General features: G+C 67.8%; 47 protein-coding genes, 1 other RNA gene and 1 riboswitch (2 of these 49 cut by a window edge). Of the genes, 37 read left to right on the plus strand and 11 right to left on the minus strand.

Features of this window, described 5'->3' with window-relative positions; genetic code table 11:
- Window positions 1-4,428 carry the 3' portion of a cellulose biosynthesis protein BcsC gene (locus ACWV8V_RS16540; RefSeq protein WP_259261814.1) on the plus strand. It extends 54 nt beyond the left edge of the window, so 4,428 of the gene's 4,482 nt are visible here — the last part of the coding sequence; the start codon falls outside the window, past its left edge; the stop codon is at window positions 4,426-4,428.
- Window positions 4,429-4,555: 127 nt separating this feature from the next.
- On the plus strand, window positions 4,556-5,677 hold the full coding sequence (bcsZ, locus tag ACWV8V_RS16545; RefSeq protein WP_455900310.1) for a cellulose synthase complex periplasmic endoglucanase BcsZ: 1,122 nt from the start codon (window positions 4,556-4,558) through the stop codon (window positions 5,675-5,677).
- Window positions 5,678-5,714: 37 nt separating this feature from the next.
- Here the strand turns inward: bcsZ and ACWV8V_RS16550 are convergent, their stop codons facing one another.
- Both ACWV8V_RS16550 and ettA read right to left on the minus strand, forming a co-directional pair.
- Window positions 5,715-7,031 carry an NCS2 family permease gene (locus tag ACWV8V_RS16550; protein WP_152152404.1) on the minus strand — a complete coding sequence of 439 codons (1,317 nt, stop codon included), beginning with the start codon at window positions 7,029-7,031 and terminating at the stop codon, window positions 5,715-5,717.
- Window positions 7,032-7,124: 93 nt separating this feature from the next.
- Window positions 7,125-8,789, minus strand: coding sequence for an energy-dependent translational throttle protein EttA (ettA, locus tag ACWV8V_RS16555; protein WP_121042662.1), 1,665 nt, complete (start codon window positions 8,787-8,789; stop codon window positions 7,125-7,127).
- Between the two features lie 235 nt (window positions 8,790-9,024).
- On the opposite strand from ettA, the gene ACWV8V_RS16560 reads away from it, so the two are divergent.
- Window positions 9,025-9,504, plus strand: a complete 480-nt coding sequence (locus ACWV8V_RS16560) for an RcnB family protein (RefSeq protein ID WP_259261816.1) — start codon at window positions 9,025-9,027, stop codon at window positions 9,502-9,504.
- A gap of 102 nt (window positions 9,505-9,606) precedes the next feature.
- Here ACWV8V_RS16560 and ACWV8V_RS16565 read toward each other — a convergent pair whose 3' ends face one another.
- On the minus strand, window positions 9,607-13,143 hold the full coding sequence (locus tag ACWV8V_RS16565; RefSeq protein ID WP_259261817.1) for an autotransporter domain-containing protein: 3,537 nt from the start codon (window positions 13,141-13,143) through the stop codon (window positions 9,607-9,609).
- Between the two features lie 235 nt (window positions 13,144-13,378).
- On the opposite strand from ACWV8V_RS16565, the gene glyA reads away from it, so the two are divergent.
- The 10 genes from glyA to thiL all read left to right on the plus strand — a co-directional run bounded on the left by glyA (window position 13,379) and on the right by thiL (window position 21,474).
- The gene (gene glyA / locus ACWV8V_RS16570) at window positions 13,379-14,632 is read left to right on the plus strand and encodes a serine hydroxymethyltransferase (RefSeq protein WP_455900248.1); all 1,254 of its coding nucleotides are present in this window, start codon (window positions 13,379-13,381) and stop codon (window positions 14,630-14,632) included.
- A gap of 1 nt (window position 14,633) precedes the next feature.
- Window positions 14,634-15,059: a hypothetical protein gene (locus tag ACWV8V_RS16575; protein ID WP_259261819.1), complete on the plus strand. Its 426-nt coding sequence runs from the start codon at window positions 14,634-14,636 to the stop codon at window positions 15,057-15,059.
- 34 nt (window positions 15,060-15,093) lie between these two features.
- Window positions 15,094-15,507, plus strand: a complete 414-nt coding sequence (locus ACWV8V_RS16580; RefSeq protein ID WP_259261820.1) for a hypothetical protein — start codon at window positions 15,094-15,096, stop codon at window positions 15,505-15,507.
- Between the two features lie 108 nt (window positions 15,508-15,615).
- Window positions 15,616-16,137 (plus strand): transcriptional regulator NrdR, encoded by a 522-nt coding sequence (gene nrdR / locus ACWV8V_RS16585; protein WP_019182518.1) that lies wholly within the window; start codon window positions 15,616-15,618, stop codon window positions 16,135-16,137.
- Between the two features lie 70 nt (window positions 16,138-16,207).
- The gene (gene ribD / locus ACWV8V_RS16590) at window positions 16,208-17,290 is read left to right on the plus strand and encodes a bifunctional diaminohydroxyphosphoribosylaminopyrimidine deaminase/5-amino-6-(5-phosphoribosylamino)uracil reductase RibD (RefSeq protein WP_259261821.1); all 1,083 of its coding nucleotides are present in this window, start codon (window positions 16,208-16,210) and stop codon (window positions 17,288-17,290) included.
- Between the two features lie 189 nt (window positions 17,291-17,479).
- Window positions 17,480-17,624: riboswitch (FMN riboswitch) on the plus strand.
- A 75-nt stretch (window positions 17,625-17,699) separates the two neighbouring features.
- Complete coding sequence (locus tag ACWV8V_RS16595; protein ID WP_259261822.1) at window positions 17,700-18,302, plus strand: riboflavin synthase; 603 nt, start codon at window positions 17,700-17,702, stop codon at window positions 18,300-18,302.
- Window positions 18,299-19,414: a 3,4-dihydroxy-2-butanone-4-phosphate synthase gene (ribB, locus tag ACWV8V_RS16600; protein WP_259261823.1), complete on the plus strand. Its 1,116-nt coding sequence runs from the start codon at window positions 18,299-18,301 to the stop codon at window positions 19,412-19,414. The genes ACWV8V_RS16595 and ribB overlap by 4 nt, the downstream gene beginning before the upstream one ends.
- A gap of 133 nt (window positions 19,415-19,547) precedes the next feature.
- On the plus strand, window positions 19,548-20,015 hold the full coding sequence (gene ribH / locus ACWV8V_RS16605) for a 6,7-dimethyl-8-ribityllumazine synthase (protein WP_019182514.1): 468 nt from the start codon (window positions 19,548-19,550) through the stop codon (window positions 20,013-20,015).
- Entirely contained in the window at window positions 20,012-20,491 is a 480-nt protein-coding gene (gene nusB / locus ACWV8V_RS16610) for a transcription antitermination factor NusB (RefSeq protein ID WP_123728334.1), read from the plus strand. The genes ribH and nusB overlap by 4 nt, the downstream gene beginning before the upstream one ends.
- The gene (gene thiL / locus ACWV8V_RS16615; protein WP_455900249.1) at window positions 20,464-21,474 is read left to right on the plus strand and encodes a thiamine-phosphate kinase; all 1,011 of its coding nucleotides are present in this window, start codon (window positions 20,464-20,466) and stop codon (window positions 21,472-21,474) included. The genes nusB and thiL overlap by 28 nt, the downstream gene beginning before the upstream one ends.
- 6 nt (window positions 21,475-21,480) lie before the next feature.
- Here the strand turns inward: thiL and ACWV8V_RS16620 are convergent, their stop codons facing one another.
- From ACWV8V_RS16620 to ACWV8V_RS16635, 4 genes are read right to left on the minus strand one after another with little or no spacing between them, the layout of a single operon-like run.
- Window positions 21,481-22,866 (minus strand): FAD-binding oxidoreductase, encoded by a 1,386-nt coding sequence (locus ACWV8V_RS16620; RefSeq protein WP_346467337.1) that lies wholly within the window; start codon window positions 22,864-22,866, stop codon window positions 21,481-21,483.
- 2 nt (window positions 22,867-22,868) lie between these two features.
- Window positions 22,869-23,405: a metal-dependent hydrolase gene (locus ACWV8V_RS16625; protein WP_259261826.1), complete on the minus strand. Its 537-nt coding sequence runs from the start codon at window positions 23,403-23,405 to the stop codon at window positions 22,869-22,871.
- Window positions 23,405-23,773, minus strand: a complete 369-nt coding sequence (locus tag ACWV8V_RS16630) for a YraN family protein (protein ID WP_123729665.1) — start codon at window positions 23,771-23,773, stop codon at window positions 23,405-23,407. Before ACWV8V_RS16630 ends, ACWV8V_RS16625 begins: the two co-directional genes overlap by 1 nt.
- A gap of 5 nt (window positions 23,774-23,778) precedes the next feature.
- Window positions 23,779-25,500, minus strand: coding sequence for a penicillin-binding protein activator (locus tag ACWV8V_RS16635; protein WP_346467339.1), 1,722 nt, complete (start codon window positions 25,498-25,500; stop codon window positions 23,779-23,781).
- 79 nt (window positions 25,501-25,579) lie between these two features.
- Here ACWV8V_RS16635 and rsmI point away from each other — a divergent pair, with 79 nt between their 5' ends.
- Both rsmI and rnpB read left to right on the plus strand, forming a co-directional pair.
- The gene (rsmI, locus tag ACWV8V_RS16640; protein ID WP_121042690.1) at window positions 25,580-26,401 is read left to right on the plus strand and encodes a 16S rRNA (cytidine(1402)-2'-O)-methyltransferase; all 822 of its coding nucleotides are present in this window, start codon (window positions 25,580-25,582) and stop codon (window positions 26,399-26,401) included.
- A gap of 38 nt (window positions 26,402-26,439) precedes the next feature.
- Window positions 26,440-26,790: RNase P RNA component class A (rnpB, locus tag ACWV8V_RS16645), an RNA gene on the plus strand.
- A gap of 181 nt (window positions 26,791-26,971) precedes the next feature.
- On the opposite strand, the gene ACWV8V_RS16650 is transcribed toward rnpB, so the two are convergent.
- Window positions 26,972-27,733: an NRDE family protein gene (locus tag ACWV8V_RS16650; RefSeq protein WP_455900250.1), complete on the minus strand. Its 762-nt coding sequence runs from the start codon at window positions 27,731-27,733 to the stop codon at window positions 26,972-26,974.
- Between the two features lie 324 nt (window positions 27,734-28,057).
- Between ACWV8V_RS16650 and mraZ the strand changes: the two genes are divergently transcribed.
- The 15 genes from mraZ (at window position 28,058) to lpxC (ending at window position 45,046) form a co-directional block, all read left to right on the plus strand.
- Window positions 28,058-28,504, plus strand: a complete 447-nt coding sequence (mraZ, locus tag ACWV8V_RS16655) for a division/cell wall cluster transcriptional repressor MraZ (protein ID WP_019182494.1) — start codon at window positions 28,058-28,060, stop codon at window positions 28,502-28,504.
- 14 nt (window positions 28,505-28,518) lie between these two features.
- On the plus strand, window positions 28,519-29,487 hold the full coding sequence (gene rsmH / locus ACWV8V_RS16660) for a 16S rRNA (cytosine(1402)-N(4))-methyltransferase RsmH (protein ID WP_455900251.1): 969 nt from the start codon (window positions 28,519-28,521) through the stop codon (window positions 29,485-29,487).
- Window positions 29,484-29,747, plus strand: coding sequence for a cell division protein FtsL (gene ftsL, locus ACWV8V_RS16665; protein ID WP_019182492.1), 264 nt, complete (start codon window positions 29,484-29,486; stop codon window positions 29,745-29,747). Before rsmH ends, ftsL begins: the two co-directional genes overlap by 4 nt.
- Entirely contained in the window at window positions 29,744-31,588 is a 1,845-nt protein-coding gene (locus tag ACWV8V_RS16670) for a peptidoglycan D,D-transpeptidase FtsI family protein (RefSeq protein ID WP_455900252.1), read from the plus strand. The genes ftsL and ACWV8V_RS16670 overlap by 4 nt, the downstream gene beginning before the upstream one ends.
- A complete protein-coding gene (locus ACWV8V_RS16675; RefSeq protein ID WP_455900253.1) occupies window positions 31,585-33,087 on the plus strand; it encodes a UDP-N-acetylmuramoyl-L-alanyl-D-glutamate--2,6-diaminopimelate ligase in 1,503 nt (500 codons plus the stop codon). The genes ACWV8V_RS16670 and ACWV8V_RS16675 overlap by 4 nt, the downstream gene beginning before the upstream one ends.
- Window positions 33,084-34,478, plus strand: a complete 1,395-nt coding sequence (locus tag ACWV8V_RS16680) for a UDP-N-acetylmuramoyl-tripeptide--D-alanyl-D-alanine ligase (protein WP_259261833.1) — start codon at window positions 33,084-33,086, stop codon at window positions 34,476-34,478. Before ACWV8V_RS16675 ends, ACWV8V_RS16680 begins: the two co-directional genes overlap by 4 nt.
- Window positions 34,468-35,553, plus strand: a complete 1,086-nt coding sequence (mraY, locus tag ACWV8V_RS16685) for a phospho-N-acetylmuramoyl-pentapeptide-transferase (protein ID WP_123728345.1) — start codon at window positions 34,468-34,470, stop codon at window positions 35,551-35,553. Before ACWV8V_RS16680 ends, mraY begins: the two co-directional genes overlap by 11 nt.
- Entirely contained in the window at window positions 35,553-36,878 is a 1,326-nt protein-coding gene (gene ftsW / locus ACWV8V_RS16690) for a putative lipid II flippase FtsW (protein WP_346467345.1), read from the plus strand. Before mraY ends, ftsW begins: the two co-directional genes overlap by 1 nt.
- Window positions 36,875-37,969 carry an undecaprenyldiphospho-muramoylpentapeptide beta-N-acetylglucosaminyltransferase gene (gene murG, locus ACWV8V_RS16695; protein ID WP_455900254.1) on the plus strand — a complete coding sequence of 365 codons (1,095 nt, stop codon included), beginning with the start codon at window positions 36,875-36,877 and terminating at the stop codon, window positions 37,967-37,969. Before ftsW ends, murG begins: the two co-directional genes overlap by 4 nt.
- Before the next feature lie 37 nt (window positions 37,970-38,006).
- Complete coding sequence (gene murC, locus ACWV8V_RS16700) at window positions 38,007-39,443, plus strand: UDP-N-acetylmuramate--L-alanine ligase (protein WP_121042706.1); 1,437 nt, start codon at window positions 38,007-38,009, stop codon at window positions 39,441-39,443.
- Window positions 39,440-40,423 carry a D-alanine--D-alanine ligase gene (locus ACWV8V_RS16705; RefSeq protein WP_455900255.1) on the plus strand — a complete coding sequence of 328 codons (984 nt, stop codon included), beginning with the start codon at window positions 39,440-39,442 and terminating at the stop codon, window positions 40,421-40,423. Before murC ends, ACWV8V_RS16705 begins: the two co-directional genes overlap by 4 nt.
- Complete coding sequence (locus ACWV8V_RS16710) at window positions 40,420-41,172, plus strand: cell division protein FtsQ/DivIB (protein WP_259261837.1); 753 nt, start codon at window positions 40,420-40,422, stop codon at window positions 41,170-41,172. Before ACWV8V_RS16705 ends, ACWV8V_RS16710 begins: the two co-directional genes overlap by 4 nt.
- Window positions 41,169-42,404, plus strand: a complete 1,236-nt coding sequence (gene ftsA, locus ACWV8V_RS16715; protein WP_017355446.1) for a cell division protein FtsA — start codon at window positions 41,169-41,171, stop codon at window positions 42,402-42,404. The genes ACWV8V_RS16710 and ftsA overlap by 4 nt, the downstream gene beginning before the upstream one ends.
- Before the next feature lie 281 nt (window positions 42,405-42,685).
- Entirely contained in the window at window positions 42,686-43,918 is a 1,233-nt protein-coding gene (gene ftsZ / locus ACWV8V_RS16720) for a cell division protein FtsZ (protein ID WP_019182482.1), read from the plus strand.
- A 216-nt stretch (window positions 43,919-44,134) separates the two neighbouring features.
- Window positions 44,135-45,046, plus strand: coding sequence for a UDP-3-O-acyl-N-acetylglucosamine deacetylase (gene lpxC / locus ACWV8V_RS16725; protein WP_259261838.1), 912 nt, complete (start codon window positions 44,135-44,137; stop codon window positions 45,044-45,046).
- A gap of 296 nt (window positions 45,047-45,342) precedes the next feature.
- Here the strand turns inward: lpxC and ACWV8V_RS16730 are convergent, their stop codons facing one another.
- A complete protein-coding gene (locus ACWV8V_RS16730; RefSeq protein ID WP_026069663.1) occupies window positions 45,343-45,783 on the minus strand; it encodes a DUF721 domain-containing protein in 441 nt (146 codons plus the stop codon).
- Between the two features lie 12 nt (window positions 45,784-45,795).
- On the opposite strand from ACWV8V_RS16730, the gene ACWV8V_RS16735 reads away from it, so the two are divergent.
- From ACWV8V_RS16735 to ACWV8V_RS16745, 3 genes are all read left to right on the plus strand, one after another.
- Entirely contained in the window at window positions 45,796-46,746 is a 951-nt protein-coding gene (locus tag ACWV8V_RS16735) for a M23 family metallopeptidase (RefSeq protein WP_019182479.1), read from the plus strand.
- Window positions 46,747-46,914: 168 nt separating this feature from the next.
- Complete coding sequence (gene secA / locus ACWV8V_RS16740; RefSeq protein WP_259261840.1) at window positions 46,915-49,647, plus strand: preprotein translocase subunit SecA; 2,733 nt, start codon at window positions 46,915-46,917, stop codon at window positions 49,645-49,647.
- Window positions 49,648-50,132: 485 nt separating this feature from the next.
- Complete coding sequence (locus ACWV8V_RS16745; RefSeq protein WP_455900256.1) at window positions 50,133-51,092, plus strand: Nudix family hydrolase; 960 nt, start codon at window positions 50,133-50,135, stop codon at window positions 51,090-51,092.
- On the opposite strand, the gene ACWV8V_RS16750 is transcribed toward ACWV8V_RS16745, so the two are convergent.
- Window positions 51,082-51,648: a hypothetical protein gene (locus ACWV8V_RS16750; RefSeq protein WP_259261842.1), complete on the minus strand. Its 567-nt coding sequence runs from the start codon at window positions 51,646-51,648 to the stop codon at window positions 51,082-51,084. The genes ACWV8V_RS16745 and ACWV8V_RS16750 overlap by 11 nt on opposite strands.
- Window positions 51,649-51,698: 50 nt before the next feature.
- Window positions 51,699-52,526, minus strand: coding sequence for a methylenetetrahydrofolate reductase [NAD(P)H] (gene metF / locus ACWV8V_RS16755; RefSeq protein WP_259261843.1), 828 nt, complete (start codon window positions 52,524-52,526; stop codon window positions 51,699-51,701).
- 125 nt (window positions 52,527-52,651) lie between these two features.
- Here metF and ACWV8V_RS16760 point away from each other — a divergent pair, with 125 nt between their 5' ends.
- The 4 genes from ACWV8V_RS16760 to ACWV8V_RS16775 all read left to right on the plus strand — a co-directional run.
- A complete protein-coding gene (locus ACWV8V_RS16760; protein WP_455900257.1) occupies window positions 52,652-53,542 on the plus strand; it encodes a TIGR01777 family oxidoreductase in 891 nt (296 codons plus the stop codon).
- A 121-nt stretch (window positions 53,543-53,663) separates the two neighbouring features.
- Window positions 53,664-54,584, plus strand: a complete 921-nt coding sequence (locus ACWV8V_RS16765) for an alpha/beta fold hydrolase (protein WP_455900258.1) — start codon at window positions 53,664-53,666, stop codon at window positions 54,582-54,584.
- 20 nt (window positions 54,585-54,604) lie between these two features.
- The gene (locus ACWV8V_RS16770) at window positions 54,605-55,675 is read left to right on the plus strand and encodes a sensor histidine kinase (RefSeq protein ID WP_455900311.1); all 1,071 of its coding nucleotides are present in this window, start codon (window positions 54,605-54,607) and stop codon (window positions 55,673-55,675) included.
- Window positions 55,672-56,401, plus strand: the 5' portion of a protein-coding gene (locus ACWV8V_RS16775; RefSeq protein WP_455900259.1) for a LytR/AlgR family response regulator transcription factor. The gene runs 11 nt beyond the window's last position; 730 of the gene's 741 nt are visible here — the first part of the coding sequence; the start codon lies at window positions 55,672-55,674; its stop codon lies beyond the right edge, outside the window. The genes ACWV8V_RS16770 and ACWV8V_RS16775 overlap by 4 nt, the downstream gene beginning before the upstream one ends.

Consider the following 56,401-nt stretch of genomic DNA (forward strand, 5'->3'; position numbering starts at 1 on the left):
GTGCCGGCCTTCGCGCAGAACGCATCGTCCACGCAGCAGCTGGTCAGCCAGGGCAATTACTGGCAGGACCAGGGCCGTGAGGATCTGGCGGCCGATGCCTGGCGCAAGCTGCTGGCGACCGATCCCAACCAGGCCGACGCACTGCTCGGCCTGGGCCTGATCGACCTCAACCAGGGCCGCCGTGCCGAGGCACAGAAGCGGCTGCAGCAGCTGCAGGCACGCCACCCGTCCTCGGCGCAGACCACGCGCCTGCGCATGGCGCTTGGTGGCGGCGGCGGTGGCAACCAGCTGCAGACCGCGCGCCGTGCGGCGGCGGCCGGTCGATACGTCGAGGCGGTACGCGCCTATGACGAGGCCTTCGGTGCGGGCGGCCCGCCCAACGATCTGGCGCTGGAGTACTACCAGGTGCTGGCCGGTACGCCGGAAGGCTGGACGCGCGCGCGCGATGGCCTGCGCCGTATCGCCACCGGCAACAACAACCCGGCCAAGCTTGCACTGGCCCAGGTGCTGACCTACCGCGAGCCGACCCGCCGCGAGGGCATCGCCCAGCTGCGTACGCTCAGCCAGGCCACCGACACCGCCGGCCCCGCGCGTGCGGCCTGGCGCCAGGCGCTGCTGTGGCTCAACGCCACCACCGCCGATGCCGGGCTGTACCAGGCCTTCCTGGACGTGGTGCCGAATGATCGTGAAGTGGCGGCCAAGCAGGCGCAGCTGCGCGAGCAGGCCGTGGCCAACCGTCCCGTGCCGCAGGATCCGAACCAGCGCCTGCTCGGCGAGGGCTTCCGCGCGCTGGACGGTAACAATCTGGCGCAGGCCGAAGCGCGCTTTGCGCAGGTACTGCGCGCGCGGCCGCGCGATGCCGAGGCACTCGGTGGGCTGGGTTCGGTACGTCTGCGCCAGGAACGTTTCGGCGAAGCCAATGAACTGCTGCGCCCGGCGGCTGCGATCAACGGCAAGTGGCGCAGCGCGGCCGATGCCGCGCGCTACTGGCTGACCCTGCAGGAGGTGCGTCGCCAGCCCAGCGGCGATGCCATCGCCCGTGTGCAGCAGGTCATCGCGCTGCAGCCCAAGGAGCCCGCCGGCTATGTCGCGCTGGCCGACCTGCAGAGCGGCAGCGATCCGGCCGCGGCCGAGCGCAGCTACCGCAAGGCACTGGAACTGGATGCCGGCAACGCCGGTGCGCTGCAGGGCCTGGTCGGCCTGCTCGGCCGTCTCGGCCGCGCCGATGAAGCGGCCGCGTTGTTCGACCGGCTGACCCCGGCCCAGCAGGAAAGCGCCGGTGGCCAGTCCGTGCTGCGTGCCAACCTCGCCCGCGCGCGCGCGCAGCAGGCGCTGGCCGAGGGCAGCATCGAGATGGCGCAGATCGAATTGGAAGACGCGCTGCTGGTGCAGCCGCGCGATCCGTGGCTGCGGCTTGAACTGGCGCGGCTGTACACGCGCGCGGGCCGTCCGGACCAGGCCAACGGTGTGATCGAAGGGCTGCGCGCGCTGGACGACAGCTCGCCAACGTCGCTGTATGCGCAGGCCCTGTTCGCCCAGGAAAGCAGTGATTGGCCGCGGGCCTATGCGCTGCTCGAACGCATTCCCACCGCCTCGCGGGATTCTGAAATGACTGCGCTGCATGACACCGCGTGGGTGCAGGTGCAGGCCGCCCAGGCGCGCTCGCTCATGCAGCGCCAGCGCAGTGGCGAAGCGCAGCTGTTGCTGGCCCGCGCCGAAGCCGCACTCGGCGACCGGGTCAAGAATCCGTCCATCGTGGCCGCGTTGGCCGGTGCCTACGCCGACATCGGCAGCCAGCAGCGCGCCCTCGTGCTCGCGCAGCGCCTGATCGAAGGCGGTTCGCCCAGCGTCGACAATCGCCTGGAATATGCCTCGGTGCTGTTGCGCGCCGGTCGCGATGGCGAAGTCGCCGCGATCCTGCGCCAGCTCGCCGACGTGCCGCTCTCGGCGAGCCAGCAGACCCGCTTGAACGATCTGCGCAGCGGTTACGTGCTGCGCCAGGTCGATGCGCTGCGTGAGCTGGGCAATCTGGAAGGTGCATATGCGGTGCTGGCCCCGGCCTTGGCCGAGCGCCCGCAGGATCCGCGCAACATCGCTGCGCTGGCACGGCTGTACGCCGCCGCGGGCGACAACGGCCAGGCGCTGGCGCTGTATCAGCAGCAGCTGCAGTTGGCGCCGGGCGATCTGGATGCGATGGTCGCCGCTGCCGGCAGTGCCGCGGCGATGCGCGACATGGACCTGGCCGAACAGTATCTGGAGCGCGCGCTGAAGCAGGCGCCGGAATCGCCGGATGTGTTGGCGGCTGCAGGGCGCGTGTATCGCGCGGCCGGCAAGAACCGCCGCGCTGAAAGCTACTTCCGCGCGTCGCTGGCGGCTGCTGCGAAGGGCAGCGGCCAGCTCGACAACGGCTACCCGCAGGCCAGCACCGCGATGCTGGCAGGCGGTGGCAGCTTCAATCCGTTCGCCGGTCTCAACCGTGGCGGTGGCACCCGTACCGCGGCGCTGCGTGACGGCGGTCTGCCGCTGCCGGCGGCGACGGCCCGTCTGGCTGCCGAACCCCTGCCGATGGACGCCGGCCCGTCGATGGGCATGAGCCTGGGCCCGGCAAGCGTCACCCCGGTGATCGATGCCGATGGTCTGCCGGAACCGGTCATGGCCACGGCCGCGGCCAGCGGCGGTGTCGCCCTGCCGTTGCCGGTGCCCGGCTCGCGTCAGGTGCCCAGCCAGGCGAGCGCGCCGCGCGCCTCGCGCAATACCGCGCTTGGCCCACTGCCGCCGGCCACCACCGGCAACGGCGTGCTGGATGAACTGCGCGCGCTCAAGGCCGAGAACAGCAGCAGCCTGGCCGTGGGCGCGGCGTATCGCACCCGCGCCGGCGAAGCCGGCATGGGCCAACTCGATGACCTGCAGGTGCCGCTGGAGGGGCAGTTCGCGGTCGGCGACGGCAAGCTCAAGGTCACGGTCACGCCGACCGTGCTCGATGCCGGTCGCCCGGATCCCGAATACACCAGCGCCAGCCGCTTCGGCGGTGGCCCGCAGGCCGCCTTGGCCGGCGCACTGGCGGCTGATCGCACGCCGGTCGATGACCTGGTCGGCTCGTCGCTCTACCAGACGCTGCTGACCCGAGGCGAGAGCAACGCGACCCGCAATCTGATCTACGACCGCGCACTGGACAACGGCCGTTACCAGGAACTGTTCAACCAGACCGATGGCTCGCTGACGCAGGCCGAACGTGCGGCGGCCGCGCGTGCGCTGCTGTTCGCCGATCCGCTGCCCAGCTACATCCTCAGCCGCGATCTGGCCAATACGCCGATCAGCGATATCGCCACGCAGGTGTTGGGCAACGCAGGCCTGGTGCGCGGGCTGAGCGCGGCCGAGCAGGCGCAGCTCAAGACCCTGTCCCAGGGCGGTGGTGGATCGCAGACCCCACAGGCCTTCCAGGACACCCTGTACGCGATGGTGGCCAATGCGGCCGGCTCGCAACGGATGAGCTCGCAGGATGCCAGCGGTGCCGGCGTCTCGGTGGGTTACGAACGTGGTGGCTTCCACGCGGATGTCGGCAGCACGCCGCTCGGCTTCGATGACACCCAGATCGTCGGCGGCATCGGCTACCGCGGCCAGATCGGCGATGCGCTGACCTGGTCCGGCGAAGCCTCGCGCCGCGCCGTGACCGACAGCCTGCTGTCGTTCGCCGGTGTGGAAGACGGACGCAACGGGCTGCGCTGGGGCGGGGTGACCGCCAGCGGCGCCAAGCTCGCCGCGACCGTCGACAACGGTCAGTTGGGCGGCTACGCCAGTGCGTCGTGGCACCGCCTGGAAGGCGAGAACGTGGCCGACAACGATCGCCAGGAAGTCGGCGTGGGGGTGTACGTACACGCGCTGGAAACCACCAACCAGTCGCTGACCGCCGGCCTGAACCTGACCGCGATGCAGTACGACCGCAACCTCAGCGGCTTCACCTACGGGCATGGCGGCTACTTCAGCCCGCAGCGTTATGTGGATGTCGGCTTCCCGGTGCACTGGAATGGCCGCACCGCCAGCGGCCGCGTGGCCTGGCAGCTGGATACCAGCGTCGGCGTGCAGCACTTCAAGGAAGAGGCCGCGCCGTACTTCCCGACCGATCCGGCGATGCAGCAGGCCGCCTACGATGCCGCCTCGATGGCCGCGCTGCTGGGCCTGACCACCGAGTACGTCGATCCGGTCTACACCGGCCAGACCAAGACCGGCGTGTCCTACAACCTCAGCGCCGCCGCCGAATGGCAGCTGTCCTCGCAGCTGTTCCTGGGTGGGCGCATGGAGTTCAACAACGCGCGTGACTACCGGCAGTTCGGCACCAGCCTGTACCTGCGCTTCCTGCTCGACCGCCTCGGCGCCGGGCTGGGCAAGCAGCCGCAGCCGCTGCGTTCGCCGTACGCGTCGGGTGAATGATCGCCGTCATGCGCTGATGACCGGCCCGCTGCCAGGCTTTACCTGGCCGCGGGTGTCCCGCAGGCTTGGCCCGTTCCTGCTGCGAAGAGGCTGATGTCCCGTGACTGATTCCCCATCGTTCCACCCGATGCGCCGCCGCCTGCTGCAGGCGCTGGCCGTGACCCCATTGTTGGCGTGTTCTGCCAACGGTCCAGCGCGTGGCCCCGGCCCGTGGACGGCGTGGCAGGTGATGCGCGCCTCCAGCGTGACCCCGGACGGCCGCATGGTCGACCACAACAACGCCGACCAGCGCTCGACCTCCGAAGGCCAGTCCTACGCGCTGTTCTTCGCGCTGGTGGACAACGATCAGACGCTGTTCGACCGCATCCTGCGCTGGACCGAGGACAACCTCGCCGGCGGCAGCATGGCCCAGCGCCTGCCGGCCTGGCTGTGGGGGCGCGATGCCGCCGCCAGCGCCTGGAAGGTGCTGGACGACAACCCGGCCAGCGACTCGGACGTGTGGCTGGCCTACACCCTGCACGAAGCGGCCCGGTTGTGGAAACGGCCCGCACTGCGGCAGACCGCCGAGGCGATGCTGGCCGCGATCCTGGCCCAGGAAGTGGTGAATGTGCCGGGCCTGGGCACGATGCTGATGCCGGGGCCGAACGGGTTTGCGACCGAAGACACCTGGCGCTTCAATCCCAGCTACGTCCCACTGCCGCTGCTGCGCCGGTTCGCCGCACTGGACCCGACCGGGCCGTGGACCACCGTGATCGGCAACAGCATGCGTCTGTTGCGCGACACCGCACCGCACGGCTTTGCGCCGGACTGGACCGCATGGCGCGACGGCAGCTTCATCGCCGACCCCGACAAGGGCCCGCTCGGCAGTTATGACGCGATCCGCTGTTACCTGTGGGCGGGCATGACCGCGGTCAACGATCACAGCTTCCGCCCGGTGCTGGAGGCGCTGCACGGCCCGCTGACGGTGTTGCGCGACGGCCAGCTGATACCCGAGAAGGTCAACACACTCACCGGCGCGCGCGAGGGCACCGGCAACTACGGTTTCGAGGCGGCGTTGGTCCCGTACCTGCAGGCGCAGGGTGAAGTGGACCGGGCAAAGGCGATGGTGGCTGGCCTGCCCACACCGGAGCAGCAGCGTGCCGCGCCGCCGCGCTATTACGAGCAGGTGCTCAGCCTGTTTGCGCTGGGCTGGTACGAAGGTCGCTATCGCTTCGCCGCCGACGGCCAATTGCGGCCGGCCTGGGCCTGATCCGCCGCCTACCGACCGCGGGTCGGTAGGCACACCCTCATTCCAGCGCGTAACGCAGCACGAACAGCCCGGCCACCAGCCACACCGCCGGGTGCACCTCGCGCCAGCGCCCGGTGCCGGCCTTGAGCACCGCGTAGGCGATGAAGCCGAAGGCCAGACCATTGGCGATGGAGTAGGTGAACGGCATCGCCAACGCGCACAGCGCGGCCGGCACCGATTCGGTCAGGTCGCCCCAGTCCACATCGACCAGCTCACGCAGCATCAGCCCGGCCACGAACAGCAGGGCAGGCGCGGTGGCGTAGCCGGGCACCATCGCCGCCAGCGGCGAGAACAACAGGGCGGCCAGGAACAGCGCGGCCACCACCAACGCGGTCAACCCGGTGCGGCCACCGGCCTGCACGCCCGACGCGCTTTCAGCGAAGGCGGTGGTGCTGCTGGTCCCGAGCAGCGAGCCGGCCACGATCGCCGTGCTGTCGGCCAGCAACGCACGGCCGAAGCGCTTCTGTGCGCCCGGTAGTTTCAGCAGCCCCGCGCGACCGACCACGCCGTACAGCGTGCCGGTGGCATCGAACACTTCCACCAGCACGAACACCAGCACCACCTGCAGCAACACCGCGATCGGCGCGCCGCCGTCGTGGTGCAGCAGGCCGGGCAGGTCCAGCTGCAGGAAGGTCGGGGCCAGACTCGGCGGCAGCGAGATCAGGCCGTGGAACTGCACATCACCCAGCAGCCAGGCGGCACCGGTCACGGCCAGGATTCCGATCAGGATCGCACCGCGCACCTTGCGCGCCTCCAGGATCGCGATCAGCAGGAAGCCGGCCAGCGCCAGCAGCGGTGGCGCGGTGTTGAGCGGACCGAGTGCGACCAGCGTGTCGGTGTTGGCGATGATCACGCCGGATTTCTGCAGCGCGATGATCGCCAGGAACAGCCCGATGCCGGCCACGATCGCCGCACGCAGCGAGGGCGGGATGCCCGCCACCAGCCACGCGCGTACGCCAGTGAGCGACAACACCAGGAACACCAGACCGGATATGAAGACGGCGGCCAACGCCTGCTGCCAGGGCAGGCCGGCGGCACCGACCACGGTGAAGGCGAAAAACGCATTCAAGCCCATGCCCGGGGCCATGCCGACCGGGAAGTTGGCGGCGAACGCCATCACCATCGAGCCCAGTGCAGCGGCCAGGCAGGTGGCGACGAATACCGCACCCGGGTCCATGCCGGTGGTGCCCAGGATGTCCGGGTTGACGAACACGATGTAGGACATCGTCAGGAAGGTGGTCAGGCCGGCCAGCAGTTCGGTGCGCACGGAGGTGCCGTGCTGCTGCAGCTGGAACAGGCGCTCGGGGAGGGACATGGTGGTTATCTCGCGACGATAAGGCGTCACGACCAACGGTCGTGACCTACCGGAATGCAAACGGCCGCGCAGTGCGCGGCCGTTTTTCCTTTCTTATTTCAGCGCCTTGAAGCGCAGGCGCTTCGGCGCGGCGTCGTCGCCCATGCGGCGGCGCTTGTCTTCTTCGTACTCGCGGTAGTTGCCCTGGAAGAACTCCACGTGCGAATCGCCTTCGAACGCCAGGATGTGGGTCGCGATGCGATCCAGGAACCAGCGGTCATGCGAAATCACGAAGGTGTTGCCCGGGAACTCCAGCAGCGCATCTTCCAGCGCACGCAGGGTTTCGATGTCCAGATCGTTGGACGGTTCATCGAGCAGCAGCACGTTGCCACCCTGCAGCAGGGTCTTGGCCATGTGCAGGCGGCCACGCTCACCACCGGAGAGCGAGCCGACCAGCTTCTGCTGATCCTGGCCCTTGAAGTTGAAGCGGCCGATGTAAGCGCGCGACTGGATCTCCACCCCGTTGATGTTGAGGATGTCCAGGCCGCCAGCGATTTCCTGGAAGACGTTGTGGTTGCCTTCCAGCGCGTCGCGGCTCTGATCCACGTAGGACAGCTTGACGGTCGGGCCGACCACGATCTCGCCGGTATCCGGCTTTTCCTGGCCGGTGATCATCTTGAACAGGGTCGACTTACCGGCACCGTTGGGGCCGATGATGCCGACGATCGCGCCACCCGGGACCAGGAAGTTGAGGTTGTCGAACAGCAGGCGATCGCCGAACTTCTTGGAGACGTTCTTGAATTCCATCACCGCATTGCCCAGGCGCTCGCCCGGCGGGATGAAGATTTCATTGGTCTCGTTGCGCTTCTGGTAATCCACCGACTGCAGCTCTTCCAGGCGGGCCAGACGGGCCTTGCCCTTGGTGCGGCCGCCCTTGGCGTTCTGGCGCGACCACTCCAGTTCCTTCTGGATCGCCTTCTGGCGGGACTTCTCCTGGTTGTCTTCCTGACGCAGGCGGTCGTCCTTCTGGGTCAGCCAGTCGGTGTAGTTGCCCTTCCACGGAATGCCGCGGCCGCGATCCAGTTCCAGGATCCACTCGGCGGCGTTGTCCAGGAAGTAGCGATCATGGGTGACGGCCACGACGGTACCGGTGTAGCGGGCCAGGAACTGCTCCAGCCATTCCACCGACTCGGCGTCCAGATGGTTGGTCGGTTCATCGAGCAGCAGCATGTCCGGCTTCTGCAGCAGCAGGCGGCACAGCGCCACACGACGCTTTTCACCACCGGACAGGGTGCCCACGATGGCTTCCCACGGCGGCAGGCGCAGCGCGTCGGCGGCCACGTCCAGCTGGTTTTCCAGGGTGTGCGCATCGCCGGCGGCGAGGATCGCCTCCAGGCGCTCCTGTTCCTTGGCCAGCTTGTCGAAGTCGGCGCCTTCCTCGGCATAGGCCAGGTAGACGGCGTCCAGCTGGGCCTGGGCCTGCAGCACTTCGCCCACGCCTTCCTCGACGGATTCACGCACCGTCTTGGTCGGGTCCAGCTCCGGTTCCTGGGCCAGGTAGCCGACCTTGATGCCGGCCTGCGGGCGGGCTTCGCCCTCGAAATCGGTATCCACGCCGGCCATGATCTTGAGCACCGTCGACTTGCCGGAGCCGTTCAGGCCCAGCAGGCCGATCTTGGCACCGGGGAAGAACGACAGCGAGATGTCCTTGATGATCTGCCGCTTGGGCGGGACCACCTTGCTGACGCGGTTCATGGTGTAGATGTATTGCGAGGACATGAGCTCTCCGAAGGCGCAACCCTGCGCCCGTTCCGGACGGAACAGGAACAGAAGAAGAAAAGGATGGGCCAATTATAGCCGGAAGCGATCAGGGCCGCCGGGAGCCAAGGTGCCCGGGGCTTGCCGCCGCCTGAATGCGGGGTCAAACCCATTGAATTGGAAACCGTTTCCAGCCGGAGACCGTTCAGACGCGGTGCGCATGATGGAGCCATCAACCCACCAAGCGAGGCCAGTCATGCGCATGAATCGATTTGTGGTCGGGGCCGTTGCCTCGCTGCTGGCCTTGGGCACCGTGGCCCCGGCCTTCGCCGATGACCACCGTGGCCGCGGTCACGACCGCCGGGAGTGGCGTGATGACCGCCGCGACAACCGCCATGACCGGCACGATCGTCATGACCGTCGCGAGGTCCGCCACGACCGCCGTTACGACCGCCGTTACGACCCTCGCTACGACAACCGTGGCTACTACCGTCCGGGCCCGCCGCCGCCGCGTGTGGTCTATCGCCCGGCGCCGGGGTATGGCTCCTACGGCTGGGCGCGTGGCCACCGTTACCGTGAGTACTACGGTGGCCCGGTCTACGTGGTCAACGACTACAGCCGCTATTCGGTGCGCCGCCCGCCGCGCGACCACCACTGGATCCGCGATGATCGCGGCAACCTGCTGCTGGTCGCCATCGCCACCGGGATCATTGCGGATTACGTGATCAACCGGTAAGCAGGCCTGGCATCGCACTGACACGCTGACCGTTAGCGTTCGAACGGCACCATGACAAAGGGCCCGCGCAAGCGGGCCCTTTGTTTGAAGCAACGCGCTGTATCAGAACTGGACGGACCAGTTCAGCTGTACGCCCACATCGCGCTGGCCGTCGCCGGCGCTGGTCTGCGCCTGCAGCGACAGGCGGCTTGCCGTGGTCGGGTTGACCGCCACGCCCAGCTCGGCAAGACCCATGCTGCGCGCCAGCGGCACGGACTGCATCGCAAAGGTCGTATCACCGTTCTCGAAGCGCGCACGCGTCGTTGCCCCCAGGTCACCATCGGCATACTGCCAGCCGACCCGTGCAGTGAGCGCCGCACGGTCACGCTGCCCGCCGCTGATGTCCCACACCGCGCGCAGCGCTGCCACGCCGGTGCTCAGTTCATCGCGGTTGGCCTGCACCTGCAGCGCACTGCTGCCGCCGGTTTCGGCGATCCGGTCACTGCGCAGACGCACGTGTGCCAGTTCGATCTCCGGGGTCAGCGTCAGGGTGCGGGCCGTGAAGTCCCAGCCCGCGCGCGCGAACACGCGGGTGGCGGTGGCATCCGACCGTGCCGCCAACGACTGCGACAAGGTGCTGCCGACGGTCACCGCGCGGGTGGTGTCGATGCGGTAGTCGGTGCGGCTGACGCCACCGCGCAACCCGAAGTGTTCGCCCTGGAACTGGCCGTACACGCCGTATTCGGTGGCATCCGCGTCGGCCTTGGCCTGGCGGTCGTCCAGTCGATTGGTCAAGGTCTGCTCGCCCACCGCCACGCCCAGCAGCACGCGCTCGCTGATGCGCCAGTCGGCACCGGCCATCAGGCCCTGCTGCTGCACGCGCGAACGCGCGCCCACGCCATCGGCATCCAGGCGCAGCGAGTTGCCGCTGCCGGCCACCCACACGCCGGTGTTGCCGGCGAGGACGCCACTCACCGCGGCACCGTCCAGGCGCTGATGGATGCCATCGCGCAGGAAGCGATCCTGCAGCAGTGCGGTGCGTGCGGCGGCGTGGATTTCACCGCCCAGACTGTCGAAGGCCGGCACTACCTGTGGCACTTCCAGGCGGACGACGGCGTCATACACCGCATTGCCCGCGCCCAGCGCTTCCACCGCGCCGGCCACGGCCTTCTGGTTGGCGTTGACGACCACGTCGGGGAAGGCCAGTTCGACCTCCGGCATGGAGACGTCATTGCGCGCCATGGTCAGATAGACGTTGTTGGCGTCATAGCTCAAGGTCGGATCGAGGAACGCGAAGTTGCTGCTCACCCCGGCGAACGTGCCCGCCACACCATCACCTGCCGTCAGCACGGTGTAGCGGGTGGAGACCGCCCAGTTGCCGGCTGCCGCAACGGCCACGGTACCCGCAGTGCCCAGAGTGGCCTGTCCGGCCACCGAGACGAGGTCACTGCGGCCATCGGCGGCAACGTCCACCTGGTAGGTCGCGCTCGGGTCGAACACCAGGTCGCCGCTCATCGCCAAACGCCCGACGCTGCCAAGCTGGCGGCTGCCAGGCGACAGCACGCTGCCGCTGAGCAGGTGCGCGCTGCCCACGCTGCCGGTGCCGGCCAGCAGGGCGTTGTTGGTCATCTGGATGTCGCCGCCCAGCGCACCGGTCACCTCCAGCATGCCGCCGTTGACGACGGTGGTGCCGGTAAACGCGCTGCTGTCGCCGGTCAGGGTCAGGAAATGGCGCCCCTGGCGCAGGGTGCCGCTGCCGCTGAACTGGCCGGCGTACTGCAGCACGCGGGTGGTGTCGACGGCGAAGGTGCCGGCGTTCCCGATCTCGATGTTGCCGGTCGGCAGTGCATTGCCGGTGGCAAGCAGCGTGCCGCCTTCGATGCGGGTGTCGCCGGTGTAGGCGCTGCCGCCCAGGACCAGCGTGCCGCTGTCGTTCTTCACCAGCAGGCTGTTGCCGCTGGTATCACGCACGCCGCCGGCCAAGGTCACGCTGTTGCCAGGGGCGACCCAGACGCCGACCTCGCCGTTGAGCGCGATGATGTTGTCCAGCGTGATCGGGCTGCCCAGGCCCAGCGAGGTGCCGTCGGCCATGCGCAGCGTGCCGGTGCCCAACGCCTTGCTGGTGCCTACCGAGAGAGTGCCCTGGTCGACGTACAGGCCGCCGCTCCAGGTGCTGTCGGCACCGAGCATCAGCATGTCGGCACCGGTTTTGCGCAGGGCGCCGCTGCCGCTGAAGGCGCGGGAGGTCATCAGGTTGCTGGTCACCTCCACGGTGGAGTCCGCCGAGATCAGCACGGCACTGTCCAGGTTGAGCCACGTGTTGGCACGCAGGGTGCCGCCCGCCAGTTCGAACAGGCCCTGGCCGGTGCCAGCGGTGATGGCGACCTGACTGCTGCCGCTGTCGCCCACCGTGAGGGTGGCGTTCTGGCCGACCGTGATCGTGCCGCGGCTGGTGCTGGTCATGGCCAGGTCGATCGAGCCGGTGACCAGGGCGTTGGCACCGTCGTCGACCAGGAAGCTGCCGGTACCGTTGGTGCCCACTTTGAGGATCGTGCTCTGCCACTGGCTGTTGGTGCCGGTGACCTCGACCGCGCCGTTGCCGCCGACACGGTTGCCCAGCCACGCTTCGCCGCCGCTCAAGCGTCCGCCGTCGAACACGGTGACCGTGGCGCTGCCCAGGTCGCCGAACACCATCTGCGCGACCCCTGCATCCAGGCGGGAGCCGGTGTCGCTGATTTCCAGCGTACCCACGCCGGTGGCGGCCGAGCCGACGTAAAGGCCGCTGCCCGCCGTGGCGGTGGCGCCGCCGGACAGACGGGCCGTGCCGGTGCCGCCGTCGCCAATGCGGAGGTCGCGGGTGGTGGTCCAGCTGGCACCGTCGCTCACGACCATCAGGCCCACGCTGCCCGCGTTGACGCCGACCCGGGAGAACTGTGCAGTCACCTTCGCCCCATCGGTCACGTTCACGGTGCCGTTGCCGCCCGCACCCAGCAGCAGGGTGGCGCCGGTCGTGAAGGAGGAGGTTGCGCCGGAAACGTTGACCACGCCCACTGCCCCGAGCCCGGAGGCGATGTAGGCGTCGCTGCCGATCGCCAGCGTGCCGCCGTTGTCGACGTCGACCAGGCCCTTGCCCCAATGCCCGACGCCAATGGTCCCCAACGAGGTCCAGGTCGAACCGGCACCGCTGATGGTGGCGCGGCCGTCGGCCGTGCCGCGGGTGCCGAGGACTTCGCCGGTGCCCATGAAGATGGTGGCCGAGGTCAGCTGACCGCCGCCCTGGATCACCAGCGTGCCGATGCCGGTGTCACCCACGTGGATGTGATTGGTGGCTTCGCCCGTGGTGCCCACGATGGCGGTGCGGTTGCTGTCGATGTACGTCGCGCGGGCCAGCAGGTCGGCGGCACTGGGTTCGCCCAGCTGCCAGTTGCCGGGGGTTGCCCAGTCACTGTCGATCGTCCCGCGCCATTCATTCCACATAGGCTCCGCCGCGAACGCGACAGGCGCGATGCAGCCCAGTGCGATGGCGGTGGACAGCGCGGCCAGCTGCGGCGCGCGACGCGCGGCGGTGGACGAGGCCGCGCGGCCGCCGCGGGCGATTTCTGAAACAACCTGCACGCACTTCAGCGCGTGATTGAAGACCACGCGATACACATGATTCACAGCCAACCCCTGTTTGAATGAGACGATTCCCTGAATTGGGAATAACGGCCGCTGGTTGAACGCCTTTAGGGTCTGAAATCACAAAAAATGAACAATTCAAGGAACTCTGTCGCAGTTCAGGTTGTTAGTCGTCATTGGAGAATGGATCGACCCCGCCTTCGGCAGGGGCCAGCCGCCGATCTCGGCCTTACAATGAAGGGCTGCCGTTCCCTCATCCCCTGTCCTGGAGTAAGCGATGTTCCCGCGTGACGTCCGCATCGAAACCTACGATCCCGAACTGGCCAAGGCCATTGCCGCTGAAACCCAGCGCCAGGAAGACCATGTCGAGCTGATTGCCAGCGAGAACTACACCAGCCCGGCGGTGATGGAAGCCCAGGGCAGCCAGCTGACCAACAAGTACGCCGAGGGCTACCCGGGCAAGCGTTACTACGGTGGCTGCGACTACGTGGACATCGCCGAGCAGCTGGCCATCGACCGCCTCAAGCAGCTGTTCGATGCCGACTACGCCAACGTGCAGCCGCACAGCGGCTCGCAGGCCAACCAGGCCGTCTACTTCGCGCTGCTGCAGCCGGGCGACACCATCCTGGGCATGAGCCTGGCCCATGGCGGTCACCTGACCCACGGCGCCAAGGTCAATGCCTCGGGCAAGCTGTTCAACGCCATCCAGTACGGCGTCGACGAAGCCGGCCTGATCGACTATGACGAGGTCGAGCGTCTGGCGGTGGAGCACAAGCCGAAGATGGTCGTCGCCGGTTTCTCGGCCTACTCGCAGGTCATCGACTGGGCGCGCTTCCGCGCGATCGCCGACAAGGTCGGTGCCTACCTGTTCGTGGACATGGCGCACGTGGCCGGTCTGGTCGCGGCCGGCGTCTACCCGAGCCCGCTGCCGCACGCCCACGTGGTCACCTCGACCACCCACAAGACCCTGCGCGGCCCGCGCGGCGGCATCATCATCGCCAAGGGGGCCAGCGAAGAACTGCAGAAGAAGCTGCAGTCCATCGTGTTCCCGGGCATCCAGGGCGGTCCGCTGATGCACGTCATCGCCGGCAAGGCCGTGGCCTTCAAGGAAGCGCTGGAGCCGGGCTTCAAGGCCTACCAGCAGCAGGTGGTCAAGAACGCCCAGGCGATGGCCAACACGCTGATCGCGCGCGGCTACAAGATCGTTTCCGGCGGTACCCAGAACCACCTGATGCTGGTCGACATGATCGGCAAGGATGTCTCGGGCAAGGATGCGGAAGCCGCGCTCGGCCTGGCCCACATCACCGTCAACAAGAACTCGGTGCCGAACGACCCGCGTTCGCCGTTCGTGACCTCGGGCCTGCGCCTGGGCACCCCGGCGGTGACCACGCGTGGTTACCTGGAACAGGACTGTGTGGACCTGGCCAACTGGATCGCCGACGTGCTCGATGCCCCGGCCGACGAGGCCGTGATCGCCCGCGTCCGCGACGCGGTCAGCGCGCAGTGCCGCAAGTACCCGGTCTACGGCTGATATGGATGAGGGCCGGCAACGGCGTACCTACGCCGTGCTGGCCCTGATCTGCGGCATCGTGGGGATGGCCGGCGGCGGCACCTTCGCCGCCATCGGGGTCTGGGTCGCGTTCGTCGAACCGGCCTATCTCGATCGCGCCTCGCGCCTGTTGATCGGGGGCTGGGGCAGTGCGGGCCTGATCGGGGTACTCGGCTGGCTGTGGTTGAGCAGCCGCTATCTTCGAGCGGGACGCACCGGCCTGCGTGACAGCGGGCCCTGGCCGTGGGCGGCCTTGGGTCTTGGAGCACTGGCCGCCGTGGCGGTCGTCGGCATGGCGTTCTGGCAGGCCGCCGCCAGTCCAACGGCGCTGGTCCTGCTGCTGGCGGGGCCGCCACTGCTGCTGCCGGCGGTCATGCTGGTGCGGCTGCGGCGAACCCAGGGCACCTGACCGGATGGAGGCCCATCGCACACAGCGGCGCGGAATGCTGCTGCACGCGGGTGTGTTTGGACTCCCGCATGCCCTGGCGGCGTTTGTCGTGGTGGGGCTCTGCCTGCGTGACGTGCTCCACCAGTACGGTGGGCCGGGCGACGCGCCGGGCTGGGCAGCGGCATGGTTCGGCACGGCCAGTCTCATCGTCCTGATCTGGCTCATCCTTGCCCGGTGCTGGTGGCAGGGCGGCCCGGTCGCCCTTCGGGCCGCCTCGACGGCATGGTGGGCGGGTCTGATCGCCGCCCTCGTCGCAACGGGCATTGTCTGGGCCGGTCTGCTGCGGTCGATCTTCCACGTTCATCTGTTCGACGGCGCCTTGCCCGCGGCGGTCGTCCTCCTGATGGCAGGCCTGCCGCTGTTCTCCTGTACGGCGCACCTGCTGTGGTTGCGTCGGCGCGTCACCTAGACAGGGCTGGACTCTCCCCCCGTCCATTTGCTGTAGCCGGTCCCTCTCAGGTACCGTTGCGACGCTGCCGTGACCACGGCATGACGTTTTCCCGATGTAAGGCGTTCCATGTACTGTCCGTTCTGCCAGCATGCCGACACCCGTGTGATCGACTCGCGCGTCTCTGAAGACGGCGCGACGATCCGGCGTCGCCGCGAGTGCGAGGCCTGCAACGAGCGCTTCAGCACCCTGGAAACCATCGAACTGAAACTGCCGGCGATCGTGAAAAGCGACGGCAGCCGCGAGGCCTTCGATGCCCGCAAGGTCCGCAGCGGCTTTGATCGCGCGCTGCAGAAGCGCCCAGTGCCCGAAGACAAGATCGAATTGGCGGTGCGCGCGGTGATGCAGCAGGCGCGTATCTGCGGTGAGCGCGAAATTCCGTCGATCAAGGTCGGCGAGTTCGTGATGAACGAGCTGCGCAAGCTCGACCATGTCGGCTACGTGCGTTTCGCGTCGGTGTACCGCAGCTTCGAAGACGTCGCCGATTTCCGCGAAGAAATCGAGAAGCTCGAGCGCGAGCTGCCCTCCAGCACCGAACAGCTGCAGCTGCTTGGCGATGTGATCGCGCTGACCAAGAAAAAGAAAGGCTGAGCCTGCGCCGCATCGCGGCCACCACGGCTGAGCTACCATCGCGGCTGCCTGCCGCCGGACGCTCACCGCCATGACTGAATTTACCGCTCTCGACCACCAGCACATGGCGTATGCGCTGCGCCTGGCCGAGCGCGCCGCGTACACCGCGCGACCCAATCCGATGGTCGGCTGCGTGATCGCACGCGATGAGGTGGTGGTCGGCGAGGGTTGGCACCAGCGCACCGGCGGCCCGCACGCGGAAGTGTTCGCGCTGCGCCAGGCCGGCGAACAGGCCCGCGGCGCCACTGCCTACGTGACCCTGGAGCCGTGCGCGCACCACGGTCGCACGCCCCCGTGTGCACTGGCCTTGATCGAGGCAGGGGTGACACGCGTGGTGGCGGCGATGCGCGATCCCTTCCCGAAGGTCGATGGCGGTGGCTTCGTGCTGCTGCGCGAGGCGGGTATCGAGGTGGCCGAAGGCCTGATGGCCGCCCAGGCGCGCGAACTCAACCACGGGTTCCTCTCACGCATCGAGCGCGGGCGCCCCTGGGTGCGGGTGAAGCTCGCGGCCAGTCTGGACGGCCGTACCGCGATGGCCGATGGCAGCTCCAAATGGATCACCGGTGAAGCCGCCCGCGAGGACGTGCAGCACTGGCGTGCACGGGCCGGTGCGATTCTCACCGGCGCGGCGACCGTGTTGGCCGATGACCCGATGTTGACCGTGCGGCTGGCCGATACCGAGGTAGTGCCGCCGTTGCGGGTGGTGCTCGATACGCGGCTGCGCTCTTTGGAATGCGCACGTGTGCGCGAGGGTGGGGCGCCGACGCTGTATGTGCACGACGCCGCGGTCAGCCCGCCGGATGCCGCCGATGCGGAGTTCGCCAGCGTGCCCAGCCATGACGGTCGTCTGGATCTGGGCGCGGTGTTGGCGCTGCTCGCTGAGCGCGGCATCAATGAAGTGCATACCGAAGCCGGCGCCACCTTGGCCGGTGCGTTGCTGGCCGGTGGCTGGGTCGACGAACTGCTGCTGTACCAGGCGCCCACGCTGCTCGGCGAGCATGGACTGCCGCTGCTGTCCGGCCTGGGTATCCATGCGATGGACCAGCAGCGCCGGCTGCGGGTGCTGGACAGGCGCCAAGTGGGTGAGGACCTCCGCCTGTTGCTGCGCCCATAAAAAACGGGCCCCTTGCGGGACCCGTTCGATCATGGCGCGGCGCGGACGCCGCAGCCCGATCAGTAACCGACGTGTGTGCCCTCATATCCACGGGGCGCAGCACTCAGCGGGCTAGCTTAACACTTATTTAACTTAAAGCCCCCAGTCAGGGTGCCCTGTTACACTAGCCGCGCCGGTCCGCCGGTACACAAACGTCTTCAGGGCGGGGTGCGATTCCCCACCGGCGGTAGGTGCGCAAGCACGAGCCCGCGAGCGCTTCCCGGTCCCCGGGAAGGTCAGCAGATCCGGTCCGATGCCGGAGCCGACGGTATAGTCCGGATGAAAGAAGACGGTGCGGCCGGGCCTTGCGCTCGGCGTGCACCTATATGCCTTGCGGCGTTTTTCGCTCACTTTCCGCGGAGAACGTTCCTTGTTTACTGGAATCATCGAAGGCGTCGGCCGTCTGGCCGCACGCGACACCCTTGGCGGCGATGTCCGCTTCACCTTTGACGTGGGCACCCTGCCGTTCGAGAACGTGCAGATGGGCGAGAGCATCGCCATCAACGGGGTCTGCCTCACCGTCATCGCGTATGACGCCACCCGCTTCCAGGCCGACGCCTCCACCGAGACGCTGGGCCTGACCACGCTGGGGCAGCTGGCCGACGGCGCCGTCATCAATCTCGAACGCGCGATGCGCCCGACCGATCGCCTGGGTGGCCATCTGGTCAGCGGCCATGTCGATGGCCTGGGCCAGGTGTTGTCGGTGCATGACGATGCACGTGCCCAGCGCTGGCGCTTCGCCGCGCCGGCCGCGCTGCTGCGCTACATCGCCAAGAAAGGCTCGATCTGCGTGGACGGGGTCAGCCTGACCGTCAACGACGTGGACGAGCAGGGCTTCGAGGTCGCCCTCATCCCGCACACCGTCGCCAACACCGCCTTCGCCGCTACTGCCGTGGGCAGTGCCGTCAATCTTGAAATCGATCTGGTCGCCCGTTACGTCGAACGTTTGTTGGGTGCAGGAGCACGCGCATGAATTTCGCCCCCATTCCCGAGATCCTCGAGGACATCCGCCTCGGCCGCATGGTCGTCATCGTCGATGACGAAGACCGTGAGAACGAAGGCGACCTGATCATGGCCGCCGAGCTGGTCAAGCCCTCGGACATCAACTTCATGGTCACCCATGGCCGTGGCCTGGTGTGCCTGCCGCTGACCCGCGAGCGTGCGGCCGACCTCGGCCTGGCACCGATGGTGCAGGCCAATACCGCGCAGTTCCAGACCAACTTCACGGTCAGCATCGAGGCTGCCGAAGGCGTCACCACCGGCATCTCGGCCTACGACCGCGCGCACACCATCCGCACCGCAGTGAAGCCGGATGCCAAGCCGGCCGACCTGCACCAGCCGGGCCACATTTTTCCATTGATCGCCCAGCCGGGCGGCGTGCTGACCCGCGCCGGGCATACCGAGGCCGGCGTCGATCTGGCCATGCTGGCAGGCCTGGAGCCGGCGGGCGTGCTGGTGGAGATCCTCAACCCGGACGGCAGCATGGCGCGCCGCCCGGAGCTGGAGGTGTTCGCCCGCGAGCACGGCCTGAAGATGGGCTCGATCGCCGACCTGATCGCCTACCGCCTGGCCACTGAAAAGACGGTCGAGCGTGTGGACGAACGCGAGATCGAGACCGAGTTCGGTCCGTTCACGCTGGTCACCTACCGCGACCGGATCGCCCACGACCTGCACTTCGCGCTGGTCCGCGGCACCCCGGATGCCGAGCCGACCCTGGTCCGCGTGCAGGTGGAAAACCCGTTGGCCGATCTGCTGCACTGGCGCCGCGATGATTTCGGCGTGGCCTCCACCGATGCCCTGCGCGCCATTGCCGCCGCCGAGCGTGGCGTGATGGTGGTGCTGTCGGCGCCACGCGATACCAACAGCCTGCTGGCCCGCCTGCGCCAGCAGCCGGTGCCGGTGGTACCGGGCAAGGACAAGGACGTGAGCCAGTGGCGCCGCAACGGGGCCGGTGCGCAGATCCTGTCCGACCTGGGCCTGGGCAAGCTGCGCGTGCTGGGCACCCCCCGCCGCCAGGTGGGCCTGGCCGGGTATGGCCTGGAAGTGGTCGAGACGGTGGAGAACACGTCATCGCAGGCGCGCTGACGTCGCGCCGCTTCGCGGCAGCCCCCTGACTCAGGGGGCTTTTGCACCCGACCCGTCCCCTGACGCGCGGCGACCCGGCTACACGCGGCCATGCGCTAGAATATTCACCTATTAAATGGACCCCACGCCGAACATGAGCCATTACGAAGGCGACCTCCGTACTCCGGAAAAGGCCCGTTTCGCCATCCTCGCCAGCCGCTGGAATGCCCGCATCACCGACGTGCTGGTGGCCGGTGCGCGGCAGAGCCTGGCCGGCAACGGGATCGACGAGTCCGCCATCGATGTGATCCGCGTGCCTGGCGCGTGGGAACTGCCGCTGGTCGCCGCGCGTCTGGCGGCCGCCCATCAGCATGCCGCGATCATCACCCTGGGCTGCGTGATCCGCGGCGATACCCGTCATTACGAACATGTGGCCGACCGCTGCGCCGAAGGCCTGATGCGCGTGCAGCTGGACTTCGGCGTGCCGGTGCTCAATGGCGTGCTGGCGGTGGAACGTGTCGAGGATGCCGAAGCCCGCGCGGGTGGCAGCCACGGCAACAAGGGTGAGGAAGCCGCACTGACGGCGTTGGAAATGGTCAATCTTCTGGAGCAGCTGCCATGAACAAGTCAAACCAGGGCAAGCCCTCCGGTAAACCCGTCCGCCGTGATGGCGTCGACCCCGTGCTGCGTTCGCGCGCGCGTCGTCGTGCCCTGCAGGCAATCTACGCGTGGCAGATCTCCGGTGGCAACGCGCAGAGCGTGATCGCCCAGTTTGCCCATGAACAGGCCCGCGAAATCGCGGATCTGGCCTACTTCGAAGCGCTGGTGCATGGCGTGCTCGACAACCGCAAGGATCTGGATGCGGCGCTGGACCCGTACCTGGATCGTGGGATCGAGGAAGTGGACGCGATCGAACGCGCCGCGCTGCGCGTGGCCGCCTATGAGATGCGCTTCCGCTTGGACGTGCCGTACCGCGTCGTGATCAACGAAGCGATCGAATCGGCCAAGCGCTTTGGCTCCGAGCACGGCCACACCTACGTCAATGGTGTGCTCGACCGGGCCGCGGTGGAATGGCGCAAGGTCGAATCGGGTCACTGATCCGCCCCGTGTCCCTTGCCGAATTCGCTCTGATCGACCGCATCCGTGCGCGCACCACCGCGCGCGCCGATGTCGTGCTCGGCATCGGCGATGACGCCGCGCTGCTGCAGCCGCGTGCGGGCGAACAGCTGGTGATCACCACCGATACGCTCAACAGCGGCGTGCATTTCCCGGTCGAAACCCCGGCCTACGACATCGGCTGGAAAACCCTCGCGGTGAACCTGTCCGATCTCGCCGCGATGGGCGCCCGCCCGGCGTGGTGCACCTTGGCGCTGTCCTTGCCGGACGCCGACGCGGACTGGATCGAAGCCTTCGCCGATGGCTTCTTCGCACTGGCTGACGAGCACGACATCGTGCTGGTCGGTGGTGACACCACGCGCGGGCCGCTGTCGCTCTCGGTGACCGCGCTGGGCCAGGTCGCGCGCGGCCAGGCGCTGCGTCGCGACCGTGCCCAGTTGGGGGATGACATCTGGGTCAGTGGCACGCTGGGCGATGCCGCCGGTGCACTGCGCCTGTGGCAGCAGAACCGCTTGAAAGTGGCGGTGGCCACGCTGCTCAGCGATGACGAAACGCTGCGCGAGCGCCTGCTGCGTCCGATCCCGCGGGTCACGCTAGGCCTGCGCCTGCGTGCCTACGCGCATGCGGCCGTGGATATCTCCGATGGCCTGCTGTCCGATCTGGGCCACATCGCGGCACGCAGCGGTGTGCGCGCGGAAGTGGAGGCCGATGCATTGCCGATCTCGTCGGCGCTGCGCGAGCAGCTCGGGCGCGAGGGTGCCCGCGACTGCGCGCTGCGTGGCGGCGACGATTACGAGCTGTGCTTCACCGTCGCGCCGTCGCAGCGCGAGGCGATCCATGCCTTGTCGGCGTCACTGGGTTTGCCGCTGACCCGGATCGGCCGGACCGTCGAAGGGGAGGGCGTGCACTGCGCCGATGCGGACGCCACCGACGGTGGCTACGAGCACTTCTCCGAACGTCGCTGACGCCCATCACACCGGCGGCAGCACCTTGCCCGGGTTGAGAATTCCCTCCGGATCCAGCGCACCCTTGATCGCGCGCATCGCCGCCAGCGTGGCCGGCGTGAATGCCTGCGCCATGAAATCGCGCTTGGCCAGGCCGATCCCGTGTTCGCCGGAGAGCGTGCCGCCCAGTGCCAGGGTCAGCGCGAACACGCGCGGCAGCGCCGCATGGGCGCGTGCGTTCTCGCCGGCATCGTCCGGGTGGTAGAGGATGTTGACGTGCAGGTTGCCGTTGCCGGCATGGCCGAAGGTGACGATCGGCAGATCGAACTCCGCCGATAGTGCCTGCACCCCGGCGACCAGCGCGGGAATGCGCGAGACCGGTACCACCACGTCTTCGTTGATCTTGCCCGGTGCGATGCTGCGCAGCGCCGGTGACAGCGCCTTGCGCGCGGCCCACAGGGTTTCGCGCGCGCTGCCTTCCATCGCCACATCCAGCGCGATCAGACCGTCGCCTTCGGCCGCCGCCGCGAGGGCCTGCAGCAGGTAGGGCAGGGTGTCGTGGTCGCCGTCGGCCTCCACCAGCAGCATCGCGCCGGCCTCTGGCACGTCAGCACCATTGCGACGCAGCAGCTCGAGGCTGCGCGCATCCATGAATTCCAGGCGCGTGGGCACCACCGGTTGCGCCATCAGGCGCGACACCGCCTGCGCGGCGGCATCCGCATCGCGGTACAGCACGCGCAGCCCCGCCTGCGTCACCGGCAGCGGGGTCAGCTTCAAGGTCGCTTCCACGATCAGCGCCAGCGTGCCTTCGCTGCCCACCAGCAGATGGGTCAGGTCGTAGCCGGTGGCGTCCTTGGTGTACGGGCCGCCGCAGGTGATCAGTTCACCGGCGCCGGTGACCGCCACGAGGCCGAGCACGTTGTCGCGGCTGGTGCCGTACTTCACCGCGCGCGGGCCGCCGGCATTGCAGGCCAGGTTGCCGCCGATGCTGCATATCTCCGCACTGGAGGGGTCCGGCGGCCAGAACAGGCCGTGCGGCATCAGCGCCTGCTGCAGGTCGCCGTTGAGCACGCCGGGTTCGACCACCGCGCAGCGGTCGCCGGGCTGGATGGCGAGGATACGGTTCATCCGCGCGAACGAGAGCACGATGCTGCCTTCCATCGGCACGGCAGCGCCGGTGGTGCCGGTGCCTGCGCCACGCGCGACCAGGGCGATGCGATGTTCGCGGCAGGCGCGGACCAGCGCGACCACCTGCTCGCGATCGCGCGGGAAGGCGACACCGGCCGGCAGCGTGTGCCGCCACGAGTTGTCCTGCGCATGTGCCTCGAGCGCGCGGTCATCGGTGCGCCAGCCGTCCTCACCGAGCAGGGCATGCAGGGTGGCAACGAACGCCGTGGGCAGGGCAGGGGTCATCATCAGGTCCGGGAATCAACAGGGGCACGTTGGATCGCGCGCCAGCCGATCACAGCCAGCGCCAGTGGCAGCCACACCCAACGCAGTTCGGAAAGGACGGTCGCCATCCCGCGCGCGCTGAAGAACTGCGGCGCGAAGGGCGAGACGCGGATCGGGCGCCACGGGGCGAAGAAGCGTTCGCCGCTCCACGGCCACCACAGCGCGACGCCAAGCCCGCCGGAGGTCAGTGCATCCAGCAGCGGGTGCGACAGTGCGCACAGGCCGGCGAACGCAGCCGCCTGCACCGCCGTGGCGCGCAGGCGCCGGTGCAGCAGCGCGGCGAGCACGGCCATCAGCGCGGCGAATAGGATCGAATGGCTGGCGCCCCGATGGCCGAAGCTGTCGGCGTAGGGAATGTGCAGCGCGAAGGCGAGCACGTCCGCATCCGGCAGCATGGCCGCGACCACGCCGGCGGCCAGCAATGGCGTGGAGATGCGGCCGCGATCCGCGGCGCACCACAGCGCCAGCGGAATGGCGGCGTGGGTAAAGATCGAGGGCATCAGCAGTCTTCCAGCCGGAACGCGTCGCGCAGCCAGTTCAGCTGCGGGGGCTCGCCGGCGGCTTCGACGACATCGAAGCGGCACGGCTGCTCGGCCAGCCAGGGATGCGACTGCAGAAACAACTGCGCGGCGATCACCAGCTTGCGTCGCTTGCGCCGGTCCACCGAGGCCGCGCCGCCGCCGAAGCGGGCGTCCGCGCGGTAGCGGACTTCCACGAACACGACGACATCGCCGTCGCGCATGATCAGGTCGATCTCACCGCGGCGATACCGCGCATTGGTGGTGACCGGGCGCAGCCCGGCCTCACGGAGATGGTGCTGCGCGGCAGCTTCCACCGCCGCGCCACGTACCGCGCGCCCGGTGGGCACGTGGCTCAGTTGCTGCTGGCGATCGGCATCGGCCGGCCGCCGCTGAAGGTCGACCACGCCGGCACCCGCAGTACGTTGCCGTTGCTGTCCAGGAACAGGGTGCCGGTGGCGCCGGCCAGGCCGCCTTCAGTCGCGACCTTGTCCAGGTAGGCGCTGATCTTCCACGCATCGAAACCGAACGCGAACAGGCGACCGGAGGCGCCGCGCGCCGAGGGCAGGATCTGCCCGGCGGTGGAGGCGGCCGGCAGGCCGGGCACGCCGCGCACGTTCCAGGCTTCGTTCGGATAGACGATGCCGTCCAGCGCCATGTCTTCTTCCGGCTTGCCGGCACCGACGGTCAGCTGCGAGGTGCCGACGCGGCTGGCACCACCGGCACCGGCCAGCGCCAGCTGCGGGGTCAGTGCACGCGCCTGCGGCGCCTTCACTGCCAGCAACACACCGTCGATGGCGCCGGCCGCACGCACCTGCGCGCCGATGTCGCCGACCGTGTCGCTCACGCCGATCGTCGCCACCACCTGGCCACCGCGCTGCGCGAAGCGCTCGCGGAAGGCGGCGGCGGCGCGGCGGCCGTTGTCGTCGTTGCTGTGGATCACCAGGACCTTGCTGCGCTCGCGGCCGCGCAGGTACTCGGCGGCGATGATGCCGTCGTCTTCCGGGGCCAGCGAGAAACCGGCGCTGCCGGCCGGCGGGGTGTCCTTGCCGCGGTTGAGGGCCAGCACCGGCACCGGCAGGTCGCGGCGGCCGAACACGGCATCCACTTCATCGCGGCCGAGCGGGCCGACGATGAAATCGGCACCGGCGGTCACCGCCTTGTCGTAGGCGGCCACGGCACCGGCGGCGGTGCCGGCGGTATCGATGAACTGGATGTCCGGGCGGCGGCGGGTTTCACCGTAGTAACCGCTGAGCAGGCCATCGCGGACCGGCTGCGCAGCGGTGGCCAGGCGGCCACTGAGCGGCAGCAGCACGGCCATTTTCACGGGCGGGCGGTAGCCATCGCTCATCGCCGGCGGACGCTTGCTGGTATCGAACTGCGAGGCGCCTTCGCGATCGAACGGACGCGGCAGCGGCAGGCCGCGGGCGATCAGCGCACGGCCGGCGAAGTTGTACAGCGGCTCATTGGCCGGCAGCGCCGCCGCGCGGGCGCGCAGGGTGGCATCGTCCAGCGTGCCGAGCAGGCCGGCGATGGCCTGCTGGTTGTCGCTGCGTGCCTTGCCGGTCAGTGCAGCGTGCGCACGGGCGCGTTCCAGCGCGGCACCGAGGTTGTCGCCGGTGGCCTGCAATGCGTTGGCGCGGGCCAGGTGCCAGCGGGTGCGCAGCGAGGGGGTGACCGCGTCGGCCGATTCTTTCAGCGCAGCCAGCGCCTGCGCCGGCTGCTTGTCGGCCAGCGCGAGTTCGGCCGTGGTCAGCTGGTAGCGCTGCAGGCTGGCGCCGCTGAGCTGGCGCGCGGTGACCTGGGCCAGCAGCGTGCGGGCGCGGGTCGCATCGCCGGCTTCATGCCAGGCGAAGGCGGCATCGGCCAGGGCTGCGCTGCGGGCACCGCCGCGCAGGGTGTTGGCCAGTGCTTCCAGCTGGAGGGCCGCATCGCGCGGCTTGCCCTGCTCGATCAGCGCCAGGGCCTGGCTCTGGGCCGGCGAATCCGGCGCACTGGTGAAGCTGGTCGTGGCGCAGCCGGCAAGCAGCATCAGCGACAACGAAAGGGCGGAGATCCGTACGACGGGCTTGTTCATGATCAGGTCCATTCGATGGGGGCAGCGGCCGTGGCCGGGGAACGGTACGATTCTACCCTTGACCACGGAAGAGCCGCTGATGAGTGCTGTCCCCACGCTGTATGTCGTTGCCACCCCGATCGGCAACCTCGCCGATCTGACCCCGCGCGCGCAGGACGTGCTGCGTTCGGTGGCCGCGATCTGCGCCGAGGACACCCGCCGCAGCGGCCAGCTGCTGGCCCACTTCGGCATCCAGCAGCCGCTGGTGGCGCTGCATGACCACAATGAAGAAGCGTTGTCGCAGCGGATCGTGGCGCGCCTGCTGGCGGGCGAGTCGCTGGCGCTGGTCAGTGATGCCGGTACCCCGCTGGTCAGCGATCCGGGCTACCGCCTGGTCCGCGCCGCGCGCGAAGCCGGGATCAAGGTCAGCCCGATTCCCGGTGCCTGTGCGGCGATCGCCGCGCTCAGCGTGGCCGGCCTGCCCAGCGATCGCTTCACCTTTGAAGGCTTCCTGCCGGCCAAGGCCTCCGGCCGCCGCGAGCGCCTGCATGCGCTCGCCGGTGAAACCCGCACGCTGGTGTTCTACGAATCCTCGCACCGGATCACCGAATCGCTGGCGGACATGGTCGCCGCGTTCGGGCCCGAGCGCCCGGCGGTGCTGGCGCGCGAGCTGACCAAGCTGTTCGAAACCGTGCTGGATGGTGATCTGGCCTCGCTGCTGCAGCAGGTCGAGGCGGACGACAACCAGCGCAAGGGCGAGTTCGTGGTGATGGTGCAGGGCGCGGCCGACGATGAGGAGGCTCAGCTGGTCCAGGGCCGTCGCCTCTACGCCAAGCTCAGTGAGCACCTGCCACCCTCGACCGCGGCCAAGCTGGCGGCCGAAATCACCGGTGCCCCGCGCAAGGCGTTGTACGGCGGGTAACCGCGACGGTCCTTGTTTTGTGGGACAATGCGCGCGGCGGAGTCGGCCAGACAGTCGCGTCATCCCTTGCGGGTGCCGAGGAAAGTCCGGGCTCCACAGGGCAAGGTGCCAGGTAACGCCTGGGCGGCGCGAGCCGACGGAAAGTGCAACAGAAAGATACCGCCTACGTTTCCTTCGGGAAGCCGGTAAGGGTGAAATGGTGCGGTAAGAGCGCACCGCGAGTCTGGCAACAGACCGGCACGGCAAACCCCACCTGGAGCAAGACCAAATAGGGACCTAATGGCGTGGCCCGCGTCGGGTCCGGGTAGGTTGCTTGAGCGCTGCGGTGACGCAGCGCCTAGAAGAATGACTGTCCACGACAAAACCCGGCTTATCGGCCGGCTCCGCCGCTTTTTTCGCGGACTCGCGAAAAAAGCCCCAAGGTTTGCAGCGCAAACCTTGGGCCCCGGGCTACCAGCCTCCAATTCCCCGCGCCTGACGGCGCGCCCCCTTTACTAAAGGGGGCTGTTACTCGGCTTGATTGTCCTGTGCTTCGGGTGCCCGCTGATCACGGCGCTGTCCCGATCCAGCTCAGCCTTGCGTTGCCAGCGTCGTTTCACCCACGCAGACACCCTCCGCATCGAACCGCCGTTCGGTGATGAAGCCGTGGCCGTTGGCGTCCAGCGCGATGATCGTGCTGGCGCGGGTGCCGTACTCGGGGCTGCGGATGAAGGCGGACGACAGCCAGCGCTCGCGCTCCAGGCCGATGCCGGTATCCGGCAGGGTGCTCTCCTCAGCGCGGGTCTCATCACGCAGGGCCCTCCACAGCGGGGCCAGATCGTCGTCGCCGTGGTCCGCCCACGCGCGCAGCGCTGCGTTCAATGTGACGGTTTTCGGCCAGGGCGCGTCCAGTGGGCCGTTGGACATGCCATGGATGCCCGGCGCCAGTGACTGGCGGTACAGGGGGTGGTTGCCCAGGAACTGGCAGCTGTCGCGATCGGCCAGTAACAGGTTGAAGGGGGCGAACTCGGCCGCGTGCCGGGCGAGCTCGTCCGCGAACAGTGCGGCCGGCGCGGCATCACGCAGATAGTCGGCCACCAGCGCCCCGCGTGAGGGGCCGGTCTGCCGGGCTTGCGGGTCACGGACATTGGTCACCACCGCCATCCGCCCCTCCGGCCCGATTCCGGCCCAGGTTCCGCCCGAGCGCAGGTCCCGGCCGGCGGCCACCCCGTCATCGGGTGCGGGCCACCGGCCCAGGGCGGCGGTCGGCCGCGCGTGGAACTCATCGCGGTTACCGGCCATCACCAGTTGCCAGCGGGGGTGGGTTTTCCAGGCAAGGGCGAGCAGACACATGCCTCACAGTGTGCCGGTTCTGCGCAGGGCGGAGGCGATGGCGACCGGGTCAGGACTGAATACGGGCAGATGTTTCACGCGGTCTCCACAGGCCTGAACTTCGGCGAAATCTCAAAAAATGAGACGAAACAGCAACTTGTGGATAAGCCTTGAACAAGTCTCTAAACATTGCTGCAAGCCCTTGATGTTCAAAGTGATTTCCCCTTCGCAAAGTTGTTGACAACCCAATCGGCACTGCTAAGGTGGGCATCAGAGGGGAAACCGGGTTTTTTGTGGTTTTTCGTGGTTCAATGTTTCACCGGGCGAAGGAAAGGTGAAAACGTCGTGTTTCAAGGCGAGACGGCCATCACTGTTGACGACAAAGGGCGCATGGCGGTTCCGACCGCGCATCGCGACCTTGTCGCGCGTGTGAGCAACAACCGTCTGGTCCTGACCTACAACCCGTTCGAGTCCGGCTGCCTCTGGCTGTACGCCGAACAGGAATGGGAACGCGTCCGTGATGACGTCATGTCCAAGCCCAACACACAGCGCGTCGTGCGCCTCCTGCAACAGAAGCTGGTCGGTTCGGCCGCGCATCTGGAGCTGGACGGCAACGGCCGCATCAGTATTCCCGCCAGCCACCGTGGTGCCGTTGGCATTGAAAAGAAGGCGGTGCTGCTCGGTATGGGCGACAAATTCGAATTGTGGAGCGAGCAGGCTCATCGTGCGTTGATCCAGCAGACGTTGTCTGACGAGGATCTCGGCGATGGGTTGCTCGACCTGAAGTTGTGAGCCGGGGTGCCCGGATGCGCGGAGCAGCGCAGACCGGTCACCTTCCGGTGTCGCAGCCGCCGGCAGGCCACCTGCCGGTCCTGTACACGCAGGTCCTGGATGGCCTGAAGGTGATCGAAAACGGAGTGTATCTCGATGGCACGTTTGGTCGTGGCGGTCACGCCCGCGGCGTGCTCGAGCAACTCGGTCCTGGAGGCCGGCTGCTGGTCATGGACAAGGATCCGGAGGCGATTGCGGTAGCCGAGCGTGATTTCGCGCCGGACCCGCGCGTCTCGATCTTCCGTGGCAGCTTCGCCGACCTGCTGCACTGGGAGGCCGCCGCCGAGGGTCTGGATGGTGTGCTGTTCGACCTGGGCGTGTCCTCACCCCAGCTGGATGTCGCCGAGCGTGGTTTCAGCTTCGGCAAGGACGGCCCGCTGGACATGCGCATGGACCCGGACAGCGGTGAAAGTGCGGCGCAGTGGCTCAACCGCGTTGAAGAGCGCGAGCTGATGGACGTGCTGTGGACCTACGGCGAAGAGCGCCAGGGCCGCCGCATCGCCAAGGCCATCGTCGCCCGCCGCGACAAGCAGCCCTTCACCCGCACCGCCGAGCTGGCGGAGTTGATCGCCTCGGTGATGCCGCGTGGCAAGGACAAGATCCACCCGGCCACGCGCAGCTTCCAGGCGATCCGCATCCATATCAACCGCGAACTGGCCGATCTCGAAGCCGGCCTGGACGCGGCACTGGCACGCCTCAAGCCCGGTGGCCGGCTGGCGGTGATCAGCTTCCACTCGTTGGAAGACCGCATCGTCAAGCAGTTCATGAACCGCTATGCCAAGGCACCGCCGAGCAACCGCCGGTTGCCCGAGCTGGCCGCCTTCGTGCCGACACTGGACCTGCACGGTGGCGCCATCAAGGCCGAAGACGACGAGCTGGCGGTCAACCCGCGCTCGCGCAGCGCCGTGCTGCGTGTCGCCGAAAAGCGCGAGGTGGCTGGATGAGCCGCCTGCTGTTGATCGTACTGCTGGCCTGCACCGTCGCCTCGGCGATCGGTGTGGTGTTCATGCGCCATCGCCACCGCCAGACCTTCGTGGAGCTGTCCCGGGTCGAGCGTGCGCGCGATGAGATCAACATCGAGTTCGGTCGCCTGCAGCTTGAGCAGGCCACCCTGGCCGAGGCGACCCGGGTCGACCGCGTCGCCCGCGAGCGCCTGGGCATGAAGTTCCCCGAAGCGGCCGACGTCGTGGTGATCCGGCCATGAACAAGTCCGGCCGCAACCGTGCGCGCAACAGCTTCAACCTCCGCCAGCGCTTGAAGTGGGTGGGGCTGGCGCTCGGCCTGTGCTCGGTCTCGCTGGTCGGCCGCGCCGCCTACGTGCAGATCATCAACAGCGAGTTCTACCAGCGCCAGGGCGAAGCCCGTTACCTGCGCGAACTGCCGATCAACACCTCGCGCGGCATGATCACCGACCGCAATGGCGAGCCGGTGGCGGTGTCCACCCCGGTCGCCTCGATCTGGGTCAACCCGCAGGAACTGCTGCGTTCGCCGGACCGTATCCCCGAGCTGGCGACCGCGCTGGGCATGCCGCTGGATGAGCTGACCTCCAAGCTCTCGCAGAAGGCCGATAAGGAATTCATGTACCTGCGCCGCCGGATCAATCCGGACGACGCGGAGAAAGTGGTCGCGATGAAGATTCCGGGCGTGGCCTCGCAGCGCGAGTTCCGCCGCTTCTACCCGCAGGGTGAGGCGATGGCGCACGTGCTCGGCTTCACCAACATCGACGACCGCGGCCAGGAAGGGCTGGAGCTGGCCTTCGACGAATGGCTGCGCGGCAAGGCCGGCGCCAAGCGCGTGATCCGCAACCGCAAGGGCGACACGGTGGAGAGCGATCTGCTGCGCGCCGCCGAGCCGGGCAAGGACCTCACCCTCAGCATCGACCGCCGCATCCAGTTCCTGGCCTTCAAGGAGCTGCGCAACGCGCTGATCGAGAACAAGGCCGCAGGCGGCTCGATCGTGATCATGGATGTGGCCACCGGCGAGATCCTGGCCATGGTCAACCTGCCCACCTACAACCCCAATGCCGTGGGTGGCGCTGCGCCGGACACCCGCCGCAACCGCGCGGTGACCGATCTGGTCGAGCCGGGTTCGACCATGAAGCCGCTGACCATCGCCTCGGCGCTGCAGTCCGGCGTGGTCACCAAAGACACCACGGTGGACACCAACCCGGGCTACATGGCGCTGGGCCGCTACACGATCAAGGACGTGCCGCGGAACAATGGCGTGCTCACCGTCACCGGCGTGATCACCCGCAGTTCGAACATCGGCGCGGCCAAGATCGCCGCCAAGATGCCGGACCAGGTCTTCTACGACCACATTCACAGCTTCGGTTATGGCGTCGCCCCGCACAGCGGCTTCCCGGGCGAATCGGCCGGCGTGCTGCCGCGCCCGGCGCGCTGGAGTGGTCCGTCCAAGACCACCATGTCCTATGGCTACGGCCTGAATGTCAGCCCGCTGCAGATCGCGACCGCCTACTCGGCGCTGGGCAACGGCGGCAAGCTGATCGCGCCGACCTTCGTCAAAGGCCAGCGCAACGAAGGCAAGCAGATCGTCGACGAGAACATCGCCAAGGAAGTCGTGGCGATGATGGAAACCGTGGTCACCCAGGGCGGCGCCAAGCAGGCGGCGGTGCTGGGTTACCACGTGGCCGGCAAGACCGGCACCGCCCGCAAGGCCGGCCCCGGCGGTTACGAGCGCGGCCATTACAACGCGCTGTTCGCCGGCGTAGTGCCGGCCACCAACCCGCGCTTCGCCACGGTCATCGTCATCAACGACCCGCAGGGCGGCAAGTATTACGGCGGCCTGGTCTCCGCACCGGTGTTCCACAACGTCATGGAAGGCGCGCTGCGCCTGATGGACGTGCCGCCGGATGACATCGAGTCGTGGCTGGCCGCCCAGCAGTCCGGAAAGATGGGCCACTCGGCCTCGGTGCTGCCGATGCCGCCGCCGGAAACGGTGATCGCGCCCGATGCCGCCGCAGAATTCGATGCCGCGCTGCCCAGCGCGCACGCCACAGTGCCGCCCGCGCAGGGAGGCACGCAATGAGCCAGATGATGTTGCTGTCGCAGTTGCTTCCCGATGTGGTGCTGAGCCACGACCCGACCATCACCGGCCTGGTGCTGGACAGCCGCGCGGTGCGCCCGGGCAATGCTTTCGTGGCGATCGCCGGCTTCGGCGCGCATGGGCTGGGTTTTGTCGATCAGGCCCGCGCCAATGGCGCCGGGGCGATCCTGTTCGACCCGCCGGCCCCGGTCGAGCTGCCGGCACCGGCCGATGCGATTGCCGTGCCGGGCCTGCGCCACCGCATGGGCGCGATGGCCGATCAGTTCCACCGCCACCCCTCGCGCGCGATGACGATGGTCGGCGTGACCGGCACCAACGGAAAAACCTCCACCGTGCAGTTGCTGGCCCAGGCCTGGCACCTGCTCGGCACCCGCAGTGGAAGTATCGGCACGTTGGGCGTCGGACTTTATGGCGACGTGGTGCCGACCGGCTTCACCACCCCGCTGGTGCTGCAGATGCATGAGGTGCTGGCGCAGCTGCGCGACGGGGGTGCCCAGGCCGTGGCGATGGAAGTCAGCTCGCACGCGCTCGACCAGGGCCGCGTGGATGCCGTCCACTACGACGTGGCGGTGTTCACCAATCTCACCCGCGACCATCTCGACTATCACGGCGATATGGCGCAGTACGGTGCGGCCAAGGCCAAGCTGTTCCACCGCGACGGACTCAAGGCCGCCGTGGTCAATCTCGATGACAGCTTCGGCAGTGAACTGCTGCGCACTGTCGGCCAGACCGTGCGCCCGATCGGTGTGAGTTCGCGCGGTGCCGCGCAGGCCACCCTGCGCGCCGACTCGCTCACCCTGGACGGTCGGGGCATCGCCTTCGATCTGGTCGTGGACGGTCAGCGCCATCCGGTGCTGTCGCCGCTGCTCGGCCGCTTCAACGTGGACAACCTGCTGGCCGTGGCCGGTGCGCTGTATGCGCTGGACCATGCCCCGGCCGCGATCGCCGCGCTGCTCTCGCAGTTGCAGCCGATCGCCGGGCGCATGAACCGCCTGGGCGGCGAGGGCGGCCTGCCCACCGTCGTGGTCGATTACGCCCACACCCCGGATGCGCTGGAACAGGCACTGACCAGTGTGCAGGGCCATCTGGCCGGGCGCCTGATCTGCGTGTTCGGTTGCGGCGGCGAGCGCGACACCGGCAAGCGCCCGCAGATGGCCGCCATCGCAGAACAACACGCCGACGTGGTGATCGTCACCGACGACAATCCGCGTGGCGAAGACGGCGACGTGATCGTGGCCGACATCCTGAAGGGATTTGATGCGCCCGCTGCCGTCACCGTGCAGCGTGATCGCGCCGCCGCGATCGCCACCGCGATCGGCCAGGCCGGCGCGGGCGATATCGTGCTGATCGCCGGCAAGGGCCATGAGCCCTATCAGGAGATCGACGGGGTCAAGCACGCCTTCGACGACACTGAAGTAGCTGGCCGTGTACTGGCCGCGCGCGTAGATAAAGCGGGTACGCCGCGCATGGAGGCACCATGAAGCGCACCCCGCTGTCGCTGATCGCCCACTGGGCCGGTGGCGAGATCCATGGCGAAGACACCGCCATCGATGCCATCAGCAATGACACCCGTACGCTCGCGCCGGGCAGCCTGTATGTGGCGCTGCGTGGCGAGCGCTTCGATGGCCATGACTTCGCGGCCGACGCGCTGGCACGCGGTGCCTCGGCGATGCTGGTCGAGCGACTGCTCGATGTCGCCCTGCCGCAGATCGTGGTGGCCGACAGCGAGCATGCTCTGGGACGCATCGCCGCCGGCATGCAGCGTGACCGCGACACCGCGGTCTTCGCGATCACCGGCAGCAATGGCAAGACCAGCGTCAAGAGCCTGCTGCTGGCGATCCTGGAACAGGTGGCACGTGACGACCGCAAGGTGGTCTACGCCAACCCCGGCAACCGCAACAACGAGATCGGCCTGCCGCTGGCGGTGCTCGATGCCCCGGAAGATGCCGACTACGCCGTCTACGAGATGGGCGCCGGCAAGCCGGGCGACATTGCCTACCTCACCGAGATCGTGCGCCCGCACTACGCGCTGGTGAACAACATCGCCCCGGCGCATCTGGAACGCATGGGCAGCCTGCAGGGCGTGGCCACCACCAAGGGCGCGATCTACGCGGCGCTGCCTTCCGATGGCGTGGCCGTGATCAATGCCGATGACGCCTTCGGGATCTGGTTCGAACAGCACATCGTCGGCCAGCCACCGCGCTGCCGCGTGCTGCGTTACGGCCTGGAGCACACCGCCGATGTCACCGCGCGTGCGATCCGCCCGGCCGCGCAGGGCAGCCAGTTCGTGCTGTCCACGCCGGCGGGCGATGCCGAGATCACGCTGGGCCTGCCGGGCCGGCACAACATCAGCAACGCGCTGGCCGCCGCCTCGCTGGCGCTGGCCGCGGGCATTGCGGTGGCGCAGATCGCCGCCGGCCTGGCCCGCGCCGAGCCGGTGCCGGGCCGCCAGATCGCGCACCAGCTGCCCAGCGGCGCGGTGCTGATCGATGACAGTTACAACGCCAACCCCGGTTCCCTGGCCGCCGCCATCGATGCCCTGGCCGCCTCGAAGGACGAGGGCTGGCTGGTACTGGGCGATATGCGCGAACTCGGCCCGGACGGCGAGGCGCTGCACGCCCAGGCTGGCCGCCGCGCCCGCGACGCCGGCCTGAAGCGGCTGTACACGCTCGGCCCGCTGAGCGCCGCCGCTTCGACCGCCTTCGGTGAAGGCGGCCAGCCGTTCCAGAGTCACCAGGCCCTGGCCGCCGCGCTCGCCACCGAACTGCATGCCGGCGTGCGCTGCCTGGTCAAGGGCTCGCGTGGCAGCGCCATGGACACGATCGTCAAAGCGCTGCTCGCGCAAGGAGAGGAAACCCCCAATGTTGCTTGAACTGGCCCGATGGCTGCAGCAGTTGGAGAGCCTGTTCGGGCTGTTCGGCTACCTGACCCTGCGCGGCATCCTCGCGGCGCTGACCGCCCTGTTCCTGTCGCTGTGGCTCGGCCCGGCGATGATCCGCAAGCTGGCCCAGTTCAAGGGCGGGCAGCCGATCCGTACCGATGGTCCGCAGACCCATTTCGCCAAGGCCGGCACGCCGACCATGGGCGGCTCGCTGATCCTGCTGACGATCACGCTGTCGGTGCTGCTGTGGGCTGACCTGCGCAACCGTTACGTCTGGCTGGTGCTGGCCGTGATGCTGTGCTTCGGCGCGATCGGCTGGTACGACGACTGGATCAAGATCGTCCGCCGCGACCCGAACGGCCTGAAGTCGCGCTGGAAGTACCTGCTGCAGTCGATCTTTGGTCTGGCGGCCGGTCTGTTCCTGTTCTACACCGCCGATGTCCCGGCGGCGATGACGTTCTACATCCCGATGTTCAAGTCGATCGCGCTGCCGCTGGCCGGCGTCAGTTTCGTGGCCATCGCGTATTTCTGGATCGTCGGCTTCTCCAACGCGGTCAACCTGACCGACGGCCTGGACGGCCTGGCGATCATGCCGACGGTGCTGGTCGCCTGCGCGCTGGGCGTGTTCGCCTATGCCTCGGGCAACGTGGTGTTCTCCAGCTACCTGCAGATCCCGCAGATCCCGGGGGCCGGTGAGCTGGTCATCATCTGCGCGGCGATCGCCGGTGCAGGCTTGGGCTTCCTCTGGTTCAACACCTATCCGGCCATGGTCTTCATGGGCGACATCGGCGCGCTGGCGCTGGGTGCGGTGCTGGGCACGATCGCGGTGATCACCCGCCAGGAACTGGTGCTGGTGGTGATGGGCGGCGTGTTCGTGATCGAGACGCTGTCGGTGATGATCCAGGTCGCCTCGTTCAAGCTGACCGGCAAGCGCGTGTTCCGCATGGCGCCGATCCACCACCACTTCGAACTGAAGGGCTGGCCGGAGCCGCGCGTGATCGTGCGCTTCTGGATCATCTCGGTGGTGCTGGTCCTGATCGGCCTGGCCACGTTGAAGGTCCGCTGATGAACGACCTGTCGCGCCAAGCCACCCGCCTTGAAGCCATCGGAGGCCACTTCGACAAGTGGCTGCTGGGCGCGATCATCGCGCTCACCGGGCTGGGCGTGGTGATGGTCGCGTCGAGCTCGATCGCGCTGATGAGCAGCCCGTTCTATTACCTCAACCGCCACCTGATCTTCCTGGCGGTGGGTATCGGCCTGGCGATCATCGCCATGCGCACCGAGCTCAAGAGCATCGAGCAGTACAACCAGATCCTGCTGCTGGGCTGCTTCGCCCTGCTGGTGGTGGTGTTCATCCCGGGCCTGGGCAGCAGCGTCAACGGTGCCCGCCGCTGGATCAACCTGGGCATCTCCAAGTTCCAGACCGTCGAAGCGGTCAAGGTGCTCTACATCGTGTGGCTGTCCAGCTATCTGGTCCGCTTCCGCGATGAGGTCAACGCCACCTGGCCGGCGATGCTCAAGCCGCTCGGCGTGGCCGGCGCGCTGGTGGTGCTGCTGCTGCTGCAGCCGGACTTCGGCTCGTCCACCCTGCTGCTGGCGATCACCGCCGGCATGCTGGTGCTGGGCGGGGTCAACCTGCCACGCATGTCGATGCCGATCGTGTTCGGCATGATCGGCATGACCGCGCTGGCGATCTTCGAGCCGTACCGCATGCGCCGCATCACCTCCTTCCTGGACCCGTGGGCCGATCAGCAGGGCGATGGCTACCAGCTGTCCAACGCGCTGATGGCCGTGGGCCGTGGCGAGTGGACCGGCGTGGGCCTGGGCAACTCGGTGCAGAAGCTCTATTACCTGCCCGAAGCGCATACCGATTTCATCTTCTCGGTCACCGCCGAGGAGCTGGGCTTCCTCGGCACCTGCCTGATCATCTCGCTGTATGCGCTGCTGGTCGGCCGCACCTTCTGGCTGGGCATGCGCTGCGTGGAAATGAAGCGCCACTTCTCCGGCTACATCGCCTTCGGCATCGGCCTGTGGATCAGCATGCAGAGCTTCGTCTCGATCGGGGTCAACCTCGGCATCCTGCCGACCAAGGGCCTGACCCTGCCGCTGATTTCCTCGGGCGGCTCGAGCGTGCTGATGACCTGCGTGGCGATGGGCCTGCTGCTGCGCGTCTCCTATGAACTGGACCGCGCCGAGCGCCGCCAGGCCGTGCGCATGGGCGCCGACCAGGAGGGTCCGCTGCCGGGCGACGTGCCCAAGGCCGACAGCGCCAGCGCCATCGCTGCGGCGATGCAGGACAGCGCACGCGATACCGCACCGCGTGACAGCGCCACTCGTGGCACCAGCCGCATGCAGCAGCGCATTGAACCGACCCTGGGGAGGATGGGATGAGCACGCCTCGCCTCGATCCGTCCCAGCGCCCGGTCATGATCATGGCCGGCGGCACCGGTGGGCACATCTTCCCCGGCCTGGCCGTGGCCAAGGTGCTGCGCGAACGCGGTGTGCCGGTCACCTGGCTCGGTGCCGATGGCGCGATGGAAACGCGCCTGGTGCCGCAGCACGATATCCACATCGACACGCTGGCCATCGGTGGCCTGCGCGGCAAGGGCAAGCTGGCCCTGATCGGCGCACCGCTGCGGCTGCTGCGCGCGATCCGCGCGGCCGGTTTCCTGATCCGCGATCGCCAGCCGCGGGCGGTGATCGCCTTCGGTGGCTTCGCCTCCGGCCCCGGTGGTATCGCCGCGCGCCTGCATGGCCTGCCGCTGCTGGTGCACGAACAGAACCGCGCACCGGGCATGACCAACCGCGTGCTGTCCCGCTTCGCGCGCCGCGTGCTGACCGGTTTCCCGGGCAGCTTCGCCCAGCGTGAGGAAGCGGTCGGCAACCCGGTGCGTGCCGAGATCGCCGCGATCACCCAGCCCGAGCTGCGCCTGGCCAACCGGCAGGGGCCGCTGCGTCTGCTGGTCCTCGGCGGCAGCCAAGGGGCACGCGTGCTCAACAACGCGGTGCCCAAGGCACTGGCTGCGCTGGGCGCTGGCATCCCGGTGCAGGTGCGCCACCAGAGCGGCGAGAAGCTGCATGCCGAGGCGCTGCAGGCGTACGCCGATGCCGGTGTGCAGGCAAGCGTGGAACCGTTCATTGCCGATATGGCCGAGGCGTTCGCCTGGGCCGATCTGGTGGTGTGCCGCTCTGGCGCCTCCACCCTGGCCGAGCTGTGCGCGGTCGGCGTGGGCAGCGTGCTGGTGCCGTTCGCCGCGGCCGTCGACGATCACCAGACCCGCAATGCGGAGTATCTGGTCGAGCGCGGCGCCGCGATGTTGCTGAAGCAGGATGAAACGCTGGCGACGCAACTGGAAGGCGTGTTGCGCGAATTGTCCGAACATTCCGCCCGACGCATGCAGATGGCCCATGCCGCGCGTGCCCTGGCCAAGGTCGATGCCGCTGAGCGCATCGCCGACATCATTCTCGAGGAATCCAAATGAACACCGCTACGCGCGCCAGCCTGGCGCGAGGCCGCGCATGATCCGCCGCCTCCACGACACCAACGACCTGGTACGCGCGTTCCCGCGCGTGCACTTCGTCGGCATCGGCGGCACCGGTATGAGCGGCATCGCCGAAGTGATGCTGACGCTGGGCTATGAAGTGTCCGGTTCGGACAATGCCGACAACGCCGCGACCCGTCGCCTGGCCGGCCTGGGTGCGCGCGTGATGCGCGGCCACTCGGCGGCCAACGTGCTCGGCACCGATTGCGTGGTCGTCTCCAGCGCGATCCGCGATGACAACCCGGAACTGATGGAAGCGCGCAGCCAGCGCATTCCGATCATGCCGCGCGCGGCGATGCTGGCCGAACTGATGCGCTTCCGCCGCGGCATCGCGGTGGCCGGCACGCACGGCAAGACCACCACCACCAGCCTGACCGCTGCCGTGCTGAGCGAAGGCGGGCTGGACCCGACCTTCGTGATCGGCGGCCAGCTGCTCGCCGCCGGTGCCAACGCCAAGCTCGGCGGTGGCCAGTGGCTGGTGGCCGAAGCCGACGAGAGCGATGGCAGCTTCCTGCGCCTTAACCCGCTGGTCTCGGTGATCACCAACATCGATTCGGACCACCTGGAAAACTACGGCAACGATTTCGCCCGCGTCCAGGCCGCGTTCGCCGAGTTCCTGCAGCGCCTGCCGTTCTACGGGCTGGCGGTGCTGTGCATCGACGATCCGGAAGTGGCCGCATTGGCCGCGCAGACGCCGCGCCATGTCATGAGCTATGGCATGAGCAGCAACGCTGACGTGCGTGCCGAGGACGTGGTCCAGGACGGCCCGCGCATGCATTTCACCCTGCGCCTTCCGGAAGGCAGCAGCCACCCGGTGACGCTGGCCCTGCCGGGCGAGCACAACGTACTCAACGCGCTGGCCGCCGCCGCCGTGGGCTGGCAGCTGGGCGTGGCCCCGGAGGCGATCGCGCGTGCGCTGGAGAGCTTTGCCGGCATCGGCCGCCGCTTCAATGATCTGGGCATCGTCACCACGCACACCGGTGCCAAGGTCCGCGTGATCGACGACTACGGCCACCACCCGCGTGAGCTGGCCGCCGTGTTCGCCGCCGCCCGGGGCGGCTGGCCGAGCCAGCGCCTGGTCGTGGCGTTCCAGCCGCACCGTTACAGCCGTACCCGCGATCAGTTCGATGCCTTCGCCGCGGTGCTGTCCGAAGTGGATGCGCTGGTGCTGAGCGAGGTGTACCCGGCCGGCGAAGCGCCGATCCCGGGCGCCGATTCGCGTTCGCTGGCCCGCGCCATCCGTGCGCGCGGCCGCAGCGAGCCGGTTGTGGTCGGCAACGCTGCCGAACTGGCGCACGTGCTGCCCGATGTCCTGCAGGACGGGGATCTGCTGCTGATGATGGGGGCCGGCGACATCGGCTACATCGCCCAGCAGATCGCCGGCGAAGGCTTCCAGGAGACCCCGGCCGCATGAACGCGCTGACCTTCCCGCCGCTGCGCCTCACCGACCCGGCCATGTTCGGCCGCGTCGGCGTGCTGCTGGGTGGCACCTCCAGCGAGCGCAACGTCTCGCTGGATTCCGGCCGCAATGTGATCGAAGCCCTGCGCGCGCGCGGCGTCGATGCGATCGCGGTCGATGGCATCCCGGCGCTGGCGCTGGCACTGGTCGAGAAGCGCTTCGACCGCGTCTTCAACATCCTCCACGGCCATAACGGCGGTGGCGAAGATGGCATCGTGCAGGGCCTGATGGAAGCCTTCGGCGTGCCCTACACCGGCTCGGACGTGCTCGGCTCGGCGCTGAGCATGGACAAGATCCGCACCAAGCAGGTATGGCTGTCGCACGGCCTGCCGACCCCGCGCTTCATCGCGCTGGACCAGGCCTCCGATGTCCACGCCGCTGCGGCCGAACTCGGCCTGCCGGTGGTGGTCAAGCCGGCCAATGAAGGCTCCAGCGTCGGCATCAGCCGCGTGGTGGAAGGGGCCGGGCTGGACGAGGCGGTCGCGCTGGCGGTGCGTTACGACGGTCAGCTGCTGATGGAGCAGATGGTGGTCGGCGACGAGTTGACCGTGGCGATCCTGGGCGACCAGGCGCTGCCGTCGATCCGCATCGTGCCCAAGGGCCAGTGGTACGACTACAACGCCAAATACATCGCCGAGGACACCCAGTACCTGTGCCCGGGCCTGGAGGGCGAGGATGAAATCGAGATCCGCCGCCTCGCACTGGCCGCGTTCCGCGCCGCCGGTTGCCGTGGCTGGGGCCGGGTGGACGTGATGCGCGACCGCAGCAGCGGCCGCTTCTACCTGCTGGAAGTGAACACCGCGCCGGGCATGACCAGCCATTCGCTGGTGCCCAAGTCGGCCAGCCAGGCCGGAATCGGCTTTGAAGAGCTGGTCTGGCGGGTGCTGGAACAGACCCTGCCGGGTCACGCCGCACAGGAGCACAGCCACGCATGAACGCGGTGCTGCGCATCTTCGTCTGGTTGCTGGCCCTGTCGGTCGTGGCACTGCCCGTGGTGGCGGTGCTCAACGGCTGGGTCGGTGCCGAGCGGTGGCCATTGGCCAAGCTGCGCGTGCACGGTGAGTTCAAGCGGGTGCCGGCCGAGCAGCTGCAGCAGGTGGTGCTGCCGTATGCGAAGTCCGGCTTCTTCGCGGTCAAGCTGCAGGATGCGCAGGACGCCATCGAAACGCTGCCGTGGGTGGAGAGCGCGCAGGTCCGCAAGCAGTGGCCGGACGTGCTGGAAATCACCCTGGTCGAGCACAAACCGTTCGCGCGCTGGGGCCATGACCGCCTGCTCTCCGAGCAGGGCAAGCTGTTCGCCACCCCGAAGAAGCTGCAGGACCTGGAGCTGCCCGACCTGGATGGGCCGGACAGCCAGACCGAAGAAGTGGTGGCGCTCTACAACGATGCGCGCGCGCTGTTCGCGCCGGCCGGGGTGGACGTCAAGCGGGTCACCATGGATGCACGCGGCAGCTGGTCGCTGGTGCTGAGCAACGGCACCGAAGTGGTCGTTGGCCGCGATGATGCCCGCTCGCGCCTGCAGCGGTTCGTACGCGTACTGCCGCAGCTGGCCAATCAAGCGGCGCCGATCGAGCGCGCCGACCTCCGATACACCAATGGTTTCACGCTGAGCTGGGGTACCCCGGCTCCGGCCGCACCGGCCACGCCGGCCAATGTGGCGCACAGGACGCAGGACAGGACATGAATCGCAAGGGTGACAAATCACTGATCGTCGGTCTGGATATCGGCACCTCCAAAGTGGTGGCGCTGGTCGGCGAGTACTCGCCGGGCAATCCGATCGAGGTCATCGGGATCGGCTCGCACGAATCGCGCGGTCTCAAGCGCGGCGTGGTGGTGGATATCGAATCGACCGTGCAGTCCATCCAGCGTGCGGTCGAAGAAGCCGAGCTGATGGCCGGCTGCGAAATCCGCTCGGTGTACGCCTCGATCTCCGGCAACCATGTGCAGTGCAAGAACTCGCCCGGCATCGTGCCGATCCGCGACGGCGAAGTGACCTGGGGTGACCTGGATCGCGTGCTGGATGCGGCCAAGGCGGTGGCGATCCCGGCCGACCAGAAGATCCTGCATGCGATCCCGCGCGAGTACGTGCTGGACGATTCGCAGGAAGGCATCCGCAACCCGGTCGGCATGACCGGCGTGCGCCTGGAAGTGCACGCCCACCTGGTGGTATGCGCACAGTCGGCGGCGGCCAACATCTCCAAGTGCGTGCAGCGCTGCGGTCTGCAGGTCGATGACCTGGTGCTCTCTTCGCTGGCCTCCAGCGTGGCTGTGCTGACCGCCGACGAGCGCGAGCTGGGCGTGGTGCTGGTCGACATGGGCGCCGGCACCACCGACCTGGCGGTGTTCGTGCAGGGTGCGATCTGCCACACCGCCTCGCTGCCGATCGCCGGCGACCACGTCACCAACGACATCGCGCACATGCTGCGCACGCCGACCCCGGAAGCCGAGCAGATCAAGGTGCGCTATGCCTGCGCGCTGGCCCAGCTGGCCACTGCCGAGGAAAGCATCCAGGTGCCCAGCGTCGGCGATCGTCCGCCGCGCCGGATGCCGCGCCACGCACTCGCCCAGGCGGTGCAGGGCCGCTACGAAGAGATCTTCGAGATGGTGCAGGCCGAACTGCGCCGCTCGGGTTTCGAAGAACTGGTGCGCGCCGGCATGGTGCTCACCGGCGGCGCGTCGAAGATGGAAGGCGTGGTCGAACTGGCCGAGGAAATGCTGCAGATGCCGGTGCGCGTGGGTATTCCGCAGCACGTCACCGGGCTGGGCGAAGTGGTGGGCAACCCGGTGCATGCCACCGGCGTGGGCCTGCTGCTGATGGGCAGCCAGATCGAACACCCGCGTCGCCCGTCGCTGCCCACCGGCCGCGCCGGCAGCATGTTCAAGAAACTCAAAACCTGGTTCCGCGGCGAATTCTGATCGCGGACCGCAACACGCAGTACACATGCAATAAGCGATAAGCAGTTCCCGAAAAATCCACACACCGTCCACGCAACACCGCAACAGATCGCATCACGACGTACACAGCAAGCGCATCACCCGGCCACCTGGCCGACCATTGAAGCAGGCAACACCGCCGCGGTTGGCTCTATCCGGCCCGGCATACCAACTACAACTCGCCGGCACGATGGGTGGGGAGGACAGGAGAAGGATTCTCCGAAGCCCCCGTCCCGCGTAAACGGCAACACGAGGACACGGACATGGCGCATTTCGAACTGATTGAAAAGATGGCACCCAATGCGGTGATCAAGGTGATCGGCGTGGGCGGCGGCGGCGGCAACGCCGTGGCGCACATGGTCAGCACCAGTGTGGACGGCGTGGAATTCATCACCGCCAACACCGACTCGCAGGCCATCAAGAATTGTGGTGCCAAGCTGCAGCTGCAGCTGGGTACCAACGTCACCAAGGGCCTGGGCGCAGGCGCGAATCCGGAAGTCGGCCGCCAGGCCGCGCTGGAAGACCGTGAGCGCATCATGGACGCCCTGCAGGGTGCGGATATGGTGTTCATCACCGCCGGCATGGGCGGTGGCACCGGCACCGGTGCAGCCCCGGTCGTGGCCCAGCTGGCCAAGGAGATGGGCATCCTGACCGTGGCCGTGGTCACCAAGCCGTTCCCGTTCGAAGGCCGTCGCCGCATGCAGGTCGCGCTGAAGGGCATCGAAGAGCTGAGCCAGCATTGCGATTCGCTGATCACCATCCCGAACGAAAAGCTGATCACCGTGCTGGGCCGCAACGCCACCATGATCCAGGCCTTCCGTGCCGCCAACGACGTCCTCCAGGGCGCCGTGCAGGGCATCGCCGACCTGATCGTGCGTCCGGGCCTGATCAACGTCGACTTCGCCGACGTGCGTACCGTCATGTCCGAAATGGGCCTGGCGATGATGGGCACCGGCACCGCGCGTGGCGATGACCGCGCCCAGGCCGCTGCCGAAGCCGCCATCCAGAACCCGCTGCTGGACGATGTGAACCTGGCCGGTGCCAACGGCATCCTGGTCAACATCACCGCCGGCGCCGACTTCACGATGGCCGAGTTCGACGAGATCGGCCGCACCATCGACGGCTTCGCCTCCGAAGATGCCACCGTGGTCGTGGGTACCGTGCTGGATCCGGACATGCAGGACGAAGTCCGCGTGACCGTGGTCGCCACCGGCCTGAACCGTGCCGTCACCGCCAAGACCCAGCGTCCGGGCGAGCGCGCACCGATCAAGCTGGTCCGCAATGCCACCACCGGTCAGCCGGAGTTCGGCGAGTTCGACAACGGCGGCGATGCGGTCTCCAAGGCCGTGGGCGGGATGGGCATGGGCATGGGCCTGCGTCGTCCGAGCGCCGACACCGTGGCACCTTCGGCCCCGAGCGCGTCGGGTCCGGCTGCCGCTGAACTGCCGAACGATTACCTGGACATCCCGGCGTTCCTGCGCCGCCAGGCGGACTGAGTACTGCGTGCCGGGGCCTTGTCCTCCCCGGTAAGCATCTCCATGTCCCATGCTGCCGGGCCAGGATCGGCCCGGCAGTCTGACCGCCGTCGTGCATTGCGCACGTCCGGGCAGTGCTGTCCACGCACCACGGTTCACGGAAGGGACAGCGGTAGTGCGTGTTATTCTTGTTTGTCACAGCCGCGCTGACCGCGCGCTTTCTGGTCCTGCCCCACGATGATTCCGCAACGCACCCTCAAGAACACGATCCGCGCCACCGGCGTTGGCCTTCACAGCGGTGACAAGGTCTACATGACCCTGCGCCCGGCCCCGGTCAACCACGGCATCGTCTTCCGTCGCGTCGATCTGGACCCGGTGGTGGAAGTGCCCGCGCGTGCGGATCTGGTCACCGAAGTCACCCTGTGCACCGGCCTGACCTATCACGAGGCCAAGATCCAGACCGTCGAACACCTGATGTCGGCCCTGGCCGGCCTGGGTGTGGACAACATCATCGTGGAACTGTCCTCGGCCGAGCTGCCGATCATGGACGGTTCCTCCGGCCCGTTCGTCTTCCTGCTGCAGTCGGCGGGCATCGCCGAACAGGACGCGCCGAAACGCTTCATGCGCATTCTCAAGACGGTGGAAGTCACCGATGGCGACAAGGTCGCCCGCTTCGAGCCGTACGAAGGCTACAAGCTCGGTTTCACCATCCAGTTCAACCACCCGATGATCCCGGCCAAGCAGTCGCGGGCGGAAATCGAGTTCTCGACCCTGGCCTACACCAAGGAAATCTCGCGCGCCCGGACCTTCGGCTTCATGCGGGATCTGGAGTACATGCGCGAGCGCAACCTGGGCCTGGGCGGTTCGATGGACAACGCCATCGTGCTTGACGAGTTCCGCGTGCTCAACGACGACGGCCTGCGCTACGCCGATGAGTTCGTGCGCCACAAGATCCTCGATGCGATCGGCGATCTGTATCTGGCCGGCGGCCAGGTGCTGGGCGCGTACGAAGGCTTCAAGTCGGGCCACGCGCTCAACAACAAGCTGGTGCGTGCGCTGCTGGCCGATGCCAGTGCCTGGGAGTGGGTCAGCTATGACTCGCCCGCGGCCGCCGCACCGGTCGTCTACGGTCTGCCGGCGTACGCCTGAGTCAGGTGTTGGCGCAAACCATTGATTTAAAAGGAAACGAGACGGCGCCCACGGCGCCGTTTCTGCGTTCAGGGCTGCGCAGGCGCGGAGCGCGGCGTGATCTTGACGTCAATGAACCGTGGGGGTGCGAAGCACACAGATTTGTGAACCTCATCAAGGTTTCTGCCGAATTTAACGTTAATTTAATAAAACACTAACGACTGGCGGCGGTTCCGCCGCTACAGTGCAGACCGGCTCCCAGCCAAAGTTCACGTGATCGTGACGCGGCCGGGAAGGGGCGGGATGCCCCGATGGCTTCACGATTTGGACGAATCCACATCGCGGAGACAGGCCAACGCGTCGCGTAGCCCTTTGTGCGTGGCGGCTGAAACAGCGTGGGGACCATTCCTGTTATCGATCGCTGGGGAGCGTGGGGGAGGGGCAGACGCTGTTTTGACGGTCACCTTGGTGACCTTCAGCCCGATGGACCGGGCCGCGTCGATCAACTGTGCTTCGGCAAGCCGGACCTTGGCGTGCCACACGGGAGATTCGACGAGAAAAACGAGGTGCTCGCCGTTTACATTCGCCAGCCGGCAACGGGTGGCCAGTGCAGGCGGCAAATGGGGGCGCAATTGACGGTCCAGCGCGTCGAGCCACAAGGCACGACGCAGCGGGTTACCGGCTTTGTCCGCCATGACCGCATCCAGCGCCGGCTTCGGCGTGGATGGGGAACGGGCACTGGATTTCGGCTCAGACATGAAAACTCACTGATGGCATTCAAAAAGATCGTAATCAAAACGCGTGAAGGACAGGCCAAGACGCCGCTGGCGCGTTTGCGTTTCTACTTCGAAGATTCCCCCCGGGCCCTGCTGGGCAGTGTGCTGGGGGTGGGCTGCCTGATCGGCTTCGGTGCCGGTATCGGTGGCAGCATGTTCAACGATTCCCGGCTCCACGCCAAGGTCGCACAGCAGGAACGCGAGCTGGCGCAGGCCCAGAAGGACGCTCAGACCCAGGTCAACGCGCTGGCTGCGCGGATGGGCGAGCTGCAGGCGCAGGCCACCCGTCTCAATGCGCTGGGCGAACGCCTCACCCAGATGGGCAAACTGGAAGACGGCGAATTCGACTTCAACGAGACCCCCGGCCTCGGTGAAGGCGAGCCCGGCCCGACCCAGGACATCCCGGTCAGCGCGGTCAACGCCGACTTACAGGTGCTGGAGCAGCGCTTTGCTGCTTCAGGCCGGCAGCTGTCGGTGATGGAATCGCTGATGTTCGATCACCAGCTCGAACAGAACGCCGTGCCCTCGCGCATGCCGATCCGCAACACCTACATCACCTCCAACTTCGGGACCCGCAGCGATCCGTTCGGTCGTGGTGCGGCCACCCACAAGGGCATGGATTTCCACGCCAAGGTCGGTGACCCGGTGATGTCGGTGGCCGACGGCGTGGTCAGCTTCGCCGGTGTGAAGGGCGGCTACGGCAATGTGGTGGATGTGGACCATGGCAACGGCTATGTGACCCGCTATGCGCATAATTCGCGCCTGGTGGTGAAGCCGGGCGATCTGGTCCGGGCCGGGCAGGAAGTGGCCAAGGCCGGTTCCACGGGGCGTTCCACCGGTGCCCACGTGCACTTCGAGGTCTGGGAACGCGGCCAGGTGGTCAATCCGCGCAAGTTCCTCGGTGATGGCGGCAACACCCCGGTCGGCCGCGTTTCGCGGGGCTGATCACGGTAACGAACTTGAACGGGGGTGCTTGAAACGCCGGACCCCCGTCCCAAGCTACAATGGGTGTTGCCATAGACAGGGCGCGGTGCGCCCTGTTTCGTTTGCGGTGCGCGCATCCCCCGGGGAAAGCGCCGCCGTTGGGGCGTCTCATTCCAACCGGTTCCTTCAATGATCAACAGCCTGCTTACCCGCGTCTTCGGCAGTCGTAATGAACGACAGCTGCGCCAGCTCAACCGCATCGTCGCCAAGGTCAATGCGTTGGAGCCGGAAATCGAAAAGCTCTCCGACGAGCAGCTCAAGGCCAAGACCCCGGAATTCAAGCAGCGCATCGCTGACGGTGAAGCCCTGGACAAGGTGCTTCCCGAAGCGTTCGCGGTCTGCCGTGAAGCCAGCCGCCGCGTTCTGGGCATGCGTCATTACGACGTGCAGCTGATCGGCGGCATGGTCCTGCACCTGGGCAAGATCGCGGAAATGCGCACCGGTGAAGGCAAGACCCTGGTCGCCACGCTGCCGGTGTATCTGAACGCGCTGGAAGGCAAGGGCGTCCACGTGGTCACGGTGAACGACTACCTGGCCCGCCGTGACTCGGCGCAGATGGGCAAGCTCTACAACTGGCTGGGCCTGAGCGTGGGCGTGGTCTACCCGGGCATGCCGCACGGTGACAAGCGCGAGGCCTATGCCAGCGACATCACCTACGGCACCAACAACGAATTCGGCTTCGATTACCTGCGCGACAACATGGCGCTGTCCCGTGCGGACCGCTACCAGCGCGGCCTGCATTACGCGATCGTCGACGAAGTCGACTCGATCCTGATCGATGAAGCGCGTACCCCGCTGATCATTTCCGGCCCGGCCGATGATTCCCCGGAGCTGTACATCCGCGTCAACCGCGTCGTCCCGAACCTGATCAAGCAGGAGGCCGAGGAAGGCGAGGGCGACTTCTGGGTGGACGAGAAGGGCAAGCAGGTCCATCTGTCCGAAGCAGGCATGGAGCATGCCGAGGCGCTGCTGGTCGAAGCCGGCATCCTCAATGCCGAGACCGAAGGCCTGTACGCCGCGCAGAACCTGACCGTGGTGCATCACCTCAATGCCGCCCTGCGTGCGCATGCGATCTACCAGCGCGACGTGGATTACATCGTGCGCGACGGTGAAGTGGTGATCGTCGATGAATTCACCGGCCGTACCCTGGCCGGCCGGCGCTGGTCCGATGGCCTGCACCAGGCCGTGGAAGCGAAGGAAGGCGTGCCGGTCCAGCGCGAGAACCAGACGCTGGCCAGCATCACCTTCCAGAACCTGTTCCGCATGTACAAGAAGCTGTCCGGCATGACCGGTACGGCCGATACGGAAGCCTACGAATTCCAGAGCATCTACAACCTGGAAGTGGTGGTGATCCCGACCAACCGCCCGACCATCCGCAAGGACGGTTCGGATCAGGTCTTCCTCAACCGCAACGGCAAGTTCAATGCGGTGCTGGCCGATATCCAGGCCTGCAACGAGCGCGGCCAGCCGGTGCTGGTGGGCACCACCTCGATCGAGACCTCGGAGATGCTGTCCGAGCATCTGACCAAGGCCGGTGTGCACCACGAAGTGCTCAACGCCAAGCAGCATGACCGCGAAGCGACCATCATCGCCAACGCCGGCATGCCGGGCGCAGTGACCATCGCCACCAACATGGCCGGCCGTGGTACCGACATCGTGCTGGGCGGTTCGCTGGAAGCGCAGCTGCACGAGCTGGGCGAAGAGGCGACGCCGGAACAGCGCGCCCAGGTCAAGGCCGAGTGGCAGGTCCGCCATGATGCGGTCAAGGCGGCCGGTGGCCTGCACATCGTCGGCACCGAGCGCCATGAGTCGCGCCGTATCGATAACCAGCTGCGTGGCCGTTCGGGCCGCCAGGGCGATCCGGGTTCGTCCCGTTTCTACCTGTCGCTGGAAGACAACCTGATGCGCATCTTCGCCTCGGACTGGGTCCAGAAGGCGATGCGCATGATGGGCATGAAGGAAGACGACGTCATCGAGGATCGTCTGGTCAGCCGTCAGATCGAAAAGGCGCAGCGCAAGGTCGAGGCGCACAACTTCGATATCCGCAAGAACCTGCTGGACTTCGACGACGTCAACAACGATCAGCGCAAGGTGATCTACAGCCAGCGCGATGAGCTGCTGGACGCCGAGTCGGTGAAGGACAACGTGGATGGCATCCGTGGCGATGTGATCTTCGACGTGGTGGCGCGCTTCGTGCCGCCGAACTCGATCGACGAGCAGTGGGACCTGCAGGGTCTGGAAGCCACGCTGGCGTCGGACTTCGGCATCGACATGTCGGTGACCGAACTGGTGAAGTCGCACGAGGAGCTGGACGCCGAGGGCATCGCCGAAAAGGTGCAGGCCAAGGTCGACGAGCACTTCGCGGCGAAGGAAGCCGGCGTGGGCGACGAGACCATGCGCGCGCTGGAGAAGCACGTGATGCTGACCGTGCTGGACCAGAGCTGGAAGGAGCATCTGGCGCGCATGGATTACCTGCGCCAGGGCATCTACCTGCGTGGTTATGCGCAGAAGCAGCCGAAGCAGGAATACAAGAAGGAAGCCTTCGAACTGTTCTCGGAGATGCTGGAGAACGTGAAGCGCGAAGTGGTGACGTTGCTGGCGCGCGTGCGTATCCGCAGCGAAGAGGAAGTGGCGGCGTTGGAGCAGGCCGAGCGTCAGCAGGCCGAAGCGCGTCTGCTGCAGTCGCAGTTCCAGCATCAGGATGCGGGCGGTTACGGTGCGGACGAAGAGGCTGCGCAGGTGGAAGCGGCGCAGAATGGCGTGGCGCAGGTCAGCCGCGATGAGCCGAAGGTCGGCCGCAACGATCCGTGCCCGTGCGGCAGCGGCAAGAAGTACAAGCACTGCCATGGTCAGCTGAGCTGATCGGTTGATGGGAAGTGCTGAAGAAGCCCCGCCTTGTGCGGGGCTTTTTTGTGGTTCTTTGCCAACGGCGTGGCGCCTCGAATGTCCATGGCGTGAGGCGACCGGGCAGCCCCGTCCAGGACACGCCGTAAATACCTCCTTGTAGGCTCGACACCCGCATCCATGCGGGTGACGGTCCTTCCCGGAGCAGCCCGGTCGCCTCGTGACAGTAGGCTGCGGTAGCGGTGGGTAGATCAAGGACCGCTTTGCGCACTCCCACCACACGCGAGCGCCGTAGCGGCCGGCAGGCTCCTGGGCAAAATCAAGGAGGAGGCCGTCGCCGCCAGGCGGCGGCCGGGGGACATTTGCCGAGGGGCCTGCCGGTCGCTGCGGGGCCCTTACGGTCGCGGCAGACGCGAACGGAGACACATGACGGTCCGCACTGCACCTCGACGACACCCGCGGGGGCATTGCGTCATCGGGTCGGCTTTGGGCATCCTCCGGGTATGTCATCTCCCCTTCGTTCGATCCATGTCGTGGCCGGCGTCATCACCGATGCCCGTGGCCGCATTCTGCTCAACCGTCGTACCGAGAACCGCGATATGGCCGGCCTGTGGGAATTCCCGGGCGGCAAGCGGGAAGCCGGCGAGACCTCCGAGGAGGCGCTGGTGCGGGAGCTGCGCGAGGAGCTGGGGATCGAGGCGGAGATCGGTGAGTGGATCATGGACGTGCCGCAGATCTACCCGGACAAGCGGCTGCGGCTGGAGGTTCGCCGGATCCAGAGCTGGAAGGGCTCGCCGCGGGGCCGCGAGGGACAGGCGATCACCTGGGTGGCGCCGGACAAGCTGCACCGGTATTCGATGCCGCCGGCCGATCTGCCGGTGGTGGCGGCGCTGCGGCAGCCGGATCGGTATCTGATCACGCCGGAGCCGGAGGGTGAGGAGGACAGCGTCCACCAGGCTTGGCTGGGGCGCTTGGCGCAGGCGCTGGAAAGCGGGGTCCGCCGGGTGCAGCTGCGCACGCCGTCCAGCCCGGCGCGGGTGGCGCTGGCCGAGCGGGTGATCCAACAGCACAGGCCGCGCACGCAGTGGCTGGTGAATCGGGATATCGAGCTGGCCGCTCGGTTGGGGGTCGGCGTGCATCTGGGCAGTGAGCAGCTGTTGGGGCTGGATGCGCGGCCGCTGGCCGCCGGTCAGCTGGTGGCGGCGTCCTGCCACGATCTGGCGCAGCTGCAGGCGGCGCAGCGGCTGGGCTGCGATTTCGCCGTGCTGGGGCCGGTGCAGGCGACGGCCAGCCATCCCGGAGCGGCACCGCTGGGATGGGCGGCGTTCGAGGCGCTGCGCGAGCAGGTGTCGTTGCCGCTGTATGCGCTCGGCGGGATGACCCCCGCTGATATCGAGGCGGCGCGCCGCCACGGGGCGCAAGGCATCGCGGCGATCCGGTCGCTGTGGCCGGCTACAGCGTGATCCAGAAGCAGCCGTACTGACGGCGCAGGCCGAATACGGTCCTGGCCGGGGTGGCGGTGCTGCCGAGGGTCTGCTCGATGCGCAGGCCGACCGGGCGGGGTCGCGAGGGGGCCTCCACAGCGCCCGCAGCGGCGAGTGCCGGGTCCAGCATGACAGGCGCGCTTTCCGGGTAGACCGGCGCGATGTCGATCAGCGGGCGCTGCACCACCGATTCCAGCCGACCGATGATGTGGTTCGCCGTCGCGTTGGAGACGTTGCTCCAGAGGTAGATCGAGGACAGCCGGTTGACGTCCTGTGCGCTGACCGCGTCGCGGATCTGCCCGGTCAGTTCACTGAGCCGGCGCGCGCAGCCGGCGCGGTAGATGCCGGTGTTGCCGACGCTCGCGGTGCGCGGGGGCATACGGGAGGTGGCACCCAGTGCATCGCAGCGGCGATCGGTGAAGACGGTTTCGCCCTGGGCAGTGGTGCAGCGGTTCACGCGCTGCGGCGCCTGCGCCAGGGCAGGCGGCGAGGGCAGGCACAGCGCACACAGCAGGAGCCACACGAGCGGTTTCATCGCAGCAGCGTAGCGGCGTGGGCGTTATCTGCAAGCGATGCGTGGCGGCCTCAGCCGCGCAGCAGTTTCAGGACCTGGGTGGTCGGCCTGGCCAGGTTGAGCGTGTAGAAGTGCAGGCCCGGCGCACCGCCGGCGACCAGCCGTTCGCACAGGCTGGCCACCACCTCGGCACCGAACGCGCGGACCGAGTCGGCATCGTCACCGTAGGCCTGCATGCGCTTGCCGATCCAGCGCGGAATCTCGGCACCGCACTGCTCGGAGAAGCGGCGCAGCTGGCTGAAATTGGAGATCGGCATGATGCCCGGCACGATCGGCACGGTGACCCCCAGCTTGCGTACCGCATCGACGAAGTGGAAGTAGGCATCGGCGTTGAAGAAGTACTGGGTGATCGCCGCATCGGCACCGGCGTCGATCTTGGTCTTGAAGTGCTTCAGGTCCAGCAGCGCGTCGTTGGCCTGCGGGTGGGTCTCCGGATACGCGCCCACTTCGATGCGGAACGCATCGCCGTGCTCGGCACGGATGAAGCTGATCAGGTCGGAGGCATACCGCAGGTCACCGGGGTGGCCCATGCCCGAGGGCAGGTCACCGCGCAGGGCGACGATGCGGCGGCAGCCGATCGCGCGGTACAGCTTGAGCAGTTCGCGGATCTCCTCGCGGCTGCCACCGACGCAGGACAGGTGCGGGGCCGCATCGAAGCCATGGTGCTGCTTGAGGTGACGGACGGTCTCGGAGGTGTAGCTGAGCGTAGAGCCGCCGGCACCGAACGTACACGACACATATTCCGGTGCGAACACCTTCAGCTTGGCCGCGGTCCGGTCCAGCTGGGCACGCTGCTCGTCGGTCTTGGGCGGATAGAACTCGAAGCTGATGGCGGTCATGGGTGAGGTGCGTCGGCGGGTGTGGCTCAATCATATCTCTTCATCGCGATGAATGTGAAGCATTTGGCATGTCGTGTACACACCGCCCCGCGTACAGTGGCGCTGACATCAACGGAGCACCCGCCATGCAGATTCTCGTCACCGGTGGCACCGGCTTCATCGGCAGCCGCCTGTGCACGCGCCTGCTGGCCGAGGGCCACGACCCCATCGTCCTCACCCGGCGGCCCGGCCGGAACCCGCAGAAGGGCGTGCGCAGCGTTGCAGCGCTGGACGAGGTCGGCCCGGTCCAGGCGGTGGTCAACCTGGCGGGCGAGCCGCTGATGGAGGGCCGCTGGACCGATGAACGCAAGCAGGCGTTGCGCGATTCCCGGATCGGCACGACGCAGGCGCTGCTGGCCTGGATGGCCGCGTTGTCCGAACGCCCCCGGGTGCTGGTGTCCGGCTCGGCGATCGGCTGGTACGGCCCGCGCGACAGCGCGCCGCTGGATGAGACGGCCTCGCCCGGCCACGATTTCGCGGCGATGCTGTGCCGGCAATGGGAGGCCGAGGCGCTCAAGGCCGAGGACCTCGGCGTGCGCACCTGCGTGCTGCGGACCGGCATCGTGCTCGAACGTGAGGGCGGCGCACTGCAGAAGATGCTGCCGCCGTTCCGGATGGGGCTCGGCGGGCCGATGGGCGATGGTCGCCAGTGGATGAGCTGGATCCATCGCGAGGACCTGGTCGACATGATTCTGTGGCTGCTCACTCGCGATCAGGCACGCGGCGCCTACAACGGTACGTCGCCCGGCACGGTCACCAACCGGACCTTCGCCACCACGCTGGGCGAGGTGCTGCACCGCCCGGCACGGCTGACCACCCCGGCATTCGCCTTGAAACTGGGTTTCGGCGAAATGAGCGGACTGCTGCTGACCGGACAGAACGTGCAGCCGGCGCATGCCTTGGCGGAGGGGTTTGTTTTCCAGTATCCGTCGCTGGCGGCGGCCTTGCAGGCCCTCGTGGGCGCGCCGGATCGCTGAGGCGCCGATGTTCATCCGCCGCTGCCGACCGCTCATCGCCGGTCTGCAGCCGCTGCTCATGTAATTGCCCATCCCGCCTCGCCCCGCGCCACGCTCCATGCTCACCCAGCAGGAGCCTGCCATGTCGACCGTCCGTCCCCGCCGCATCTACTCCATCGCCCCGTTGGCCGCGCTCGCGCTGACCGCATGGGCCACCTTGGTCAGCCCGGCCCATGCGGCCACCGAGCGCTTCCAGGATCTGCAGGTCGAGGTGATCGGCAGCGGCCGGCCGGTGCTGATGATCCCGGGCCTCAACAGCGGTGCCGAGGTCTGGCGCGAGACCTGCGCCGCGCTGCAGCCGCAGGTGCAATGCCACCTGATCAAGCTGCCGGGCTTTGCCGGTGCGCCTGCGGTGGCCAGCGATGACTTTCTGAGCGCCATGCGCGATCGCCTGCTGGCCTACAGCGCGGACCGCAAGCTCGATCATCCGGCCGTGATCGGCCACAGCCTCGGTGGTGTGCTGGCGCTGCAGATGGCGATCGCGGCGCCGCAGAAGATCGGGCCACTGGTGATCGTTGATGCCCTGCCGTACTTCGGCGCGGTCCAGAATCCGGCCGCGACACCGGCCACGCTCAAGCCGATGGCCGAGCAGATGCGGTCCGGCATGCTCGCCGCCGACGCCGAGCAGTACGCGGCGCAGACCGACGCCGCGGTTGCCAACATGGCGCACGCCCCCGAGCAGGTTGCGACCTTGAAGCAGTGGGGACGCGACAGTGACCGTGCCACCACTGCCAACGCGATGTATTCGATGACCATGACCGACCTGCGCCAGCCGATCGCCGGCATCACGGCCCCTGTGCTGGTGCTGGGCGCGTGGGCGGCCTATCAGCCGTTCGGTGCGACCGAGGCCAGTACGCGGCAGGTATTCGCCACGCAGTACGCCGCGCTGCCAGGTGTGCGGATCGAGATGAGCCGCGCCGGCTACCACTTCCTGATGTGGGATGATCCGCGCTGGCTGCAGACGCAGATCCGGGGCTTCCTTGATCTGCCTGCAGCGCCCTGATCGAGACCGGCGTGGAGACGATGAGCGAGAAGCGGGCAGCACGCGATTCCGGTTTCTGGTGGCGCAACAGCGCGGTGTGGTTGGCCTACCTTGGCGTGAGCCTGCTTCTCGGGTTCACCTACGGCGGGCACTGGTCCGGCATCGTCCTGATCTCTGCGATGGTGTCGCTTTCCCTGTGGGCGGGCAGCGCGTTCATCCGCGGCTATGCGCTGCGGCATGATTGGTTGCAGCGCGATCTGCTGGGATTGACGTGGCGGCTGCTGCTCGCGGTGGTGATCGTGGCGGCGGCCGCCCAGGTGCTCACCGCTGCCGCGCTGTTGCCTGCGTTGGCCTGGGACTGGGTGCAGCTGCCGGGACAGCGTGCGAACTATCGCCCGGCCGCTGTCTTCGGCTACTGGTTCAATACCGCCATCGTGCTGAGCGTGTGGTGCGCGCTGTGGACCGGCCGCCGCGCGCTGCAGCGTGCGCGCCAGAGCGAAATGGCGCAGCTGCGCGCCGAAGCGCAGCGCGCGACGCTGGAGCACCAGGCACTGCGTGCACGGCTCAATCCCCACTTCGTGTTCAACGCGCTCAACAACCTGCGTGCGCTGATCAATGAAGACCCGGCGCGTGCACGCGACATGGTCACCCATCTATCCAGTACGCTGCGCCACGCCCTGGTGCATACCGACGGGGGCTGGGTCACCTTGGCCGAGGAGTGGCGCGTGGTGCAGGACTACCTGGCGGTGGAAGCGATCCACTACGAAGACCGCCTGCGGGTGCTCACCGACATCGAGCCGGTCGCGCTGTCCGCGCGGCTGCCGCCGATGGCGCTGCAGCTGCTGGTGGAGAATGCGATCAAGCATGGCATCGCGGTGCACCCCGGCGGCGGTGAGCTGACGATCCGCGTGCGCCTCGATGGTGGCTGGCTGCGGGTGGAGGTGGACAATCCGGCCGCGCACGACGCCAGCAGCGAAGGCCACGGCATCGGGCTGGCCTATCTGCGCGCGCAGCTGGGCAGCGACGCGGCGCCCTCTTCATCCAGCCGGGGCATGTTCCTGCTGGAGCGACTGGGCGAGCGCATGCTGGCCCGCCTGGAGGTGCAGCAATGAGTGCTTCACTGCGCGTGTTGATCGTGGATGACGCGCGACTGGCGCGCCGCGAGCTGCGCACCCTGCTGGCGGCGATCCCGTGGGTGGCGTGTGTCGGCGAGGCCGACGACGTGCCCGCGGCACGCGAGGCGATCCTGCGCGAACAGCCCGATCTGGTGTTGCTCGATGTGCAGATGCCCTCGGGCGAGGGCTTCGATGTGCTCGACGGACTGGAGACGGTGCCGATGGTGGTGTTCGTCACCGCTTACGACCAGTACGCGGTGCGCGCCTTCGAAACCAACGCGCTCGACTACCTGGTCAAGCCGGTGGAGGCAGGCCGCCTGCAGGCGGCGCTGGAGCGCGGTCGGGAGCGCCTCTCGGCACCGGCCGCCCCCGCTGCGACGGACAGCGTGCGCGATGCGCTGGGTGCCGAGGATCAGGTGTTCCTGCGCGATGGCGAACGCTGCTGGTTCGTGGCGCTCGGGGAGATCCGCAAGGTCGTGGTCGACGGCAACTACGCGCGGCTGTGGTTCCGCGACCAGAACGCGGTGCTGGCGCGCAGCCTCAGCACGCTGGAGGCACGGCTGTCGCCGGCGCTGTTCTTCCGCGCCAACCGCAATACCCTGGTCAATCTGCGACGTGTGCGTGCGATCGAACCATCCCTCGGCGATGGCTACGACCTGACCCTGGATGATGGCAGCCAGGTGGAGGTCTCGCGGCGACAGGCCCGCGAGCTGCGTGAGCGGC

It is taken from the genome of Stenotrophomonas sp. Ker107b, from assembly GCF_053847245.1.

What these genes read in the sequence shown, in the direction of transcription:
- bcsZ (WP_455900310.1), top strand. Translation starts at nt 4,556, where the DNA reads ATGCGCCGCCGCCTGCTGCAGGCGCTGGCCGTGACCCCATTGTTGGCG.
- ACWV8V_RS16550 (WP_152152404.1), bottom strand. Translation starts at nt 7,031, where the DNA reads ATGTCCCTCCCCGAGCGCCTGTTCCAGCTGCAGCAGCACGGCACCTCC.
- ettA (WP_121042662.1), bottom strand. Translation starts at nt 8,789, where the DNA reads ATGTCCTCGCAATACATCTACACCATGAACCGCGTCAGCAAGGTGGTC.
- ACWV8V_RS16560 (WP_259261816.1), top strand. Translation starts at nt 9,025, where the DNA reads ATGCGCATGAATCGATTTGTGGTCGGGGCCGTTGCCTCGCTGCTGGCC.
- glyA (WP_455900248.1), top strand. Translation starts at nt 13,379, where the DNA reads ATGTTCCCGCGTGACGTCCGCATCGAAACCTACGATCCCGAACTGGCC.
- ACWV8V_RS16575 (WP_259261819.1), top strand. Translation starts at nt 14,634, where the DNA reads ATGGATGAGGGCCGGCAACGGCGTACCTACGCCGTGCTGGCCCTGATC.
- ACWV8V_RS16580 (WP_259261820.1), top strand. Translation starts at nt 15,094, where the DNA reads ATGCTGCTGCACGCGGGTGTGTTTGGACTCCCGCATGCCCTGGCGGCG.
- nrdR (WP_019182518.1), top strand. Translation starts at nt 15,616, where the DNA reads ATGTACTGTCCGTTCTGCCAGCATGCCGACACCCGTGTGATCGACTCG.
- ribD (WP_259261821.1), top strand. Translation starts at nt 16,208, where the DNA reads ATGACTGAATTTACCGCTCTCGACCACCAGCACATGGCGTATGCGCTG.
- ribB (WP_259261823.1), top strand. Translation starts at nt 18,299, where the DNA reads ATGAATTTCGCCCCCATTCCCGAGATCCTCGAGGACATCCGCCTCGGC.
- ribH (WP_019182514.1), top strand. Translation starts at nt 19,548, where the DNA reads ATGAGCCATTACGAAGGCGACCTCCGTACTCCGGAAAAGGCCCGTTTC.
- nusB (WP_123728334.1), top strand. Translation starts at nt 20,012, where the DNA reads ATGAACAAGTCAAACCAGGGCAAGCCCTCCGGTAAACCCGTCCGCCGT.
- thiL (WP_455900249.1), top strand. Translation starts at nt 20,464, where the DNA reads ATGGCGCAAGGTCGAATCGGGTCACTGATCCGCCCCGTGTCCCTTGCC.
- ACWV8V_RS16620 (WP_346467337.1), bottom strand. Translation starts at nt 22,866, where the DNA reads ATGACCCCTGCCCTGCCCACGGCGTTCGTTGCCACCCTGCATGCCCTG.
- ACWV8V_RS16625 (WP_259261826.1), bottom strand. Translation starts at nt 23,405, where the DNA reads ATGCCCTCGATCTTTACCCACGCCGCCATTCCGCTGGCGCTGTGGTGC.
- ACWV8V_RS16635 (WP_346467339.1), bottom strand. Translation starts at nt 25,500, where the DNA reads ATGAACAAGCCCGTCGTACGGATCTCCGCCCTTTCGTTGTCGCTGATG.
- rsmI (WP_121042690.1), top strand. Translation starts at nt 25,580, where the DNA reads ATGAGTGCTGTCCCCACGCTGTATGTCGTTGCCACCCCGATCGGCAAC.
- ACWV8V_RS16650 (WP_455900250.1), bottom strand. Translation starts at nt 27,733, where the DNA reads ATGTGTCTGCTCGCCCTTGCCTGGAAAACCCACCCCCGCTGGCAACTG.
- rsmH (WP_455900251.1), top strand. Translation starts at nt 28,519, where the DNA reads ATGCGCGGAGCAGCGCAGACCGGTCACCTTCCGGTGTCGCAGCCGCCG.
- ftsL (WP_019182492.1), top strand. Translation starts at nt 29,484, where the DNA reads ATGAGCCGCCTGCTGTTGATCGTACTGCTGGCCTGCACCGTCGCCTCG.
- ACWV8V_RS16670 (WP_455900252.1), top strand. Translation starts at nt 29,744, where the DNA reads ATGAACAAGTCCGGCCGCAACCGTGCGCGCAACAGCTTCAACCTCCGC.
- ACWV8V_RS16675 (WP_455900253.1), top strand. Translation starts at nt 31,585, where the DNA reads ATGAGCCAGATGATGTTGCTGTCGCAGTTGCTTCCCGATGTGGTGCTG.
- ACWV8V_RS16680 (WP_259261833.1), top strand. Translation starts at nt 33,084, where the DNA reads ATGAAGCGCACCCCGCTGTCGCTGATCGCCCACTGGGCCGGTGGCGAG.
- mraY (WP_123728345.1), top strand. Translation starts at nt 34,468, where the DNA reads ATGTTGCTTGAACTGGCCCGATGGCTGCAGCAGTTGGAGAGCCTGTTC.
- ftsW (WP_346467345.1), top strand. Translation starts at nt 35,553, where the DNA reads ATGAACGACCTGTCGCGCCAAGCCACCCGCCTTGAAGCCATCGGAGGC.
- murG (WP_455900254.1), top strand. Translation starts at nt 36,875, where the DNA reads ATGAGCACGCCTCGCCTCGATCCGTCCCAGCGCCCGGTCATGATCATG.
- murC (WP_121042706.1), top strand. Translation starts at nt 38,007, where the DNA reads ATGATCCGCCGCCTCCACGACACCAACGACCTGGTACGCGCGTTCCCG.
- ACWV8V_RS16705 (WP_455900255.1), top strand. Translation starts at nt 39,440, where the DNA reads ATGAACGCGCTGACCTTCCCGCCGCTGCGCCTCACCGACCCGGCCATG.
- ACWV8V_RS16710 (WP_259261837.1), top strand. Translation starts at nt 40,420, where the DNA reads ATGAACGCGGTGCTGCGCATCTTCGTCTGGTTGCTGGCCCTGTCGGTC.
- ftsA (WP_017355446.1), top strand. Translation starts at nt 41,169, where the DNA reads ATGAATCGCAAGGGTGACAAATCACTGATCGTCGGTCTGGATATCGGC.
- ftsZ (WP_019182482.1), top strand. Translation starts at nt 42,686, where the DNA reads ATGGCGCATTTCGAACTGATTGAAAAGATGGCACCCAATGCGGTGATC.
- lpxC (WP_259261838.1), top strand. Translation starts at nt 44,135, where the DNA reads ATGATTCCGCAACGCACCCTCAAGAACACGATCCGCGCCACCGGCGTT.
- ACWV8V_RS16730 (WP_026069663.1), bottom strand. Translation starts at nt 45,783, where the DNA reads ATGTCTGAGCCGAAATCCAGTGCCCGTTCCCCATCCACGCCGAAGCCG.
- ACWV8V_RS16735 (WP_019182479.1), top strand. Translation starts at nt 45,796, where the DNA reads ATGGCATTCAAAAAGATCGTAATCAAAACGCGTGAAGGACAGGCCAAG.
- secA (WP_259261840.1), top strand. Translation starts at nt 46,915, where the DNA reads ATGATCAACAGCCTGCTTACCCGCGTCTTCGGCAGTCGTAATGAACGA.
- ACWV8V_RS16745 (WP_455900256.1), top strand. Translation starts at nt 50,133, where the DNA reads ATGTCATCTCCCCTTCGTTCGATCCATGTCGTGGCCGGCGTCATCACC.
- ACWV8V_RS16750 (WP_259261842.1), bottom strand. Translation starts at nt 51,648, where the DNA reads ATGAAACCGCTCGTGTGGCTCCTGCTGTGTGCGCTGTGCCTGCCCTCG.
- metF (WP_259261843.1), bottom strand. Translation starts at nt 52,526, where the DNA reads ATGACCGCCATCAGCTTCGAGTTCTATCCGCCCAAGACCGACGAGCAG.
- ACWV8V_RS16760 (WP_455900257.1), top strand. Translation starts at nt 52,652, where the DNA reads ATGCAGATTCTCGTCACCGGTGGCACCGGCTTCATCGGCAGCCGCCTG.
- ACWV8V_RS16765 (WP_455900258.1), top strand. Translation starts at nt 53,664, where the DNA reads ATGTCGACCGTCCGTCCCCGCCGCATCTACTCCATCGCCCCGTTGGCC.
- ACWV8V_RS16770 (WP_455900311.1), top strand. Translation starts at nt 54,605, where the DNA reads ATGAGCGAGAAGCGGGCAGCACGCGATTCCGGTTTCTGGTGGCGCAAC.